Below are 57,671 nucleotides of genomic sequence, written 5' to 3'. Positions count from 1 at the left end.
TCCTGTCCGGTCGCCGCGCTCCACGCCTTGAGGCCGGAGAAGGTGCGGTCGCCCCACTGCGCGGTCCACTGTCCTTGCGGGGCACGGTAGTTGTTGCCCTGCACGAGGACGTTGGCGGCGGTCAGGCCCTCGTCCGCGAGGACCAGCGGGGAGCCGTCGGTGATGAAGTTGTTGTTGCGGACGGTGACGCCGGTCTGGCCGTCCATCAGGCGCAGGGCGGGACCGCTCCTGCCGTCCTCCAGGACGGTCATGACCACGGTGTTCTGGTACATCCGCAGATTGCGCACGTCGTGGCCGTAGACCGCGAGCCCGCCGAACTGTGGCAGCCTGCGGCCGTTGTCGGAGGACAGGTTGTAGCGGATCGTGTTGTCGGTGTGCGCGCCGTTCACCACGCGGGTGTAGGCGTAGAGGCCGGAGCCGTCGTTGTGGAAGGCCAGGTTGTACTGCATGGTCGAGCCCGAGACGTTCTCGTCGAACCCGAATCCTGCGCCGTCGACCTTGGAGCGCGTGTGGTTGCGGTACGCGGTGTTGTGCTCCAGGAGTACGTCGGTGGCGTCGTAGGCCCAGATGCCCACCGGGCCCGACGGCGCTGTGACGGCCGATCGGGCGCCGTTGTCGTGGGCGGTGGAGTTGCGCACCGTCGCCTGGCGCACGGAGCCGAGGATGATGCCGTCGCCGGTGTGCCGGTCGTCCGCCTTCGGGTCTCCGGCGTTCCGGTAGGAGGTGACGTCCTCGATCTCGAAGTCCTCGTGCGCATAGGCGGGTTGGCGGGGCTCGAACTTCGGGCCGTAGGTCAGCAGCCCGGCGTCCTTGTTGCCGTGCAACTCGGCCTGACGCACCGTCACATCGTTGAAGCCGGTGCGCTCTTCGTTGCTGCCGACCGCGATGCCCGCCCGGAATCCGGAGACCTCGACGTCGGAGACCAGGACATGGTCGATCGGTCCGCCGCCCGGACGGTCGGCGTAGAGGTTGATGCCCCCGTCGCCGGCGTAGGCGGCGCGGTCCCCGGTCACGTGAAGATCGCGGATCTCGACGCCCGCCGTGTTGTGCACGGAGATGCCGGGGGTGCCCTCGGCGTCGACGGTGGCCCGGCCCTCGCCGTACGACCCGATCACCACGGGCCGGTCCGCGTCGCCCGCCTCCGAGCCGTTCAGCGTGATGGTGCCGGTGAAGCGGGCGCCGCCTTCGAGGAGCAGCCGGTCGCCGGGCTCCAGTGCCACGCGTTCGGCGCGGGCCAGCGTGCGCCAGGCCTTGTCGGGCGATGAGCCTTCGTTGCCGTCGTCGCCATCGGTACTGACGTAGTACGTGCTGGTCGGCGAGTAGTGCGGCGTGGCGGCGCAGCCGCTCGCCGCGATCAGCGCGATCGCGGCGACGAGCGCACCTGGGGCGGCACGGCGCCCCAGGGCGGACGCGGCGGCTGTCCTGCGCATCGGAATCAGGCCTCCACGGGCTGCGGCGGTGCCAGGGCCGGCACCTCGGCGGGCGGCGGACCGGAACGGGCGGTGAACCACGCCACCGTGTGCCGCAGCCCTTCCTCCAGGGTGACCCGAGGAACCCAGCCGAGCTCTTCGAGCGCCCGGTTGATCACGGGGCGGCGGCGGGTCGGATCGTCGACGGGCAGCGGGCGGTACTCGATCGGGGAGCGCGATCCGGTGATCTTGCGGACGAGTTCCGCGAGCTCACGGACGGTGCGCTCGCTGGGATTGCCGAGGTTCACCGGGCCGCTGTGGCCGCTGTCGAGCATCGCCACCAGGCCGCGTACGAGGTCGTCGACGTAGCAGAAGCTGCGGGTCTGGCCGCCGTCGCCGTAGATCGTCAGCGGCCTGCCCGCAAGCGCCTGGCGGACGAAGGTCGACACCACGCGCCCGTCGTGCGGCCGCATCCGCGGACCATACGTGTTGAAGATCCTTACGATGCCCACGTCGACGCCCAGGCTGCGCCGGTAGGCCATGGAGAGCGCCTCCGCGTACCGCTTGGCCTCGTCGTAGACGCTGCGCGGGCCGACCGGGTTGACGTGGCCCCAGTAGTCCTCGGGCTGCGGGTGGATCTCCGGGTCGCCGTAGACCTCGCTGGTCGAGGTCAGCAGGAAGCGGGCGTCGTGCCGCTGGGCCAGGCGCAGGGCGTTCTCGGTGCCCCGGCTGCCGACGGCCAGGGTCTCCAGGGGCAGCCGCTGGTAGTCGGGCGGTGACGCGGGGCTCGCGAGGTGGGCCACCGCGTCCACCGGGCCCGGCACGTCGAACGGCTCGGTCACATCCGCTTGGCGCAGCCGGAAGCGGGGCGCGCCGCGCAGGTGGGCGACGTTCTCCGGTTCGCCGGTGCAGAAGTTGTCCAGGCACCAGACCGTGTCGCCTCTGGCGAGGAGCGCCTCGCACAGATGGGAGCCCATGAATCCGCCGCCGCCCGTCACCACGACCCTCATGACGCACCTCCGGTGAGTGCCGCCACGGGGGCGGTGGGTCGTGAGGGGGCGGCCGCCCGCGCCGAGAGTCGCGGGCGGCCCGGCGCGTGCACGGCCCAGCCGGCCGCCGACCAGGACTGCGGGTCGAAGCTGTTGCGGGCGTCCACGAGGACGGGGGAGCGGACCACCGAGGCGAGCGCGGCGGGGTCGATGTCGCGGTACTCGGGCCAGTTCGTGAGGTGCAGGACCAGGTCCGCGTCCTCGCAGGCCTTGTCGACGTCCAGGGTGTAGGTCAGCTCCGGGTGGACGGTGCGCGCGTTGTCGACGGCCTCGGGGTCGTGCACGCGGACCGTGGCGCCCTGTTCCTGCAGGGCGGCCGCCACGACGAGGGCCGGCGAGTCGCGCACGTCGTCGCTGCCGGGCTTGAACGCGGCGCCGAGGACGGCGATCCGGCGGCCGGTGAAGGAACCGCCGAGGAGTCCGCGTGCCTGGTCGACGGTGCGCCTGCGCTGCCGGGTGTTGATCCGGTCGACCTCGTGCAGGAACACCACGGCGTCGCCGGCGCCGAGCTCCTCGGCGCGGGCGGCGAAGGCCCGGATGTCCTTGGGGAAGCAACTCCCGCCGAAGCCGAGCCCCGGCTCAAGGAAGCGGGGGCCGATCCGGGAGTCCGCGCCGATGGCGGAGGCGAGCACCGACGCGTCGGCGCCGGCGGCGTCGCACACCTCGGCCATCGCGTTGATGAAGGAGATCTTGGTGGCGAGGAAGGAGTTCGCCGCCACTTTGACCAGCTCCGCGGTGGCCGGATCGGTGCTGAAGAACGGCACCCCGGCCAGGATCATCGGCGTATAAATCGCCCGCAGCACCCCCTCGGCGTGCTTCGACGAGACGCCCACGACGAGCCGCTCGGGCCGCATCGTGTCCTGGACGGCGGAGCCTTCGCGCAGGAACTCGGGGTTCCAGGCGACCTCCGTGCCCGGGGTCATCTCGGCGAGCCGCTCGGAGAGCCGGGCCGCCGTGCCCACCGGCACGGTGGACTTGCCGACGATCAGGCTGCCGGGCCGCAGATGCGGGGCCAGGCTGTCCACGACGGCGTCGACGTACCGCAGGTCGGCGGCCTCGCTGTCGGGCCGCTGCGGGGTGCCCACGCAGACGAAGTGTGTCCGGGCGAACGCGGCGCCCTCGGCGAGCGAGGTGGAGAAGCGCAGCCTGCCCGACGCGACGGTGCGGGCGAGCAGCTCGTCCAGGCCGCTCTCGTGGATGGGGGCCCGGCCCGCCGCAAGCGATGCGATCCGTTCGGCGTCGATGTCGATGCCGAGGACATCGTGGCCCAGGTCGGCCATGCACGCGGCGTGCACCGTCCCCACGTATCCGGTGCCTATCACTGTCATCCTCATGGCGTCGCTCCTCAAGGGTCGTGCCGGGTGCCGTTCGGGTGCCGTCCGGAGCCGGCGTAGCCGTGCGGATTGAGCTGCTGGAACCGCCATGCGTCACGGCACATGTCGGCCAGGTCGCGGGTGGGGCGCCAGCCCCAGGCGCGCGCCACCGCGCCCGCGTCGGCGACGAGTTCGGTGACGTCGCCGGGCCGGCGCGGCAGGATCTGGTACGGGACGGCCCGGCCGCAGGCCGCGGCGAACGCGGAGATCACGTCGAGGACCGAACGGCCCAGGCCGACGCCCAGGTTGAAGACCTGCATGCCGGGTCGGTCGGCGAGGTGGTCGAGGGCCACCCGGTGGGCCTCGGCGGTGTCCATGACGTGCAGATAGTCGCGGACAGCGGTGCCGTCGGGGGTGGCGTAGTCCTGGCCGAAGACGGGCAGCCGCTCCCGGCGGCCGACGGCGACCTGCGCGACGTACGGCATCAGATTGTCGGGCACGCCGCCGGGATCCTCGCCGAGGAGGCCGCTGGGGTGGGCGCCCACCGGGTTGAAGTAGCGCAGGGCGAGCACGGTGAACTCGGGGCAGCGGGCGCACACATCGGCGAGCAGCAGCTCGCAGAGCCACTTGGAGGAGGCGTACGGATTGGTGGGCGCCGCGGGCGTCGACTCGTCGAGCGGGCCGCGTCCCGCGTCGCCGTAGACCGAGCAGGACGAGGAGAACACCAGCTGGTGCACGTCGTGTTCCTGCATGACCCGCAGCAGCGCGGTCGTGCCGCCGACGTTGTTGTCGTAGTACTGGATGGGCATCCGTGTCGACTCGCCCACGGCCTTGTGCGCGGCAAAGTGCACGACGGCGTCCACGGAGTGGCGGTCGAATACGGCCGACAGGGCGCGCCGATCACGGATGTCCAGCTCATAGACGGCACCGACGAAGCGGTCGGTGATCCGTTCCACGCGGGTGAAGACCTGCGGGGTGCTGTTGGAGTAGTCGTCGATCACGATCAACTCGTAGCCGTGGTCGAGGAGTTCGACGCAGGTGTGGCTTCCGATGAAGCCCGCTCCGCCGGTGACCAGGATCGTGGACGGTTTCCTCATGGCCGTTCACCAGCCCAGGACGGCGGCGGCGTACGCCGGGTAGAAGGTGATGGCGGTGGCGACCGGCAGTGCCGCCAGAAGGCCGAGGGTCAGCGGGAGGCCCGCCGTGGGCAGCGCGTGGGTGAAGCGGAGGCCGGCCGCCCGTGCCGCCTCGCGGACGTGCAGCAGGGGAACGGCGATGGCGACGACGGCGTACGTCGTGGCGGCGAGCAGGCAGAGGAAGACGTAGCCGGCCGACGGGCTCGTCAACTCGCCGACCAGGGCGATCACGGAGAGCCCCGCGGCGAGCACGGCGAAGGGCAGGGTCAGCCGGGCGGGCAGCGGCCGCGGGCCGCCGGTGTCCTTGGGCGTGACCTTGAACGTGAGCGGCCGCGAGCGCAGCTTCTGGCCGACCGCGCCGAGCAGGCCCAGGATGACGAACGGCCAGCGGGCAAGCGCGAACAGCCAGGTCTCCCAGCTGACCAGGGGCGCGGCACGCGGCCGCAGCATCCCGCAGCGGCGCATCAGGAGCAGGGTCAGGAGCAGCCACACGGGCATGGTCCAGAAGTGGACCAGGAAGTCGAAGTAGTTGACGTTCATCCACGGAAGACCGGTGATGATGGCGATCGGCGGGAGCGTGAGGCCCGCGGTGATCATCAGGCCGAGCATCGGGTAGTACGCCAGGGCGTAGGAGAAGCGCAGGCGCAGCACGAAGGGCAGCCGGCGCAGATGGCGCGGCAGCAGGCCCAGAAGCATCGTGGTCAGGCTCCGTGACCACTGGTACTCCTGCGTGATCATGTCGCCGAAGGTGAGCGGACCGTCCCCGTGCGCCTCGGCGTCGACGGCGAACGCCCCGTGCCAGCCCGCCGAGTTGAGCAGATACGTGGTGGAGAAGTCCTCGGCGAGCTCCGGACCGAGCCCTCCGATGTCCCGCAGCGCCCGGGTGCGTACGGCGTAGTGGGAGCCGATGCACATCGGTGCGAGGCCGTCGCTGTGGCCGAGCTGCACCGCGCCGTGCCAGATGGCCTCGCGGTGCACTCGCCCCCGGGCCGCCCAGGAGTCCGGGCCATTGGCGTCGCACATGCTGGGCGCGGCGACATAGCCGATGGCGGGGTCGTCGAAGGGGCGGACCATTTCGGTGAGGTAGGTCGCGGCGGGCACGTGGTCGCAGTCGAGCTGCGCGACCACGTCGTAGCGCTGATAGCCCCAATGGTCGTAGAAGTAGGCGAGGTTGCCTTCCTTGCAGCGGGTGCGGCGCGGCCAGTCGGGCCGGTGGTAGGGGGTCACGCCGCGGCGGCAGGACATCCGCACCCGGTGGCTGCGGCACCACGCGGTGATCTCCTCGGTCGGGTCCTCGTCGCACAGCCATACGTCGTAGGTGTGCGGAAAGTCCTGGGCCAGCATCGCTTCGAGCGTCCGGCGGACGGTGGGCCACGGCTCCGAGGGGGCGCGGGTGACGGCGAAGGCGACCGGCGCCGCGGGGACCGGCAGGTCCGGGTTGACCCGGCGAAGGCGGAGCGCGGTGACGAAGAAGTAGCAGGGCAGGCCGGTGAGGTAGAGCAGCAGGACGCTGTTGACGATCAGACCCGCCCAGCCGACGCGGTGCTCGGGGCGCAGCCACCAGGCCCAGAAGTAGAGGAAGCTCAGCGCCCAGCCCATGGCGATCGCCGTGAGGAGGGCCCGGTCGCGGCGGGGGAGCGCGGGCACGAAGGTCGTCGGCCGGACGGTGCGCACCGGGAACGGCAGTCCGAAGACGGGTCCGCCGGGACTGATCCGGACGACGTTGCCGTCCGACATCCGCGCGAGTTCGCCCTCCAGCTCGGCCTGGTCCGCCGTGATCGGCTTGCTGTGCGTCATGGTGCGACGCTCCTGAGGGGCTCCGACGCTGTACGCTGACTACGTACGTTTACGTCGTATATGTACGACTTTGCACCCGATGTTCCCTGGGGTCAAGGGGGCCGGAGCTACGGAGGCGGCGGTCATGCCGAAAGGGAGAGAAGCGGGGTCGGGGGCGCCCCAGGGGCGGCGCGCGAGCGACCGCGGACGTTATGGGCGGCTGAGCCGCGAGCGGGTGCTCGCCACGGCCGTGGAGGTCGTCGACCGCGACGGACTCACCGGCCTCAGCATGCGCAAGCTCGGCGCGGAACTGGGCGTGGAGGCGATGGCCCTCTACCGCTACGCACCCAGCAAGAGCGACCTCCTGGACGGCCTGGTCGAGGCGTTCTGCCTGGAACTGGAGGCGGATCTGGCAGAGCAGCCGGAGGAGCCCCAAGTCGCCGACTGGCAGCGGGAGTTGCACCGCATCGCCCTCGCCACCTACCGCGTGGCCCTGCGCCACCCGAACGTGGTCCCGCTCCTGGCCACCCGTCTGCTGTCCACCCCGCTGGCCCGGCGGCCCACGGCCGTGCTGCGCAGCGACGAGCGGGTCCTTGCGCTGCTGCGGGACGCGGGGCTGAGCGACCGCCGCACCGTCCGGCTGCACCGGGCGTTCACCGCGTGGCTGCTCGGCTATCTCCTCGTGGAGCTGCGGGCCATGGACGACGAGCCGGGCGAGCCGGACCCCGCCTTCCGCCTCGGTCTGCACCGCATGCCAGCGCAGGAGTTCCCGCAGCTGCGGGCCATCGCCCTGGCCCTGGACGACCGGGGCGGGCCCGGTCAACTGGCCGCGGGGCTCGACGCGTTGCTCGGGTCATGAGTTGCCGTTGCGTACGGCGTCGAGGTACTCCGCAATGGCGTCCCTGTTGCGGCTCAGGCAGTTCACGCGCTCGGTCATGCGGTCCCGCTGGTGCTCCAGAGTGGCGATCATCTCGGGCGTCGCGTCCGGGAAGTAGATGGTCCGGGGCTTGTCGAGGCACGGCAGGATCTGTTTGATGATGCGGGTGGGAAGGCCCGCGTCGAGCAGCCCGCGGATCTGCAGGACCCGGTCCACGAAGCGCTCGTCGTATTCGCGGTAGCCGTTCGCCGCGCGCTCGGCCATGATCAGGCCCTGCTCCTCGTAGTAGCGCAGCAGTCGCCGGGGTGTGCCGGTGCGCTCCGACAGCTCTCCGATCCGCATGTGCCGACCTCGCAGCCTTTTCCTTGACCTTCACATCAATGTGAGGGTTCGAGCATAGGCGACATGAGCAACCACACCACACAACACGTGGGTTCCCCGGGCGGATCCGGGACCCAGAAGCTTCCCCTCGCCGCACTCCTCGCCCTCGCCACCGCCGTCTTCATCACCAGCCTCACCGAGACCCTGCCGGCCGGGCTGCTGCCCGCGATGAGCGCCGACCTGGGCGTCGGCGAGTCCGCGATGGGCCAGACGGTCACCATCTACGCGATCGGCACCGCGCTCACCGCGATCCCGCTGACGGCGGCCACCGCGGGGTGGCGGCGCAAGCGGCTGCTGCTGACCGCGATGACCGGCTTCGCCCTCGCCAATACGGTCACGGCGGTCTCCGGCAACTACCCCCTGACCATGGTGGCCCGGTTCGTCGCGGGCGTGGCGGCCGGTCTCGCCTGGGCGCTGCTCGCCGGATACGCCCGCCGCCTGGCACCGGTCCAGCTGCAGGGCAAGGCGATCGCCATAGCCATGGCCGGCATCCCCCTCGCCCTGTCGCTCGGCGTGCCCGCGGGGACCTTCCTGGGCAAGGCGCTCGGCTGGCGCGTCGCGTTCCTGCTGATGACCGTGCTCACCGTCGTACTGCTCGCCTGGATCACCGTGTCCGTGCCCGACCACCCCGGACAGCGGCGCGAGGGCCGCACCCCGGTCCTCTCGACCCTGCGCATCCCCGGCGTGACGCCGGTCCTGACCGTCACCCTGGTCTTCGTCCTGGCCCACACCATCCTCTACACCTACATCGCCACGTTCCTCGACCACCTCGGCATGGGCGGCTCCACCGACCTCGTCCTGCTCGTCTTCGGCGCCGCCTCCCTGCTGAGCATCTGGATCGTGGGCGCCCACATCCACCGCAGGCTCCGTACGCTCACCATCGCGAGCGCCCTGCTGGTCGCCGTGGCCGCCGCGCTCCTCGCGGTGCTCGCCGAAAGCCCCGCCCTCGTCTATGTGGCGGTGACGCTGTGGGGGCTCGGCTGGGGCGGCGCGCCCACGCTGCTTCAGACCGCCGTCGGCGACGCGGGCGGCGATTCGGCGGACGCCGCGCAGGCCATGCTCGTCACCCTCTGGAACGCGGCCATGGCGGGCGGCGGCGTCGTCGGCGGCATCCTCCTCGGACAGTTCGGCCCGGAGTCCTTCCCCTGGAGCGTCCTCGCTCTGCTCGTACCGGTGCTCGTGGTGGTGGCCGCCGCCCGCAGGCACGGCTTCCCCGCCCGGCGCGCGGCGGCCCATTCCGGACCCGATGCGGCGCCGGAACTCACCGAGTACGCAAAGGAGTTCACATCCGCTTCGCCCCGGCCTTGATGGCCTCCCGGATCCGGGTGTACGTGCCGCAGCGGCAGATGTTGCGGATCTCGTCCAGGTCGCCGTCGCTGATCTCACGACCGGCGTCGGCGGCCTGCCGCACCTTGGCGACCGCGGCCATGATCTGCCCCGGCTGGCAGTACCCGCACTGCGACACGTCGAGCTCCAGCCAGGCCTCCTGCATGGGGTGCAGTTCCTTGCCGACCGTGCCGGGCAGGCCCTCGATCGTGGTGACCTCGTCGTCGGTGCCGATCTTCGACACCGGCACCGAACAGGGGTTGAACGCCTTGCCGTTGATGTGCGACGTACAGGACTGGCAGACACCGAGACCGCAGCCGTACTTGGGTCCCGTGACACCGAGCAGATCGCGCAGGACCCACAGGAGGCGTACGTCGTCCTCGGCCTCGACGGTGATCCGCTCGCCGTTGAGCTTGAAGGTGTGGCTTGGCACGGAAGACTCCTCAGTAGGCGCGGTCGAGACCGTCGGTCGGGGACTGCGGGGTTGACGGCTCGAGCGGCAGCGGTTCGAAGCTGAGCGTGCCGTGGTTGATCGGGAAGCTGGTCGGCAGCGTCCCGGTGGCGCGTGCGTAGGCGCAGGCGATCGCGGCGAACGCGGGAGCGACCCCCAACTCGCCCGCACCGGACGGCTTGTCGCCGGTGCTTGGCATCACGACGACCCGCAGGTCGGGCGGGGTGTTCCACTGCCGGGTGTAGAAGTAGTTGTCCCAGCTGCCCTCCAGCGGGATGCCGTCCTTGATGTGCAGGCTGGAGGTGAGCGCCATGGCGAGGGCGTCGTTCATGCCGCCCATCATCTGGGCCTCCAGGCCACGGGGGTTGATGGCGAAGCCCGCGTCCACGACCATCAGGGCCTTGCTGACGCGCGGTCCGGTGACTCCGTCCCTGACCTTCCGGTTCACCGTCTCGGGCCGGCAGTCGATCTCGACGAGCGCGGCGACCGCTCCCCGGTACTCGGAGTGCAGCGCGATGCCCTGCGCGACCCCGGCGGGAAGGGACTTGCCCCACGCGCCTTCCTCAACTGCCTTGTCCAGTACGGCCCGCAGCCGCTTGTCCTTGAGGAACTCGCGGCGGAACTCCACCGGATCCTTGCCGAGCTTCCCCGCAAGCAGGTCGACGACCAGCTCCCTCGCGCACGCCACGTTCGGCGAGTAGATGTTGCGCATGCTGCCCGTGTTGAACTTCAGCGGCACCTCGTTGAGGAGCTGCGTGGTCACCCCGAAGTTGTACGGAGTGGACTGGGTCAGCTGGAAGATGGTCTCGGCGAACGTCAGATTGCCCGCCACCGGCAGCTTCGCCGCCGTCGACGTGATCATCTCGCCAAGGCCGTGCCCGAAGTCGGTCTCTGAACTGGTGTGCCGCTGCTCGTAGCTGAGCACATTGCCGAGCGCGTACGTCGCGCGGACCCGTGAGACGCACATCGGATGCGTGCGCCCCTGCCGGAAGTTGTCCGTACGGGACCACGACAGCTTGACCGGCTTGCCCATCTTCTGCGAGATCTCGGCGGCTTCGGCGGCCACGTCGTGGAAGAGATGCCGCCCGAACGAGCCGCCGCCCTCGATCACATGCACGGTGACCGCCTTCTGGGGCAGCCCCAGCCGCGTGGCGATGTCCCGCTGGGCGACGATCGGCACCTTGAGGCTCGACCAGATCTCGGCCCGGTCGGCGCGCACGTCCGCGATCGCGTTGTCGGGCTCAAGCGGGCTGTTGCTGGCGAACGCGAAGGTGAACTCGGCGTCGACCTTCTTGGTGAGCAGCGGCGGCACCACCATCGGCAGCGCCGCCTTCTTGAGCTTGGCGAGGACGGTGTCGTCCGACTCCCCGTCGACGGTGCCACGGCCCCAGGTCACCTTCAGCGCCCGCAGCGCGTCGATGCACTGGCCGAACGTCTCGCCGCGCACCGCCACACCGTGCTCGACGGTCACGACATCGGTGATGCCCGGCATGTCCCGCACCGCGTCCGCGTTCTCCACGGACACGACCGTGCCGTTGATCGTCGGCGGCCTGCGCACCATCGTCGGCTTGGCGTCCGGGACGTGCATGTCCATCCCGAACGTCTTCTTCCCGGTCACGGCGGCCAGCGCGTCGACCCGGTTCTGCGGGGTGCCGAGGACGGTGAACTCCGAGGGGTCCTTCAGCCGGGCCGAGGCCTGGACGACCTGCGTGCTGGCCGCCGCCTTCGCGAGTGATCCGTACGTGGTGCTCTTCTCGGCGCCGTACGCGATGACGCCGTCCTTGGTGGTGAGTTCGGACGCGTCGACGCCCCACTGCTCGGCGGCCGTCGCGACGAGCCGCTGCCGGGCCACGGCCGCCGCGACGCGCACCGGGCGGTACATGCTGCGCATCGAGTTCGAGCCGCCGGTCAGCTGGTTCATCAGGAGTTCAGGGCGGGCGTCGGCCATCGTCACCTTGACCTTGCCGATGGGCAGGTCCATCTCCTCGGCGATCATCATCGCGACCGCCGTGGTCATGCCCTGGCCCACCTCCGCACGGGGCACCGCGAAGGACGCGGTGCCGTCGGTGTGCACCTGGACGGCGATCAGGCCCGCGGTGGGCGCCGCCGCCAGGTTCTGCAGATCGCCGAGGTCGAGGAGGTTCTCGGGCTGCGGCGGCGACGGCACCACGGCCTCGGCGCTCTCGCCGGACGAGTCGACGCCGAACCGTACGCCGACGGCCAGCGTGGGCGCCGCGAGCAGATAGGCGAGCACCCTGCGGCGGCCGGGCCCCTCGGACCCGTCAGGCCCATTCGGTTCGGCCTCCGCATCCTGTGCCGAACGGCGCTGTGCTGCCATGGGTGCTCCTCCCCGGAACGTGAACGATCAGCCGGGGGAGCCTATGGCGCGGCGGCGGGGGCCGCAGGCAGCGGGCGAAAAATCCACAGGGCCACCACAGGAATTGACCGGAAGTCAGCTCAGCGGCACGTTCAGCGGCGCGTCGGGAGGGGGTGTGACGAGAGGGGGCGTGACGAGGAGTCCGGTCAGGAGCGCGTCCGTCGCGGGCCCGAAGAGGCGTTCCCCCTCGGAGACGGACTCCAGGCCGATGACGAGGGCGATGCACATGTCGGCGGCCTCGGCCGGTTCCACCGTCGCGGGGCCCCCCGCCTCGGCGAACAGGCCGATGAGCAGACGGCGCAGCGAGCCCGTGAAGTCGTGGCAGATGTCGCCGAACAGGCGGGCCTTGTGGTCGAGGAGTTCGGCGGAGTGCGGCGAGTCCCCGGCCAGGCGAAGGACCAGGTCGAGCTTGGCCGCCAGGACGCCCCGGATGCGTTCGGCCCGCGGGGCGTCCGGGTCGGCCGCCGCCCGCTCGGCCCGCTCGAGCGCCTGGGTGTGCAGGCGCCGGGCGAGCTTGCGGAAGGCGTCGTCCTTGTTGCGTACGTACTGGTAGACCGCTGACCGGGACACGCCCATGGTGGTGGCGATGTCGTCCATCGTGGTGCGCCGTACGCCGTACCTGGTGAGGCAGTCGTAGGCGGCGTCGAGGACCTCGTCGAGCCGGTCGGTGCCCATCGGGGTCAGGCCAGCTTCTTCAGGAGTTCGGTGGCCAGCGGGGCGGCGGACGCCGGGTTCTGGCCGGTGACCAGGTTGCGGTCGACGACGACCTTCGGGGCCCACGGCTCGCCCTCCTGGAAGTCGGCGCCCGCCACGACGAGGCGGTCCTGGAGCAGCCACTTGGCCTTGTCGGCGAAGCCGGACTGCGTCTCCTCGACGTTGGTGAAGCCGGTCAGCTGGTAGCCCGCGAAGGCGTTGGAGCCGTCGGCCTTCGTCGCGGCCAGCAGGGCGGCCGGTGCGTGGCAGACCACGCCGAGCGGCTTGCCCGACTCCAGGGCGAGGGTGAGGAGCCTGCCCGAGTCCGCGTTGACGGAGAGGTCCTCCATGGGGCCGTGGCCGCCGGGGTAGAAGACCGCGGCGTAGTCGGCCAGGTCGACCTCTTCGAGCTTGACCGGGTGGTTCAGCTCGTCGATCGATTCGAGGGTGGCGGCGACCTTGTCGGCGCCTTCCTGGCCGCCGTTGAACTCGGGCGCCAGGCTTGCCCGGTCGACGGGCGGGACGACACCGCCCGGCGTCGCGACGACGATCTCGTGGCCCGCGGCCTTGAACGCCTCGTACGGCGCGACGGCCTCCTCGGCCCAGAAGCCGGTCGGGTGCTGGGTGCCGTCGGCCAGGGTCCAGTGGTGGGCGCCGGTCATGACGAACAGGATCTTGGACATGTGTCTCTCCGAGGCTTCCGAGGGTGGAGTACCTGACGTTCCGTGCTCAGAACGTCAGTGCGTTGATGCCTCGAAGGTAGGTCCGCCACCCCAAGGAAATCCAATAGGCTGAGCCATATGGGAGATAAGGATTCCGATGGATCGCCGGGAGCGGCGCAGGCGACGAGTGCCGCCGGCGGTCCGCTGGACCTGAACCTGCTGCGTACGTTCCTGGCGGTGTACCGGTCGGGCTCCTTCACGTCCGCCGCGCGCCTGCTCGGCCTCTCGCAGCCCACCGTCACCACCCAGATCCGCGCCCTGGAGCGGCAGGTCGACCGGGAGCTGTTCGAGCGGCTGCCGCGCGGCGTCGCCCCCGCGCCGTTCGCCGACGCGCTCGCCTCCCGCATCGTCGATCCCCTCGACGCCCTTGCGGCGGTCACCGGTCACGGCGGCCCCCTCGACGGCGCCCCGGCCGGGCCCGTCCATCTGGCGGGCCCGGCCGAGATGCTCTGCCACAGCGCGCTGCCCGCCCTCGCGCCGCTGGTCGAGAAGGGCGTCCGGCTGCGGGTCAGCACCGGCCTGACCGATCCGCTCCTGGACGGGCTGCGCGCCGGACGCCATGACCTGGTGATCTCCACGGCCCGCCCCCGCGGGCGTTCCCTGCACGCCGTGCCGCTGGCCGACGAGGAGTTCGTCCTGGTCGCCGCGGAGTCATGGGTCGAGCGGATCGGCGGCCCCGACCGGATCGCCGTCGAAGGCCCCGCGGTGCTGCACGGAGTCCCACTCGTCACCTACGCCGAGGACCTGCCGATCGCCCGCCGCTACTGGCGGCACGTCTTCGGCAGGCGCCTGACCCGCGAGGCCTCCGTCACCGTGCCCGACCTGCGCGGCGTGCTCTCCGCCGTGATCGCGGGCGCGGGCTTCTCCGTGCTGCCCCGCTATCTGTGCCGCGACGCGCTGGCCGCGGGCAGCCTCGTCCTGCTGCACGATCCGCAGGACGCCCCGATCAACACCGGCTATCTGGTCCAGCGCCCAGGGTCCGCGGACAACCCGCATGTCGCGCTGGTCCGCGACCAGTTGATCAAGGCCGCCCGCGCCTGGTAGCCGCGGTCCTGCTCACCCGGCGGCCGCCTCCTCGGTGATCCGCTCCCACTGGGCGCCCATGGCGGCGGCGAGCGCCTGCGCGGCCGACAGCGGACGCACCATCACCGTGAACTCGTCGATCAGGCCGTTCTCGTCGAGGTGGAGGAAGTCGCAGCCACTGATCTCGCGGTCGCCGACGCGGGCCGCGAAGACGAGCGCGGAATCGCGGCCCCCGGCGTCATTGATCTCGCGTACGTAGCGGAAGTCCTCGAAGACGCGCGTGACGCCGCGCAGGATCGCGGCCGTGGTCGCCTTGCCGGGGTACGGGCGGAACACGACCGGGCTGCTGAAGACGACGTCATCGGCCAGGAGCGCCTCGATGGCCGCGTGATCGCCCGCCTCGACGGCCTTGCGGAATGCCTGCATGCCACACCTCACTGCTCGGAAGGACTCGAAAGGACTCGAAAGGACTCAGACGGACTCAGAAGACCCGGGAGGGTCCTGATAGTCAATTTGTTGAGTAGGTGCGTGGGAGACTAATCACATCGGTGTACGGTGTCCAGATGTCTCTGAAGTACGCGGTCCTGGCGGCGCTCCTGGAAGGCGAGTCGTCCGGCTACGACCTGGCCAAGGTCTTCGACGTGTCCGTGGGGAACTTCTGGTCGGCCACGCCCCAGCAGCTCTACCGCGAGCTGGAGCGCCTGGACGGCGAGGGCCTGATCGAGGCGCGCGTGGTGCAGCAGGAACGCAGGCCGAACAAGCGGATGTTCACGCTCACCGACACGGGCCGCCGCGCGCTGCACGCCTTCGCGGCCGAGCCACCGCGCCCGACCGCCATCCGCGACGAACTCCTGGTCAAGATCCAGGCCATGGACGGGGGAGACCCGGACGCCACCCGGGCGCTCCTGGAGGAGCGCGTGACGTGGTCGCGGGGCAAGCTCGCCGGCTATGAACGGCAGCGCGAACGCCTCCTCGCCGGACGTGACGAGGAGGCGTTCCTGCGCGACGCCGAGCGCGTCGGCCCCTACCTCACGCTGATGCGCGGCCGCGCCTTCGAGGAGGAGAACCTGCGCTGGTGCGAGCGGGCCCTGGAGATCCTGGCCCGCCGCGAGACGTCGCCCTACCCGGCGGCGTACACGTCCTCGACGTAACGCCCCGCCCCGATCAGCTCGTCGAGCCACTGCTCGGAGTCCTCGGCGGTGGCCCCCGGTGTGCGGTCCCGGTGGAGGGTGCGGAAGGCGTCGCGTACGCCGGGCGCCATCCGGGAGCCGTCGCCGCAGACATAGACGCGAGCACCGGCGGTGAGCAGCCCCCACACTTCGTCGGCCTCGGCGGCGATGCGGTGCTGGACGAAGGTGACCCCGTCCACCGGTGCCTCGCTGAACGCGGGCCGCAGCGAGACCGCCCCCGCTGCCTCTGCGGCGCGCAGCTCATCGGCGTGCAGGAAGTCGGCGTCCGGCCGGTCGCAGCCGAAGTAGCAGAGCGCGGGCGGGAGTTGGGAGCCCGAGGCCAGCAGCGCGGTGCGGTCAGCGACCGTACCCCGGAAGGGCGCGAGACCGGTGCCCGCGGCGACCATGATGACCGGCGCTGTGCCTGCTGTGTCCCCGTGATCGATACGGAAGGCCTCGCGGCACGGCTGGACACGGGCGAGGACCGTGTCGCCCGGCCGCAGGCCGACCAGATGGCCGGAGCCCGTCCCCCGGTAGAGGCGGCCGCTCCCGGAGCGGGCGGGCGCCTGCAGCAGGGAGACCATCAGGTCCACCTGGCCGGGCCGGACCGCGGGCGAGGAGGACACCGAGTAGTGGCGCGGACGCATCGGCGTGAGCACCTCCAGAAGCGTCGGCCAGTCCAGGGCGCCGCGCAACGCCGGGTGCGCCTCGACCACTTCGAGCAGCGTGCGCCCGTCGGCGGCCCGCGCATGGGCATCGTCGGCCAGGGCGGCGAGAGCGGCCCGCTCCGGCGGGCAGGGGTTGGCCGCGGCGAGCGCGGCCAGCTGCCCGGCGGTCGGGCGCTCCTGCAACTCGACGTGCCGGGACAGGAGTTGGCGGACCGTCAGCGGCCGGTCCACGGCGAGACCGTCACGGCGCGGGCGGCCCGCGCGGATGTCGAGGACGGCGTCCAGGTCCAACCCGAGTGCCCCGGCGGCCCGTTCGACCGATGCCGGGTCCTGGACGGGCAGCACCGTGAGGTGGTCGCCGGTGCGGTAGGTCACGCCGTCGGGCAGCGCGAGCCGCAGGAACCGCTTGACGCGGGGGTGGCCGGGCGCGGTGAGGTCGTACGCCTCCGTCACGGTCATCGGGGCGAGGCCGTGGCGCGCGGCAAGGGCGTCCAGCGGGCCGCCGGTCAGCTCACGGACCTCGTACGCGTCCGAGGCGTGATCCTCTTCCGCTTCCGCCGCGTCGGGGTCGCCGTACCGTTCGAGCAGCGCGGTGCGCAGTCGAGCCGTGAAGTCCCGTATCGCCCCGCCGAGATCGCCCGACGCGTCGGCCGCCGTACGGTCGAGCAGCCGGGTGCCGCCAAGCTCGGCGAGCCGCTCGTCGAAGCGGGTCGGGACGTGCTGATAGGTGGCGGCCCAGTTGCGGTCGCCCACGCCGAGCACCGCGTACGTGACGTTCTCGGCGGTGGCCGCGGGCGCGCCGTCCAGCCAGGAGGCGAAGGCCGCCGCGTCGTCGGTGGGGCGGCCGTTGTAGGAGGCCGCGGTGATGACGACCGGGCGGTCGACGGGCAGCGCCCCCGCGAAGGCGTCCAGCGGCGCCACCTCCGTCTCACAGCCCACCGAGGCCGCCTCGTCGGCGAGTTGGGCCGCGAAGTCCCGGCAGGTGCCGTAGTTGCTGCCGTGCAGGAACAGCGCGCGGGTGCCGGAGCGGACCCTCGCCGGAAGTGTCGCGGTGTCGGGCTCGGCCGCCGCGCGGCGGGCTGTCGCACCCGGCAGTTCGCCGTGCACGCGGTCGGCCGCGGTGCGCGGCGTGAGGGTGAGCGTGAAGCCATCGGGCTTGAGGGTGAGCGTCTCCTTGACGGTCAGCCGGTAGTCGGCGTGGTCGTGAAGGCGGTAGCGGTGGACCAGCATGGCGAGCAGCATCGTCGCCTCGTGCAGCGCGAACTGCCGCCCGATGCAGGCCCGTTCACCGGTGCCGAACGGCTTGAACCCGTGCGGGGAGCGGGCCGCCTCCGCCTCCGGGGTGAAGCGCGAGGGGTCGAAGAGCTCCGGGTTGTCGCCCCACACCGGCTGCCGGTGCAGCATCGGCGTCAGGACCGTGACGCCCTGCCCGGCGCGCAGCGGGATGCGGCCGCCGAGCAGGGTGTCCTCGCGGGCGTGGCGGCCGAACGCGGCGGCCGTCGGCCACAGCCGCAGCGCTTCGTTGAGCACCTGACGGGTGTAGGTGAGCCGTCCGACCTCGTCGAACGTCGGCTCGGGGTCGGCGGCGTCGCCCCAGAGCGCGTCGACCTCGCGGCGCACGAGCCGCAGCACGGCGGGGTGCTTGGCGAGGTAATAGAGGGCGAACGACATCGCGCCTGACGTCGTCTCGTGCCCCGCGATCAGGAACGTGATCACCTGGTTGCGGATGTTGGCGGTGCTCAGCTTCCCGCCGTCGCCGGGATGGCGCGCGGTGAGCATCAGGCCGAGCAGATCCTCGGCGGACTCCGCGGTGCCGGGTGCGTCGGCGCGCGCGGAGACGACCTCGTCGACCACCTGCGCCAGATAGCCGGCGTCGGCCCGGAACGCCGCGTCGGCCGCCGAGTGGTCACTGCCCGGCGTACGGCTCAGACGCGTCATGCTCCACTCCAGGCAGCGCACCATGGAGTCGACGAACGGATGCGGCTCGGCCCGCTCGAAGGACCCGAAGTCATAGCCGAACCCGGCGAGTCCGATGGTGTCGAGGGTCATCCGGGTCATGTCGCCGGGCACGTCCACGGGGCGTCCGTCGCGCGCGCCCCGGTCCCACGACTCGATGAGCCGGTGGGCGACGCGCAGCATGACCGGGTGGTAGGTCCGCATCGAGCCCAGTGCGAACGCGGGCATCAGGATGTCGTGCGCGCGGGCCCAGTCGGGCTCGTCGTTGTACGCGGTGAACAGGCCGTCCGCGGTGAACTCGCGCACGTTCTCCAGGGCGGGCCCGACATGCTTGGCGAACCGCTGCTCGTCGGCGAGTTCGGTGACGAGGTCGAGATCGCTGACGAACAGGGCATCCCTGCCGTGCAGCCGTCGCCGCACCACCGGGCCGTGCCGCCGGGTCAGCTCCATGGCCTGCTGCAGCGGGGCGGACCCGGGGCCGGTCGCGGAGATGTCGATCAGCGGGATGCCGTCGACGTCGATCGTCTGTCCGGTCGCGGACAGGTCCGGGAGCGCTGCGGTGGGCGCGGGTGTGGGGGGCATGGCGCGACAACTGCCTTTCGCCGTACGGAAGTCACTGCCCCCAGCTTGATCGTTCTTACCCCCGGGTCAGTACCGCGCCACTACATGATTGTGTAGTGCCGTCAGCCGCCACGCACTTGACGGCTCACGCCCCGATCGACCCTGCCGCCCCTGCCACCCCTGTCGAACTCCGCCGGAAGGAGCCGCGCATGGACAAGGAGCCGTCCATGGACTCCGTGCTGTGGCGCAACCGCGCGATGACCCTGTTGGACCGCATCCCGACGCCGGTCGCGGTGTGCGCCGCCGACGGGGCGATCATCCTGGCCAACCCGGCGATGGCGGCGGAGTGGGGCAGCGCGCCCGGCGCCCTGCGTGACCGCAACGTACTGGAACTGTTCCGCCCCGAGGAGGAGACGCAGGTCGTGCGGATCGTCGAGGCGCTGCGCCTGGGCCGCCGCTCCCGCTACCCCGTCGCCGTGCGCTGGGAGGCCGCCGACGGAGTGCGCCGCCACGGCGAGCTGACGGCGGAGCCGGTGAGCGACACCGCCGACGAGGTCCCCGGGCTGCTCGTACTGCTCCGCGTCCTGGGCGAGGACACCGCCCCCGCCGCGCCGGAGACGACGGCTGCGGCCACTCCGTCCGAGGCCCGCATCCTGGCCTTGCTCGCCACGGGCGCCACCACGGAAAGGGCGGCCCGCGAAACGGGCCTCACCCGCGACGGCGTCACCTACCACCTGCGACGCCTGACCGAGCGCTGGGGCGCGTCGAACCGGACGGAGCTGGTCGCGCGGGCGTACGCGCTGGGGGTGCTGGTTCCGGGGGAGTGGCCGCCGGAGGTGGCGGCAGCGGCGAGCGGGGGTCAACCGATCGGTTGACCCGGCCGTCCCCCGTCGGGGCAGGCCAAGGCGGCTCCTAGGTCGACGGGGTCGGGCCGGATCCGGACCCAGGATGGATGTCAGAGCGGGAACGCAGAGCTTCCCGAGCTTCCCCGGTCCCCCGGTCGGTCCCCCGGTCCATCCGGCCGGTTCCCCGGTTCCCCGGTCCATCCGGCCGGTCCATTCGAAGGAGCCCACCATGAAGAAGATGTCGCTGCGTACCCGCGTCCTCACCGGCACCGTTGCCGCCGCCGCCCTCTCCGCCGGCACGTTCGGAGCCGTCTCCGCCAACGCCGCCACGCCGGCCGCCCCCGCCGCGGCCAAGGCCGACACCGCCGGCAAGAACGTCACGCAGACCTCCCACCTGACGATCGACGCCGCCACCGAGGCCGCGCAGGCCACCCTGGACGCCGCCGAGAAGGAGAACCAGCGCGTCTCCGTCGCCGTCGTGGACCGCAACGGCAACACCATCCTGACGCTGCGCGGCGACGGCGCGGGCCCGCAGTCCTACGAGGCGGCCGAGAAGAAGGCGTTCACCGCCGTCTCCTGGAACGCGCCGACCTCCGAGCTGGCCAAGCGCCTGGAACAGGCCCCGAACCTGAAGGACATCCCCGGCACGCTGTTCCTGGCGGGCGGCGCCCCGGTCACCGCCAAGGGCGCCCCGATCGCGGGCATCGGCGTCGCGGGCGCGCCCTCCGGCGACCTGGACGAGAAGTTCGCCCAGGCCGGCGTCGCCGCCCTCGCCAAGTAGCCGCGGCCCTGTACCCCGGCGGCACCCCCGTGTGGGTGCCGCCGGTCTTCTCGTACGTACGCCCATACGCCCATACGTCTCTGGAGGACCGAGATGCACGACCGCAACCGCCGGCTCCTGGAGGCTGCCCGCCGCGGTGACGCCGCAGAGGTGCGCGCCGCCCTGGACGCGGGGGCGTCCGTGGAGGCCCGCGACGCCGAGCTGCGCTCCCCGCTGCTGCTCGCCTCGCTGGGCAGCCATGTGGAGGCCGCCCGCGTCCTGGTCGCAGCCGGGGCGGACCCGAACGCGCAGGACCGCCGCAGCGACAGCGCGTGGCTGGTCACCGGGGTCACCGGCAGCGTCCCGATGATGCGCGTGCTGCTGCCCGCGGGGCCGGACGTGACCTTGCGCAACCGGTTCGGCGGCGTCTCGCTGATCCCGGCGAGCGAACGCGGCCACGTCGCCTACGTACGCGCGGTGCTGCGCGAGACGGACATCGACGTGAACCACGTCAACGACCTCGGCTGGACGGCCCTTCTGGAGGCCGTGATCCTCGGAGACGGGGAGCTGCCGCACCAGGAGATCGTGGAACTGCTCATCACGGCGGGCGCCCGCCCCGACCTCGCCGACGCGGACGGCGTCACACCGCTGCGGCACGCCGAGCGGCGCGGTTTCGACACCATCGCGGCGCTCCTGCGGGCCGTGTCATGAGGGCGGGCTTCCTTGGTGCGGTGGCCGTGCTCCTCCTGGTCACCGGCTGCTCGACGGCCGGGGCCGCAGGGTCCGGGAACGGCGACCGTCTGGTCCGATGGCCTGCTCGCGGTCCGGCATCAGGCGAGTGAGGTGTGCCAATGGCTCAGCCGAATCGACGTCGGTTGAGCCAGGGTGCCGGTGGATGGTGTGATGGTCCCGTCGATGGCGCTGCGGATTCCGCGGCGCCTTTTTCATGCGGGCAGGTCGATCAGGCCGATCAGAACGCGAAAGGGGCGGGGAAGCCGTGCTGAAGAGGGTGTTCGTGGCGCCGGATCCGGGGCGGGCGCGGTTGCGTTTCGCGTCTCGGGCCGTCCTCGGGGTCGGCTTCGCCGTGGCCCTCTGCGGTGTGGCCGGACACTCGCTCGTCGCGGCGATCACGGGCGGGCTCGCCGCGCTGCTCGCCCTCTTCACGGTCACCGACGCGACCGTGCGCGGACAGGCGGTCACCACCGCCCTGCTGCCGGTGGTCGGGTTTCCCGTGCTGGCTCTCGCGGCGGGACTGCATGACGTTCCGGTGGCGCGGGACGTCGCCTTCCTCGCGGTCATGGGCGCCGGGGTGTACGCGCGGCGGTGGGGACCGCGCGGGCACTCGCTCGGGGTTTTCGCGTTCATGATGTTCTTCGCGACGCAGTTCCTGCACACGCGTCCGGCGCAGCTGCCCGAGCTGTTCGCCGCCGTCCTGCTGTCCCTGTGCGCCTCCTCGGCCGTGCGGTTCGGGGTGTGGTGCTACGAGCGGCGGCAGCCGCCCGCGGCCGTGCCGGCCCCGCCCGGCGGCAAGGGTCTTGCGCGTACGACGACCCGGCAGGCCGTCCAGGCGACGCTCGGCGGGGCCTTCGCCCTTGGTCTGGGGCAGGTGCTTTCCGACCAGCGCTGGTACTGGGCGGTGGGCGCCACCTGGTGGGTCTTCGTCAACACCGCCTCGAGCGGCGAGACGCTGGTGCGCAGCTTCCGGCGGGTCCTCGGCACCGTCATCGGCATCGGCGTCGGCTTCGTCCTTGCGGTGCCGCTGCACGGCGCTCCCGTGCCCTCGGCGGTCATCGTCGCCGTCAGCGTCTTCGGGATCTTCTACACCGCAGCCGTGTCGTACACGTGGATGATGCTCGCCGTCACCGTGATGGCCGGGGTGCTGTACGGCCTGCTCGGGGTCCTGAACCCGGGGCTGCTCGCCCTGCGCGTCGCCGAGACCGGCGTCGGGGCGCTCGGCGCCGTCATCGCCGTGCTCCTCGTCCTGCCCGTCACCACGCACGCCACCACCAACGCCTGGATCCAGCGCGCCCTGCGCTGTGTGCACGCCTGCACTGCCGAGGCCGCCGCCCGGCTCGCCGGGTCCGAGTCGGCCGACCCCGCCCCGCGCGTCGCCGAGCTTGAGCAGCTCCTGGGCAAGGTGCGGTTCTCGCTCGCCCCGCTGGTGCATCCGCTCAGCCCGCTGCGGGCCCGCAAGGAGCGCGCCCGTCAGGTGCTCGCGCTGCTCGACGACTGTGCCCGCGAGGTGCGCGGCCTCGCCTCGATCGCCGCCGACCCCGAGGCCTCGCACGACGCGCGCCTCGCTGCCGCGTGCTGGCGCGTGGAGGCCGCGGTGGAGGCGCTGACCGCCCCGGAGCGGATGCTCGGCGGCCACGCGGCCCACCCGGTCGCCGTGCCGCAGGGCGCCGCCGCCGAGCCGGTGCTCGCCCATCTCCATGGCCTGGAGAAGGCTCTTGCCGAGCTGTCGGGGCCGCTGCACAGTCCGACGCGTACGCCGCTGAGCGCTCCGCTGGTAGGCGGGTGACAAATCTGCGGGCCGTTCGTGGCTGGTCGCGCAGTTCCCCGCGCCCCTTACAGGGCGGCGGTATCGCCGCCTCCCGCGCAACGGGCGCTCGCAAGCGCGGGCGCGCCCCGTTCTGAGCTCTTCGTGCGCCCCTGCGTGCACCCCCACGCACCTGCGCTGACCTGCCGATACCACTCACGCCGTGGACAATTCGCCCCCATCTGAGGCATGTTCACCGGGCACATACAGGGTGGATCAGCCCGCCCGAGGGGTAACTCCGCGGCTAACAGACGCGCGGGCCGTGCGGGAGCGGTCCGTGCCCCGGAGCCGCCTGGGGGTGCCATGCGGAATTTCCTGCGCAGGACCGGACACGGGAAGCCCGTCGACACCGTGGACCACCCGCACCAGCGCGCCGCCGACACGCGGTGCCCCGACGGCGCGGCGGGCCACGAGGACGGAGCCCCGGGAGCCCTGCCCGCACCCGGCATCCTGCCGGAACCCGCCCTCCGCCGAGCCGCCGCCGAGTTCATCCGGCTGCACCACGGCGAGGCCGGCCTCGGCGACCCCGCCCCACGCATGGCCCGGGTGTTCGCCGAGATCGCGGCCGGCGGCACCTACCGCCACACCCCGGACGAACTCGTCTTCGGCGCCCGGCTCGCCTGGCGCAACGCCGCCCGGTGCATCGGGCGCCTCTACTGGCGATCCCTGCGCGTCATCGACCGCAGGGAGCTGACCGGCGCCGATGACGTCGCGGCCGGCGCGGCGGAGCATCTGCGGGAAGCCGTGCGCGACGGGCGGCGGATCAGGCCCCTCATCACCGTCTTCGCGCCCGACGCCCCGGGGCGTCCGGGGCCGCGCATCTGGAACGAGCAGCTCATCCGGTACGCGGGGTACGAACGCCCCGGCGGCGGTGTCACCGGCGACCCCCGCAACGTCGGCATCACCGCGCTCGCGCGCCGCCTCGGCTGGCCCGGCGGCCCCGGCAGCCCCTTCGACGTACTGCCCCTGGTGATCCAGGAAGGCATGGACAAGCCCCGCTGGTTCGTACTGCCGCCCGACGCCGTTCTGGAAGTCCCGATCGAGCATCCCGAGGACTCGCGGTGGGCGGCGCTCGGACTGCGCTGGCACGCCGTGCCCGCGATCGCCTGCATGTGCCTGGAGATCGGCGGTGTCTGCTACCCGGCGGCGCCTTTCAACGGCTGGTACATGGGCACCGAGATCGGCGCCCGCAACCTCGCCGACAGCGACCGCTACGACCTGCTGCCGCGCGTCGCCGAACTGCTCGGCCTCGACACCGGCAGCGACCGCTCGCTCTGGAAGGACCGCGCCCTCGTCGAGCTCAACCGCGCCGTGCTGCACTCCTTCGACCGGGCGGGCGTCACCATGACCGACCACCACACCGAGTCCCGCCGCTTCCTGACCCACCTGGGCCGCGAGGAGAGCAAGGGCAGGACCGTGGGCGCCGACTGGTCGTGGATCGTGCCGCCGCTGTCCGGCAGCGCGACGCCCGTCTTCCACCGCACGTACGACACCGTGGAGCGGCACCCCGCCTACGTCCACCACCCGGAGGCACTTGCCCGGACGCGCGGCGAATCAGGCGACGCCTTGGTCTAGACCGACTGCTAGCGTCGGCCGCAGCAGCGCCGCCCACGTGGCCGCGGCGCTCTCCGGTCGAGAGGGGAACGCAGTGGTGGGCAGGCACGGCGACAGTCAGCGGGCGTACATCGGCTCCTTCACGGCGGCGGGCGGGCCCGGCATCCTCACGGCCGCCGTGGACGCGGACAGCGGCGCGCTGACCGTCCTCAGCGCCACGGACACCCTCCCCGATCCCTCCTACCTCGCGCTCTCGCCCGCCGGCGACACCCTGTACGCCGTCAGCGAGACCTCCGACGGCGCCGTCGCCGCCTTCCGCGTGGACGGCGACAAGCCCGAGCGGACCGGACCCCAGGTCCTCGTCGACGCCGCGGCGCCCACCCATCTCACCCTGGTCAAGGACCACGTCCTCACCGCGAACTACGGCTCCGGCAGCGTCACCGTCGTGCCCGTGCGCCCCGACGGAACGCTCGCTCCCGCCCTCTCCGACGTCTTCCGGCACGCCGGCTCCGGGCCCCACCCGCAGCGCCAGCAGGGCCCGCACGCCCACGAGGTGCTGCCCGATCCGAGCGGCCGCTGGGTGGTGAGCGTGGACCTCGGCACCGACTCCGTACGCGTCTGCGCGCTCACCGAGCGGGGCGGCCTCACCCTCCACCGCGAGTTCGCGCTGCGGCCCGGCTCCGGCCCCCGCCATCTCGCCTTCCACCCGCGCGGCGACCGTGCGTACGTCCTGAACGAACTCGCGCCCACCGTCACCATCTGCGCCTGGGACGCCGCCGACGGCGCGCTCAAGCCGCTCGGCGAGGCGGCCGTGCTGCCGGGACCCGCGGACGGCGACGGCGAGGCGTACCCCTCCGAGGTCGTCGTCGCGCCCGACGGCCGGTTCCTGTGGACCGCGACCCGCGGCCAGGACGTCATCTCGGTGCTCGCGCTCGACGAGGCGGGCGAGCGGCCGCGGCTGACGGCCACCGTGCCGTGCGGCGGCCACTGGCCGCGTGACCTGGCCATCGACCCGTCGGGGAGGTTCCTGTACGCGGCCAACGAGCGGTCCGGCGACGTGACCTGGTTCGCGATCGACCCGGAGACGGGCATCCCGCGGCGCGCGGGATCGATCGAGGCTCCCGCCGCGTCCTGCGTGATCTTCGGCTGAGCCACCGCTCCCGCGGTACGCCGATGGGCCCGCCCCCAGGTCAGGGGGCGGGCCCATCGGCGTAACGGCATCAGACCCGTATGCGCGGCGCGGTCAGTGGACCGGCGCGCCCGACGGCTGCTGCGGGGCGATGCCCAGCGCCGTCGCGTACTTGGAGAGCGCCAGCTTGCCGATCGCCGGGTAGGCGCCGAGCGACTCGGCGACGGAGCAGCCCGCCTCCTTGGCGGCGTCATCGAGCAGGCTCGCGTCGATCTCCGGGCCGATCAGGTACGGGGCGAGCGCCAGCTGGGTGGAGCCGGAGCCGCGCAGCTGCTCGGCGGTCGCCGCGATGGCGCCCTCCTGGTCGAGCGCGGCGGCCATCACCGGCACCGCGAGGCGCGCCGCGAGCAGCATGCCGGTGATCCCGGCGGCCTGCACGGCCTCCTCGCCGCCGACCGTGGCGAGGACGATGCCGTCCGCCGCGGTCGCCACCGTGAACAGGCGGGCGCGGTCGGCGCGGGCCAGACCGGCCTCCGAGAGGCGCACGTGCAGCGCCTCGGCGAGCAGCGGGTGCGGGCCGAGCACGTCGGTCAGCTCGGCGGGCGCGCGGCTGTCCATCACGGCCTGCCGCACGCGCCGCATCAGCGCGCTGTCGGGGCCCGCGAGGAGCGGCACCACGACGGCGACGGGGCCGTCGGGCTCGGCTACCTCCGCACCCGCGGCGCGCGCCTGCTCATAGCGGGCGGTGCGCTCGGTGGAGGCGTGCGCGAGCACGGACTGCAGCGAGGGGAACTCCGGGAACGAGGTGGTCGTCGCGTCCTCGGTGCCGTCGAGATACCCGATGCGGGCGTCGAGGCCGGGCAGCTCGGAGCGGGCAATGCTCACGACCTCCTCGGCGAGGCTGCGCGTGGCGGTGCTGGGTACGCCCGGTACGGCGAGGACGAGCGCAGGCGCGTTCTCGGGAGCCGCCACGGGCTCCGGGCGGCGGTGCCGACCGGGCTGGCGGGGTCGCGGCATTCGTACGGGCAGGCCTGATGCGGGCCCGGTGGGGGAGCTCATGGCCCCGCATGCTACTGGTCTTCGGGCCTGCACTGTTCGGGGAGGGTGCAGGTGGGCGGTATACGTCCGGTTTTGTCTGATGAGTTACGTAGAGGTCAACTGTCGCCCTCTGTGTGCACGGTCAGCATGCGCGGATCGAGCGGCAGCCGGAGCCGGTCCGCGGCGAGGTCGGCGGCGATGCGCACCGCCCCGTCCAGCGGGTCACCGGCGGCCGTGACCTGGCGGGCGGCCGGCAGTCGCTCCGCGAGTTCGGCGCGCAGCGGCGTCAGGAGCGGCTCGCCCATCTTGAACAGGCCGCCGGTCAGGGCGACTTCGCGGACCGTGCCCGCGGCGGGCGGCGGGCAGGCGGCCGCCGCAGTCTCGGCGATGTGCGCGGCCGCCTCGCGCAGGATGCCCGCAGCGACGGGGTCGTCCGGTGCGCAGCGCGCCACCTCGGGTGCGAAGGAGGCGAGCACGGCGGGCCGGTCCGTGCGTGGGTAGAGCCGGCCCGGCAGTCCGGACAGCGGGCCGAACATTTCCTCGGCGCGGGCCCGCAGCGCGGCCGAGCCGCCGCGCCGCCCGTCGAACGCCCGCATCGCCGCTTCGAGCCCCGCCCGGCCGATCCATGCGCCGCCGCCGCAGTCCCCGAGCAGATGCCCCCAGCCGTCGGCCCGCCGCCAGGACGCCAGGTCCGTGCCGATCGCGATCATGCCGGTGCCCGCGGCGACGACCGCGCCGGGCCGGTCGCCGAGCGCTCCGGCGTACGCGGTGACGGCGTCCGCGGCCAGCGCCACCCGGCGTACGCCAAGGGACTGGCGCAGGGCGGAGGGCAGTTCGGCGCGGAGTTCGTCACCCAGGGTCGCCATGCCGGCCGCGCCGACGGTGACGGCCGTGATCCGCCCGCCGCCCGCCTGCCGCAGCAACTCCTCTGCCATGGGGAGCAGTTGCTCCATCAGGTGCCCCGCGTCGATGCCGTGCGGGCCGGTGCGCACGGGCTCCTTCGAGCTCAGCGGGTCAGGGCGGCGCGATACGGCGGGTCCGCCGAGGGCGACCCGCATCCCCGAGCCGCCCGAGTCCACCCCGATGACGCACGGGGCGTCCGTCACGGCAGCCGCCAGTCCACCGGCTGTGCGCCCTGCTGGACCAGCAGGTCATTGGCCCTGCTGAAGGGGCGCGAGCCGAAGAAGCCGCGGTCCGCCGACATGGGTGAGGGGTGCGAGGACTCCACGGAGGGCAGCGGGCCGAGCAGCGGCCGCAGATTGCGGGCGTCACGTCCCCACAGGATGGAGACGAGGGGCCGCCCGCGCGCGGCGAGCGCCTTGATGGCCTGCTCGGTGACCTCCTCCCAGCCCTTGCCCCGGTGTGCCGCCGGGCGCCCGGGAGCCGTGGTGAGCGCCTTGTTGAGCAGCAGGACGCCCTGCCGCGTCCAGGGCGTGAGGTCGCCGTTCGACGGCGGCGGGAGCCCGAGGTCGCTGCCCATCTCGCGATAGATGTTGATGAGGCTGCCGGGCAGCGGACGCACCTCGGGCGCGACGGAGAACGAAAGGCCCACCGCGTGCCCCGGTGTCGGGTAGGGGTCCTGGCCGACGATCAGCACCCGCACCTCGTCGAAGGGCTGTTGGAACGCGCGGAGCACGTTCGGCCCGGACGGGAGGTAGGTGCGTCCCGCGGCGATCTCCGCGCGCAGGAAGCCGCCCATCTCGGTGATCTTTCCGGCGACGGGTTCGAGGGCCTTCGCCCAGCCCGCCTCGACGATTTCATGCAAGGGTCGTGGTGCCACGGCGTCACCCTACTGCCGTAACGGGGGCGTCGATCAACCGATGGCCGCAGCCCTGACGCACAGTACGTCGGGAAGATGGGACGCCAACTCCTGCCAGCTGTCGCCGTCGTCCGCCGAGGCGTACACCTCGCCGTTGCGATTGCCGAAGTAGATGCCCGCCGGGTCCTGGCCGTCGCTCCACATCGCGTCCCGCAGCACCGTGCCGTAGTGGTCGCCCGAGGGGAGGCCCGCGCTGAGCGGCTCCCAGCTCTTGCCCGCGTCGCTCGTGCGGTAGACGCGACATCGGTGGTCGGCGGGGACGCGGTCGATGTCCGCGTTGATCGGGAAGACATAGGCCGTGTCCGCGCGGTGCGGGTGGGCGACGACGGCGAAGCCGAAGTCGGAGGGGAGGCCCTCGCCGATGTCCGTCCAGTGCGCGCCCGCGTCGTCGCTGCGGAACACGCCCCAGTGGTTCTGCAGATACAGGCGGTCCGGGTCGACCGCGTCCCGGGCGACCTTGTGCACGCACTGGCCGAACTCCGGGTCGGGGTCGGGCAGGAAGACCGCGGAGACGCCGTGGTTCGACGGGGCCCAGCTCTTGCCGCCGTCCAGCGTGCGGAACACCCCGGCGGTGGAGACGGCGACGGTCACCGCGTCCGGGTCGCGGGGGTCGGTCAGGACCGTGTGCAGGCCTTCTCCGCCGCCGCCCGGCACCCACTCGCCGCGCGTGGGGTGCTCCCAGAGCGGGCGCACGAGCTCGAAGGTCTCGCCCCTGTCCTGCGACTTGTACAGCGCCGCCGGTTCCGTGCCCGCGTACACGACGTCCGGTTCGGCGGTCGCGGGGTGCAGTTGCCAGACGCGCTCCAGGGAGGCGCCGGTGTCCTTGGGGAACTTGACGGCCGGCTTGGCCGGTTCCGTCCAGGTCCTGCCGAGGTCGTCGGAGTGGAAGACCGAGGGGCCGAAGTGGGAGCTGTCGCCGCCCACCAGGAGCCGGGGGGTGCCGCCGCGGATGTCGATGGCCGCCGAGTAGATGGCCTGGGCGTTGAAGTACGGGCTCTCGTCGAACTGCCAGGTTCCGGTGGCGCCGCGTTTGCGGCCGATGAACAGGCCCTTGCGGGTGCCTACGGTCAGGATGAGATCGGCCATGGTGGCCACCTCCGACGTCGTTGTCTCAGGTATCAGCCAGTCTGCACCCCGGCACTGACAGTCACCCCCGCACGGGACGTCATCGCAGGTCGGGCGGGGTGTCCAGCTCGCCGGCCACCTCCGCGATCGTCTCTGGACCGACCCGGCAGCACCCGCCGATCAGCCGCGCCCCCGCGTCCCGCCAGCCGGTGACCCGGCCCGCGCTGAAGCGCTGGGGCCCCTGCCACGTCTTGGTGGCCGCGTCCCATGTCTCGCCGCTGTTGGGATAGACCACCACCGGCTTTCCGGTGATCCTCGCGGCAAGGCGCACCGCCGCGTCCGCGTCGCGCGGATCGCAGCAGTTGACGCCCACCGCGAAGATCTCGTCGGCTTCGGCAGCGAGCGCGAAGGCCTCGGTCAGGGGCTGGCCCGCGCGCGTGAAGCCGCCGGAGACCGTGTACGAGAGCCATGCGGGGACGCCGAGGCCGCGGACCGCGCGCAGCAGCGCCCGCGCCTCGTCCGTGTCCGGCACCGTCTCCAGGGCGAGCACGTCGGGCGCCGCGTCCGCGAGGACCTCCAGGCGAGGGCGGTGGAAACGCTCGAGCTCGGCCACGGTCAGGCCGTAGCGGCCGCGGTACTCGGAGCCGTCGGCGAGCATCGCCCCGTAGGGACCCGCGGAGGCCGCCACCCACACCTCCCGGCCGACACCCGCCCCGGCGCCGCGCGCCAACTCCACGCTCAGGCGCAGCAGTTCGGCCGCGCCTGCCGAGTCGACGCCTTGCTGGGCGAAGCCCTCGAACGTGGCCTGATAGCTCGCCGTGGTGGCGACGTCCGCGCCCGCTTCGTAGTACGCGCGGTGCGCCGCCGCGATCGCCTCCGGCTCGTCGGCCAGGAGCCGCGCCGACCACAGGGCGTCACCCAGGTCGTGCCCGGCGGCCTCCAGCTGGTTGGAGAGGCCGCCGTCAAGCACGAGCGGGCGGCGGGTCAGGGCATCCGCGAGTCTCACGCCGTCGACGCTAGCCGAGGCGCGGGCAGGGGGAAGTGGCACGCGACCCGGTGTCCCGCACTGTTCGGGGTGCTCACCGGCGGTTCCGTGGTCGAGCACACCTCCTGGGCCGCCGGGCACCGGGTGCGGAAGCGGCAGCCCGAAGGGGGCTTCGCGGCCGACGGTGTCTCGCCCTCCAGGGGTGAGCGGTCAAGGCCTGCCGCCGCCTCCGGGTCGGGCAGGTTGACCGTGTCGAGGAGCCCACGTGTGTAGGGGTGCAGCGGATGCGCGTACACCTGCTCGGCGGGGCCCGACTCGACCAGCTTGCCGAGGTACATCACGCCGACCGTGTCCGCCAGATGGCGCACGACGGCCAGGTCGTGCGAGATGAACAGATACGTCAGACCGCGCTCCCGTTGGAGCTCCCGCATCAGGTTCAGGATCTGCGCCTGGACGGACACGTCGAGCGCGGAGACCGGCTCGTCGGCGACCACCAGATCGGGGGAGAGCGTCAACGCCCGTGCCAGGCCGAGGCGTTGACGCTGCCCACCGGAGAACTCGTGCGGATAGCGGTGCACGGCGCCGCGCGGCAGGCCCACCGCGTCGAGGAGTCCGGCGACCAGCTTCTCCTGGTCGGCCCGGCTGCCGACGCCCTGGATGACCAGCGGCTCCCGCAGGATCTCGCCGACCCGCATCCGCGGGTCCATGGCGGCCGTGGAGTCCTGGAACATCAGCTGAACGCGCCGCCGGTGCGCACGCCGCTCGGCCCGTGACATGTCCGCCGGGTCGCTGCCCCCGAAGCGGACGCGCCCCGCCGTCGGCTCCTCCAGGCCCGCGACGATCCGCCCGAGCGTCGTCTTGCCGCAGCCGGACTCGCCGACCATGCCGAACGTCTCGCCCCTGCGGATCTCCAGGGACACCCCGCCGACCGCGCTGACCGTGCCCCGGCGGCGCGAGAAGGCACCGCCCTTGAGGGGGAACTCCTTGACCAGCTCGTCGAGTTCGAGCAGTACGTCACCGGGGGCGCCGGGCGCGGGAGCGGCCGCCGGCAGCACGATCTCGTCATCCGACGCCTCGTCCGGCACCGGATGGAAGCACGCGTACCGGTGCTCTGGGTCTTTGATGCCCCCCACTTCATCGTCCGCGAGCGGCGGCTCCTGAGTGCGGCACTCGTCCGTGGCGAAGGCGCAGCGGGGCGCGAACCGGCAACCCGTGGGCCGCACCGCCAGGTTCGGCGGCAGGCCGGGGATGGTGTGGAGCTCCGTGCCGCTGTCCGCGGCCCGCTCGGGGAGCGAGGCGAACAGGGCCTCCGTGTAACGGTGCCGCGGCCGCGCGAACAGGCCGCGCACATCGGACTGTTCGGCGATCTTCCCCGCGTACATCACCGCGACGCGGTCGACCCGGTTGGCGATCACGCCCAGATCGTGGGTGACCAGGATCATCGCCATGCCGAGCCGCTCGCGCAGACCGTCGATCAGCTCCAGGATCTGGTGCTGTGTCGTCACGTCGAGGGCGGTCGTCGGCTCGTCCGCGATCAGCAGCTTCGGCTCGCAGACCAGGGCCATGGCGATCGCCACGCGCTGGCGCATGCCGCCCGACAGCTGATGCGGATAGGCCTTCATGCGCTCGGCCGGCTGCGGCATGCCGACCAGGCGCAGCATCTCATCGCCCCGCGCCCAGGCTTCCTTCCTGCCCAGGTCGGTGCGGTGCAGGAGCAGCGGCTCGGCCACCTGTGCGCCGATCGTCATCGTGGGGTTGAGGGAGGTCAGCGGGTCCTGGAAGACCATGCCGACGGTGTTGCCGCGTACGTCCTGAAGGACGGGCGCGGGGGCGGCGGCCAGGTCCGTGCCGTCGAACAGGACGCGTCCGCCGGTGACTTGGCCGCCGGTCGGAAGCAGCCCGAGGACGCTGAGCGCGGTCATCGTCTTGCCGCAGCCCGACTCGCCCACGATCCCCAGGGCCTCGCCCGGCGCGAGTTCCAGCGAAATGCCGTCGAGGGCGTGGACGGTGCGGTCGCGCGATGCGATGTCGACGCGCAGGTCTTCTATCGTGAGCAGAGGCTCGGTCATCTCTTCGGTTCTCCCTTTACTTCCGCAGCCGCACTTCGAACGCGTCCCGCAGCCCGTCACCGATGAAGTTGAACGCGGCGACGACCAGGACGATCGCGATGCCCGGCGGGAAGATCAGCCACCAATAGCCGTTCTGGGTGTAGGTGATGCCGGCCGACAGCATCGAGCCCCAGTCCGCCGACGGCGGCGGGATGCTCAGCCCCAGGAAGGCGAGATAGCTGACGTAGAGGATGGCGTCGGCGATCTGGAAGGTGCAGTTGACGATGACCGTGCCGATGGCGTTCGGCACGATGTGCTTGAACACGGCACGCGCACCGCCGCCGCCCATCATCCGCATCGCCTGGACGTACTCGCGGTCGCGCAGCGAGAGCGCCTCGCCGCGCACCAGACGGGCGGGGGAGAGCCAGGCCACCGAGGCGATGATGACGATGAGGACGCCCTTGCTCGGCGTGATGATCGCGGCGACCACGACGAGCAGGAACATCGCGGGGATCGCGAGCGCGGCGTCGGTGATCCGCATCATCGCGGCGTCCACCCAGCCGCCGAAGTACCCGGCGACAGCGCCGTACACGGTCCCGAACAGCGTCGCCAACAGGCCTGCCGCCAGGCCGATTTCGAGCGAGGTCTGCCCGGCGACCATCAGCCGTCCGACCATGTCGTAGCCGAGGTCGGTGGTGCCGAGGAGGTGGCCGGAGCTGCCAGGGGCAAGGTTGGCCTGGGAGAGGTCGGTGTGCACCTGCTCGGTGGAGTGGAACAGCGGCCCCAGGTAGCTGAACGCCAGGAGCAGGACCAGGACCACCACGCCGGTCAGGGCGAGCTTGTTGCCGGTGAAGACCTGGAGGGTGCGGCGGGCCAGCGAGGGCGTGGCCTGCGCGGCTTCCTCGTGCCCTGGGGTGACAGCGGCGGTCGCGGTGCTCATGCCACGCTCCGTATCCGGGGGTCGAGGACGGCGTACAGGATGTCGGTGAGCAGCGAGCCGACGACGGTGGCGATGCCGACGACGAGCGTCACGCCGAGCAGCACAGGGAAGTCGGAGCCCTGCGCCGCGTTCCAGAACAGCAGCCCCATGCCGGGGTAGTTGAACATCGACTCGACGACGAGCGCGCCGCTGAAGAGGGTGGGCAGATAGAGGCCGAGCAGCGTCGCGAGGGGGATCAGCGCGTTGCGCAGCACATGCCGGACCATGATCCGGCGGCTCGACTGCCCCTTGGCCATCGCCGTACGGACGTATTCCTCGGTGAGGTTGTCGAGGACCGCCGAGCGCATGTAGCGGCTGAACATCGCCACGATGCCGAACGCCATGGTGACGACGGGAAGGATCAACCCCGTGAAATCGCCGAGGAGTTCACCGATCGTCTCGCCCTGCGGCGCCTCCGCCGGAAGGATCGGCATCACCTGCGCGAACAGGATGATCATGATGAGGCCGAGGAAGAACACCGGCGTCGCGTAGAGGAGGAAGGCGAGCCCCGTCAGCGCGTAGTCCGACGCCTTGCCGCGCCGCACGGCCTGCATCAGACCGAGCGGCACGGCGATGATCACCGCGAGCGCGGTGGAGAGGACCGTCAGGAGCAGCGTCTTCGGCAGCCGCTGCTTGAGCAGCTCGAACACCGGCGAGTTGAGCTTGAAGGACTCGCCGAGGTCGCCCGTGAAGAGCCGCTTCAGATACATCACGTACTGCTGGGGCAGCGAACGGTCGTACCCCTGCTGGTGGTTGAAGTGGTCGATCTGCTGCGGGGTGCCCTTCGGGCCGAGGATGGCGCGGGCCGGACCGCCGGGCAGCATGTGCAGGAGCGTGAAGACGATGACCGAGACCAGGAAGAGCACGACGAGCGCCTGAAGGAAGCGCTTGACCAGAAAGCCGGTCACTTCTCGGCTCCCTTCTTCTTGACGTAGTACCAGTCCTGCGGCGCGAAGGTGACCGTCGGGTTCTGCCCGACGCCCCGCAAGTCGTTGCGGATCACGGAGACTTGGTACGCCGGGTTGGGCATCCACATCACGGGCAGCTGCTCGGCGAGGTACTCGCCGTACGCGTGCACGGCCTTCATGTCGGGGGAGTACTGCACGCCCCGGATGATCCGGTCGGCCTTCTTGTCGCTGTAATTGCCGAAGTTGGCCGAAGCGCCGGTCGAGAAGAGCTGCTCGCCGCTGGGGTTGAGCGGGTAGTACCAGCTGCCGGCCGTCCCGAAGAAGGACATGTCCCAGTCGCAGCCGGGGTCCTTCGCCTTGCAGGGCACGGAGTTGCCGAGAACCGAGTTGAGCGGCTGCTGGCGCACGGTGAGGCCGATGCCGGCCTTGGAGAGCGAGGACTTGAGCTCCTGCATCATGTTCGTCGTCTCGGTGGAGCCGGACTGGGAGAGCAGGGTGAGTTCGAGCGGGGCGTTCCTGGCGATGCCCTTGCCGCACTGGTCGTCGCCCGTTCCGGGGCGTACGCAGCGTGCGGTGCCGTCCTGGGTCCGCCAGCCGTGCGAGGTGAGCAACTGCCGTGCCTTGCCGACGGAGAAGGGGTACCGGTTCTTCTCCATCGCCTTGGACAGATACTGGCTCTTCGGCGTCACCGGCACCGGACCCAGGGTCGGTGTCGCGCTGCCCTGCCAGACGACGTCGCTCATCGCCTTCTGGTCGACGAGGTGCTGCATCGCCTGCCGGATGTAGAGCTGGTCCATCATCGGGCCCGCGTGGGTGGAGTTGAAGTTGTAGACGATGTACGTCGCCGCCCAGCCCTCCCACGGATCGACGCGGTAGCCCTTCTCCTCGAACTTCCCCTTCTGCGCCATCACCGACGGCGGGATGTAGCCGTAGTCCACGCCGCCCGAACGCAGCACGTTGTACTCGGAGTCGGCGGTGGTGAAGGGCTTGAAGACGACCTTGTCGAGGTGCGGGCGCTCGGACTTCGGGCCGCTGTACTTCTCGTTCGGGACGATGGTGACCTGGCCGTTGTCGCGCCACCCGGCCAGCTTCCAGGGGCCGTTGACGGTCTTCCAGAGCGGGTCGGTGCCGTACGAGCCGAGGCTCTTGGCGTGCCGGGTGAGCCGCGCGAAGACCGCCTTGGCGCCCGCCTTCGTACGGTCCCAGTCGGCGATCTTCCCGCCATCGGTCTTCGCGTCCCAGGCGTGCTGGGGCAGGGCGCGCATCAGCGTGAGCTGGTTGGCGGCGAACCAGTCGGGGTTGTACGCGCGGCTCAGATGCAGCCGGACGGTGTGGTCGTCGACGGTCTCGAAGCGCTTGACGTTGTCGGGCATGGTGCCGACCGAGTAGTTGGCCCAGTCCGCCTTGTTGGCCTTGAGGAGGTTGAACCAGAACTCCAGGTCGCGGGAGGTCACCGGCTCTCCGTCGGACCACTGCACGCCCTCGCGCAGCGGCACGGTCACGGTCCTGTTGCCGTCGCTGAACTTCGGTTCGAGGCCCAGGGTGCTCGGGCCGTGCGTGGTCAGCTCTGCCTTGCCCTTCTCCTGCACGGCGTCGTACACGGGCGAGAACAGCAGTGACTGGATGCCGTAGTTGTACGAGCCGCCGTAGCCGGGCGGGCCGATGGGGAAGATCCAGTTCGGTGTCGCGGCGGGCGGCAGCGCCATCGTCGCCGTGCCGCCCTCGACCGGAGTGCCGCCGGTGGGGCCCATGTCGACGCGGCCGCCCTCCTGGGTGCATCCCGTCAGCGCCGCCGCGAGGACGAGCAGCGCCGCCGCGGCCGCGGACCTGAGTGAGCGCATGGCGATGGGCCTCCAAGGGGGACGGGACCTGCCCCGTGCCGGAGAACGACGAGGCGGCGCCCGAACGCTAGGACGCACGAGAAAACCAAGTCAATAGCTTCATTCGGCAAGAAGTTGAAAAGCCGGGAGGGCTGGTCAACTTCCTTCGGAGCGACCTAGTGTTCGTCCCGTTGTCGAAGAAACACCTCGAAACAACACCTCGAAGCAGCATCGGAGCACCAGGGGGCGGCATGGCCGGAACACCACTCGGCGAACCGGGATCGGCGCAGCACATCCTGCAGCTCGTCTCATCGGGCGCCGCGTCGTCCCGGGCCGATCTCGTACGGGAGTTGGGGCTCGCCGCGTCCACGGTCTCGCTGCGGGTCCAGGAACTGGTCGACGCGGGACTCCTCACCGAATCCGGCGAGGGAGCGTCCCGTGGCGGCCGCCGCCCCCGCCTCCTGCGCGTCCACGCACAGGGCGGCGTCGCCCTCGCCGCGGACCTGGGCAGCCACCACGCACGCCTCGGTGCCGTCGATCTCGGCGGCACCGTCCTGGACGCCGTCGACCTGCCGCACGACATCACCGCGGGACCCGAGTCCGCCGTGGACTGGCTCTGCGGACAGGTCGCCGAACTCCGCGCCCGGCAGCGCGAGGCGGGCCGCACCGTCCGCGCGCTCGGCGTCGCCTTCCCCGGCCCCGTGCAGCCCGCCGAGGGCCGCGTCCTCAGCCCGTCCCGCATGCCCGGCTGGCACCGCTACCCGCTGCGCGAGGTGCTCGCCGAACGCCTCGGCATCCCCGTCACCGTCGACAACGACGCCACGATGATGGCCGTCGGCGAACACCGCACCGCACGGCCCGAACTCGACCACCTGGTCGTCGTCAAGGCGGGCCGCGGCATCGGCAGCGGCGTCATCGCGGCGGGCCGCCCGCACGACGGCGCCAACGGCTCCGCCGGCGACATCAGCCACGTACGCATCGAGGCGGCGGGCGACCGGCCGTGCAGCTGCGGCAACATCGGCTGCCTGGAGACCGTGGCCAGCGGCGCGGCGCTGATCCGCGAACTGGCCCTGCAAGGCGTCGAGGTGGCGGACACGAACGAACTCCTGCGCCTGGTCGCCGACGGCGACCCGCAGGCCACCACCCTCGTCCGCACCGCCGGACGGCACATCGGCACCGTCCTGTCCGTCGTCGTCAATTTCTTCAACCCGCAGGCCGTCGCCATCGGCGGGGTCCTCGCCACCGCCGAGCCGCTGGTCGCCGCCGTACGCGGGGTCCTCTACGAGCGCTGCCTGCCGCTGGCCACCGCGGACCTGGAGATCACCACCACGGTGACCGGCCGCGACGCGGGCCTGCTCGGCGCCGGCCTCACCGCCCTGCGCCACCACCTCCCGACCGCCCCGGCCCCCGCATCCCAGGAAGAGAGCGTCCACGCATGACCACCCCCGCCACCCAGCAGCGCCGCCTCCGCATCGGCATCGGCGGCATCGGCATCGAGTCCTCCACCTTCTGCCCGCACCGCTCCACCACGGACGACTTCCGCCGGACCCGCGGCCAGGAACTCCTCGACCGCTACACCTGGACCCAGGCGGACTCGGACCTGGCGTACACGGTCGAATGGGTGCCGCTGCTGCACGCGACCTCGCTGCCCGGCGGTCCGGTGGAGGCGGCGTCGTATCTGACCCTCAAGGACGAACTCGTCACCCGCATACGGCAATCGGGCCCCCTGGACGGCCTCGTCTACGACATCCACGGCGCGATGAGCGTCATCGGCCTGACCGACGCCGAAGCCGACCTGACCGAGGCCGTCCGTGCCGCCCTTGACGCCGTCGGCACCCCCGACGGCGGCCGCCCGATGATCTCGGCCGCCATGGACCTGCACGGCAACGTCTCGCGCCGCTTCGCCGAGCCGGTCGACCTGCTCACCGCCCACCGCCTCGCCCCGCACGAGGACGCCTGGGAGACCCGCGAGCGCGCCGCCCGCAACCTCGTGCGCTGCCTGCGCGACGGCACCCGGCCGCACCGCGCCTGGGTGCAGGTCCCCGTCCTGCTGCCCGGCGAGAAGACCAGCACCCGTCTGGAGCCCGCCAAGTCGCTGTACGCCTCGCTCGCCGAGATCGAGAAGCTGCCCGGCATCCTCGACGCAGCGATGTGGGTCGGCTACGCGTGGGCGGACGAACCGCGCTGCCAGGCGGCGATCGTCGTCACCGGCGAGGATGCCGAACTGGCCGCCGCCGAGGCCGAGAAGCTGGCCCGCCGCTACTGGGACGCCCGCCGCGACTTCGTCTTCGTCGGCCCGACGGGCAGCGCCGAGGAGTGCATCGAGCAGGCGGTGGCCTCCACCGAGCGGCCCTTCCTGATCAGCGACTCCGGGGACAACCCGACTGCGGGCGGCGCCGGCGACCTGGCGTACATGCTGGGCAAGCTCCTGGAGAACGAGGCGATCCGCTCCGGAGCGGTCACCGCCGTCCACCCCGGCATCACCGACCCCGTCGCCGTCGCCCGCTGCTTCGAGGCCGGAGTGGGCGCCGATGTCACCCTGAGCGTCGGCGGCAAGGTCGACGCGAACCACGGCGGACCCCACGAACTCACCGGCACCGTCGTGGCGTTGCAGCGTGCCGCGGAGCAGAAGGACCGGGCCGAGGGCGGGGCCTACGACCGGGGCGTCGACATGGCGGCGGTGCGCAGCGGCGGGGTGACCGTGATCCTGGTCGAGCGCCGCAAGCCGTTCCACACCCTCGCGGACTTCCTCGGCCCGGCCGACGGCGGTCTTGGCATCGACCCGCGCACCTTCGACCTGGTCGTGGTCAAGATCGGCTATCTGGAGCCCGAGCTCCATGACATGGCGGCCGACTGGCTCCTCGCCCTCACCCCGGGCGGCGTCGACCAGGACCTGTTGCGGCTCGGCCACCACCGGGTGGAGCGCCCGCTGTATCCCTTCGACGATGACGCGTACGACACCGGGGCGGGCCCGGATCTGACGGCCACTCAGTTGCTGCCGCTCGCCTGAGGATTCCGGTGATTGCCTGACGAGAGGGGGCTTCACCGGCCAGAACGGTTCTGCGAAGGTGATCCCTTCGAGCCGCGAACCCGTCCGGAGGAGCCCCCGTGAAGCGTGCCGCCACCCTGTCCGCCCTGGTCTGTCTGCTCGCCGTGACGGCTGCCGCGCCCGCGTCGCCCGACGCCGGCCGCGGCAAGGACCGCCACCACGGCAGCCTCCTGGACTCCGTCCCGAAGGCGGGGGTCCTGAAGGTGTGCACGACGGGCGACTACCGTCCGTTCACCCACCTCGACCCCGCCGACGGAACGTACAGCGGAGTGGACATCAAGATGGCCGAGGACCTCGCCGAGAGCCTCGACGCCAAGCCCTCGTACGTCGCCACGACGTGGGCGAACCTCACCAAGGACGTCGCGGCGGGCCGCTGCGACATCGCCGTCGGCGGCGTTTCCATCACCCTGCCGCGCGCCCGCCAGGTCTACTTCAGCGAGCCGACCCGCGAGGACGGCAAGACGCCGATCGTCCGCTGCGCCGACAAGGACAAGTTCGACGAGAGCACCCTGAAGGACATCGACAAGCCCGGCACCACCGTGATCGTCAACCCCGGTGGCACGAACGAGCAGTTCGCCCGCGCCAACATCAAGCAGGCCACCATCAAGCTGCACCCGGAGAACACCACGATCTTCCGGGAGATCATCGAGGGCCGCGCGGACGTGATGATGACGGACGCGAGCGAGACCCGCTACCAGTCCAAGATCCACCCCGAGCTCTGCCCGCTCCACCCCGACAAGCCCTTCACCTTCTCCGAGAAGGCATACGCACTGCCGCGCGGTGACGAGGAGTTCAAGGAGTACGTCGACCAGTTCACCCACCTCGCGACGCACGACGGGACGTACGCGGCGTACGAGGCCGAGTGGATGGGCGGCGCCTGAGGGCCCCCTAGTGCCCGGCCCCCAGGGGGTATCCCTGGGACGGTCCCCGAGGCCAGGGGGTGTGCCGCGGTCCTAACGTCCTTGGCATGCCTTCCTCCCGTGAACGGTGCATCCACAGCAGGCAGAGCGGCCGGCTCGCCTCGACCACCACCGCCGACATCGACGAGCTCGTGGCCGGACTCAAGGACCGGCCGCGGGTCGTGCTGCACTTCCACGGCGGGCTCATCGACGACGTGCTGGGGTTCGCGACCGCCGAACGCCTCGCGCCCGTCTACGAAGCGGCCGGGGCCGACCCCGTCTTCTTCGTGTGGAGCAGCGGGCTCCTGGAGACGCTGCGGGGGAACCTGCCGCAGATCCTGAACGAGAGCGTCTTCCGTACGCTGCTCAACAGGGTCACGCGGTACGCGACAGGCATCGTCTTCCAGGAGCCGGGGCAGCGGGCCCTCGGGGTGGTGGCCACCCCTACCCCGAGGGCCGTCGCGGCGGAACTCGCCCAGGTGCGGGCCGGGCAGGAGCCGTACGCACGGCTGACCGCACCGGCCGACGTACCGGAACTGAGCGACGAGGAACAGCGGCAGCTGGCCGTCGAGCTCTCGACGGACACCGAACTCGCCGAGCGCACCCTGGAGATCGTCAACTCGGTCGCACCGGCGCCCGCAGAGCAGGCCGCCGCGGCGCGAGACGCCATCGGGGGGCGTGCCGCGGCGGCCACACTGATGTCACCGGACATCGTCGCCGAACTCGTGGACCGGGCGGGGACGGGGGAACGCGCCCTGGTCAGCACGGCGTTGCTGGTCCGCAAGACCGTGCGCGTGGTGGCCGCCGTCGTCGGGCGGTTCCGGCGGCACACCGACCACGGGCTCTACCCGACGGTCGTCGAGGAGATACTCCGCGAGTTCTACCTGGCCGGCGTGGGCGCGGCGATCTGGGACGCGATGAAGCGGCAGACCGCCGACACCTTCGCCGCCAGTGACGAGGCCCGCGCCGGACGGTACTTCCTCGACCGGTTCGCCGAACTGCTCGCCACCGGCACCCGGCCCCAGGTGACCGTCGTCGGCCACAGCGCGGGCGCCGTGTTCATCGGCAACCTCCTCGACGACATCGCCCGCAGGCGCGCCGCGGCCGACGACCCCCTGCCGCCCGACTTCCGCTTCCGTGACGTGGTGCTCCTCGCGCCCGCCTGCACGGTGTCGCAGCTCGCACCTGTCGTACGCCGCCAGGCCGAACTCTTCGACCGGTTCCGGATGTTCACGATGACGGACGACGCGGAGCGGGCCGACCACCTGGTGCCGTTCCTGTATCCGAGGTCGCTGCTCTACTTCATCTCCGGCGTCCTGGAACGCGGGCAGGACAAGAAGTCCGCCGTCGTGCCGATCGCCGGCATGCAGCGCTGGTACCTGGACACCGCGGCCGCGAGCCCCGACTCGGACGGTCTGCGCGACTTCCTGCGCGCCAACCCCGCCCGGACCGTGTGGTCACCGGGCGACGGCGGCCCCGGACTGCGGTCGGGCGCCATCAGCCACACCGCGTTCGACGACGACCCAGACGTGCTCGGGAGCATGGCCGACATGCTCGCCGACTGACGCCACCGACGGGGGAGATACGAATGAACGACCTGCACTACGCAGTGGTCGTCGGCATCAACCGATACCCGGCCATCGGCGACCTACAGGGGGCACGGGGCGACGCCTGCCGGTTCCACGACTGGCTCGTCGACCCCGGGGGAGGCGCCGTGCCCGCGGCCAATGTCCATCTGGTCACCGCGACCGAGGAGGACGAGCGCATCGACGACTTCCTGAGCGCCGTGCCGACCCGGGACTACGTCGACCGGGCGCTCTACCGCTCGCACACGGCCGTGGGGAAGGCCGTCAGGGCCAGGCCGGAGGAGGAGCAGTCCGACGCGTGGCGGGCGACCAGACTGTACGTCTTCCTGGCGGGGCACGGGTTCTCGCCGTCCAACAACAGCGACGCGGCGCTGCTCATGGCCAACGCCGCACGGGACTACATGGGCAGCCACATCGCCGTACGCCAGTACCTGAACTGGTACGAGTCGGCGTCGCCGTTCCACGAGGTGGTCTTCCTCGCCGACTGCTGCCGCACCCGCTTCGGCGGCGTGGAAGCCTTCGCCCCGCCCTTCACCGGAAGCACCGAGGCGCCCGACGACGTCGACTACTTCGTCGGCTTCGCGACATCGCTCGGCGACCCCGCCTACGAGGAGCAGATCGCCGACCGCGACGGGGCAAGGGGGCACTTCACGACCGCGGTCCTGGAAGGGCTGCGCGGCGCGAGCGCCACCCCGGCGGGCACGGTCACATCCGACGGCCTCGCCAACTACGTCACGACATCGGTGCGGGCAAGGACCGGGAACGCGCTGGTGCCGCAGCAGGCCAGGTTCATCACGGGCGCAAGTGCCCCGATGGTCTTCACGCGGGGTGTGGAGGACCCGTCGGCCCCGGTCACGCTGCGCTTCCCCGAAGGCTTCCGCGGCTGGGTGCAGCTGCGGGGCGGCGCCCCCGGCGAACCACCGATCAGACTGCACGTCGACGCGGCGGAAAGCGTCGAGAAGCTCAAGCCCGGGATGTACCGCGCCATGCCGGAGAGCGTGAACGCGGTGGACTTCCGGGACGGCGGATTCTTCGAGGTAATGACAGGCGGTGGCAATGGTGTCCAGCTCTGAGGACCGGCGGCACGCACGAGAAGAGGCCGCGGCCGGGGTGCCGTTCGTCGTCATCCCGGACACCCCGTCGGTCCTGGTCACCGTCACGGACTCGGCGTTCCGCGAGGTGGCGCACGCGATGGGGACCATCGACACGACGCTGCCGCCCGGCATCTACCGCATCGAGCAGCGCTTCGGCGGCGAGGTCGAGAGCCGGTTCGTCGAGGTCGGCACCGAGCCGTTCACCGAACGGCTCGCGCTGCCCCGCATGCCCACGCCCACTCCGGTCGAGGGCACCCCGACGACCCGCGAGGACCATCGCGCGGCGGCGCAGCGCTGGAGCACGCATGTGACCCACGGCGCGGGCACGCCCACCCTCATGGTGCTGATCCGCAATCTGCGCCGGGGCTGGCAGCTCGACCCGTACGCCCTGGAGGTGGCCGGCGAGGACGGCACACCGGTGGACGGCGGAGCCGGCGGCTGGGAGCCGTCAGGAGGCGAGGAATGGTCGGCCTGGAGCGGTGAACTGCCGCCGGGCGGCTACCGGTTGCGGCTGCGCAGGGAGCCCGCCGACGGGCTGCCGCTCGCCCAGGCGCTGCACGTGCTCGAAGGGTGGACCACCCTGGTGTTCGTGAGCAACGGGCCGCAGGGCCCGCAGCCGCAGTTCGCCTCGATCCAGATGGTGCGCCAGGGCGCGGGATGGGAGTCCAAGGACCGCACGCTCGGCCTCGCCCTGGAAGCCGCGCTCTCCGGACTGCGGCAGGGCATCGACCTGGTGTCGACCCGGCAGCTCGTCGAACTGCTCGACGCCAAGACCCTCAACCCGTTCATGGGGATCATCGGCGCGCACGCCCTGCTGCTGCACCCGGTGCCCGATCTGGAGCGGATCGGCACCCTGGTGGGCAATCTCGTGCACGAGGCCCCGAACCATCCGGACATCGCCGCGCTCTCCACGCGGATCGGCGAACCGGTGGCGCCCGTCGTGTCGCCGCCCATGCTCGCCGCGTCCTGCCGCCTCCTGGTCAAGGCGGACTCGGTCGACCCGGGTGTCCTCCAGGACGGTTCAGTGGCGGAGAACGTGGCGGAACACCTCGTCGGGCGCGGCGTGTGGACGACCTGGGTGGAGCAGGAGCGCGGGCGTGTCGGCGCGAGGGCCCGGGACGTCCTGAAAGCCGCCGGAGCGCCGAGTTACGTCAGTCTGAAGTGGTCCAGGGAGGCCGACCCGGTCGACCGGGTCCAGCGCTACGTCATGGACATCGCGAGCCTGGAGGACAAGACCGTCGACGACGTGCTCAGCAGCATGGAGCCGAAGGACCTCTGCCGCCGGACCGGGCTGCCCCACAAGGCGGTCGACAAGGCGATCGAGCAGCTCAGGCACCCGGAGGGGGAGTGAGGCCCGGACGGCGTCCGGTGTGGGGGAACGGCGACGGCCGGGACATTCGCGTCCCGGCCGTCGCCGTCCCCCGGTCCCCGTCACCGCGCACGGCACCCCCGTGTCCGTGCGTGGCCGGGTGTTCCAGGGTCCGGGAGCGCCCATCACGCCGCCGTCACCGCGGTGTCACGGCCGGCCCGCCCGTGTACCCCCGAGCGCACACGGGCGGGCGGGCCGATGCCGGGCGTGGGCGCCCCTCACGTCAGCACATGGCGCACCATCGTGAAGAACTGCGCCGACGGCTCGATGCCGAGTTCCGTACGGAGCAGCCCGCGGAAGGCCTTGAAGTGCCGTACCGCCTCCGCGAGGTTGTTCTCGGCGAGGTGCACCGAGACGACCGCGCGGTGCGCGCTCTCGCGCAGCGGGTCGATCCGGGTGCTCTCCAACGCGGCCTCCAGGGCAGGCGCGTACTGCTCCTGGGCGACGAGCCGCGCCGACAGCGCCTCCAGGGCGTGCAGCCGCAGCTGGTGCAGCCGCTCCCGCTCGAACACCACCCACTCCTGGTACCAGCCGGGCAGCAGCTCGCCCATGCCGAGCAGCGAGGCGCACGCGGCCCCGGTTCCCTCCGCCGGGGCCGCGAGAATGTGGTGTGCCGTGGTCGTGAAGTCCTGGATGTCCATCCGCACGCGCCGGTCGAGCGAGAGCACCCCGGACCGTGCGTCCGCGACCACCGAACTCGCGCCGTTGAGGCGCCAGATGGCGGTCCGCAGACAGGCCCGCGCGCGTTCCTCGGTGACATCGGGCCACAGCGTCCCCGCGAGGGCCGAGCGCGTCGCCGAGCCGCGCAGCGCGAGCAGCGCGATCAGCTGCTGCCCGCTGGCGGGGACGCCGACCGGCACGGCGCCCCGGCCCTCGTCGCGGCTGAGCTGGAAACCCCCCAGCAGCCGCAGCCGCAGAGCGGGTGGTGCGTCGTCGCACACCGCCGGACATTCCGTGACGGTCATCTGTACCCCCAGTTGAGCAACCCGCCCCTGACCTGGCATGAACCTACGCCGGTGGTCACCCGGGGTGCCTCAGGGAACCGCCCAGGGAAATCCCCGGTCTGCCGGGCCCGAGGCCGTGACGGCTACGACGACGCGCGGTGTTCCTGCGGCGAGAAGTGGCTCACGAGCCCGATACGGGAAGTGATGCCGAGCTTCGTGTACGTGTGGCCCAGGTGGTACTCGATGGTCTTGACGCTCAGCGCGAGCGCGGTGGCGATCTGCCGGTTGGTCAGGCCCTGCGACGCAAGGCGCGCGACGGCAAGCTCCTGCGGGGTGAGTCCGTCGGCGGCGGGTCCGGCATCCGCCGGCTCCTGGGCGGGCCGGGGCGGCGCGGCCCGGCCGCAGGCGTCCAACTCCCGTTCGCAGCGCGCCAAGTAGGGGGCCGCGCCCAGGGCGCGCATCGTGGTGTACGCGGCGTGCAACTGCTCCACGGCGACCGAGCGGCGGCCGATCCGGCGCAGGAACGCCCCGTGGTCGAGTTCGACGCGGGCCCGGCCGAAGGGCGATGGCACCTGCGCGGCCTGGTCGTGGGCGCGCAGGAAGGACGCCTGGGCGCGGTCGGTCTCGCGGCGCGCCGCGTGCAGGTTCCCGCGCACCCGCGCCGCCGCGGCAAGCGCCGAGTGCCGCCCCCGGGCCGCCGCCCGCTCCTCGTACGGAAGGAGCACGGCCTCGGCCTCGTCGAACTCGCCCAGGTGGATCAGAGCGTCGACGAGCAGCTCACGCCAGGCCACCACGCCCGGCTCGTTCACCCCGTCGTGCGAGGCGAACCCGAGGAGCGGGCGCAGCGCGTCGACGACCCGCTCCGGTTCCGCGCGTGCCTCGGCGAAGCGGCCGTGCGCCGATGCCGCGTACGCGAACGCCAGCGCGCTCTCGTCGCAGCCGGGCGCGTCGAGGGCGAGCCGCAGATGTACCGAAGCCCGCTCCCACTCGCCGCGCGCCGACAGGATCCAGCAGGCGATGGCGTGCGTGACGGGCTTGAGCCACGACTGCTCGGTGTCGTCGGCGATCGACGCGGACGCCTCCGCGTGGATCAGCGCCTCGTCCCAGTCGCCGAGCCGGTGCAGGGTGTGGGCGAGCGCAGACGCCGAGAGCAGCCGCAGCGGCACGGTCCCCCTGCGGCAGCTCGCCACCGCCCCGAGCAGGTCGCAGCGGGCACCCTGCAGATCGTCCGACCACAGCCTCAACTGCCCACGCGCAAGCAGGAGATCGATGCTCGACGGCGGCACGAGCAGCGGATCGGGCAGCTCGCCTGCGAGCTCGATGCCCTTCTGGGCGAATCCGCTCAGGCCGAGCGCGAGGAGGTGGTTGAAGCGCAGCATCCGGCTCGGCCCCTGCAGGGTGGAAAGGCGCTGGGCGCGCTCCGCCCACTGTGCGGCGTCGGCGGCCCGCCCCCGCATCACGGCGGCGTAGCTCAACTGCTCGGCGGCCCGCGCGGCCAGCGATGGGTCGTTCTCGCGGTCGCACTGGTCCCAGGCGTCGACGAGCAGTGTCTGCGCCTGCTCCATACGTCCCTGGACGCGCGCCACATAGCCGCGGACATAGCCCCGCAGCGCGGGATCCGCGCTCTCCGGCAGCCCCGCGGCGAGCTCGGCCGACTCGTGCACCCGGCCGTCGAGCAGCAGTGCTTCGACGGCTTCGACGGCGAGCCGGTCGCGCTCCTGGTCGGTCGTCGCAACGCGCGACGCGTGCCGCAGATGCGTTCCCGCGACGGCCCACTGCCCGGTGGCGGCCTCCCGCCTCGCGCATGCGGCGAGCGCGGCGGCGAGGTGTTCGTCGGGGCCCGTGGCGGCGAGCACGCGGTGGCGCAGGCTCGAGTACTCGTCGCCGACCAGTGCCGCGGCCCGGGTGTGCAGGGCGGCCCGGTGGGCGGGGCCGATGTCCTGGTAGACGGCGGCGTGCACCAGGGGGTGCGGGAAGGCGATCTCGGGGGTGGTCCCGGCGGGCAGCTCCAGCAACAGCCCTGCCTTGACGGCCCGTTCGAGCGCGGGCAGCGGTGCGGGCACCCGCGCGAGCGAAGCGGCCACGACCAGCGGGCTGGAGAGCCCGAGAATGCTGACCGCCTGCACGAGCCGCAGCGCCTGGGGTCCGCACTCCGCGAGGTTGGCGAGCACCAGCATGGCGTACGAACGAGGAGCGGGCAGCGGCGTCGCCACGTCCCGCAGGACACGGTCCGGCACCTGGTCGAGCAGGGCGCGGGCGTGCAGCGGATTGCCGTGCGTGTGGTCGTGGAGCCGTACGGAGGCGGAGTGCGGGAGCCGGTCGGTGCCCAACTGGACGCTGAGCGAGCCGAGTTCGTCGGGGCTGAGTCCTTCGAGGGGGATCCGGCGGGTGCGCACGTCGCCGAGCAGGCGGCGGATGCCGTCCGGTAGTTGGGGCGCGGCCGGGTCCCGTGCCGTCACGATCGCAAGGACCTTGTCGACGCGGAGTCGCCGCAGTGCGAACGTCAGCGCGTTCAGGGACGCGGAGTCCGCCCAGTGCGCGTCGTCGAGGACGAGGATGACGGGCCCCTTGTCCTGGAGCTCGCTCAGCAGGTCGAGCAGCCCGAAGCCGGCCGCGAGCGGCGGCAGCGTACCGGGGGCCGAGCGGGGCACGCGGACCAGCGATCCGAGGCAGTCCGGCAGCGGGATGGGGCTCTGCCCGACGAACTGGGCGAGCACGCCGCACGGCAGCGCGCTCTCGTTCTCCTCACCGCTGGCCTGCAGCACACAGGCGTCGCCCGCCGTGTCCAGGAACCTGCGGATCAGCGCGGTCTTGCCGATCCCGCCGGGCCCGTCGATCAGCACGAGGCGCGGCATGCCCTCGCACGCCTGCCGGAACTCCTCCTGGAGCGCGGCGAGTTCACGTGTACGCCCGGCGAACGCCGCACGGGGCTCCGGAATGTGGACATGGCCGTTCAGCGTGTTCCCGGACGTCATCACCGCCCCCACCTGTCGACACCCGGTAAGGCCGCCCGGACTGTGACGGCGAGCCGTGCCGGGCGCATGACCCTGAACGTCCACGATGATGCCGAAACCGCTCTCGGTACAAGCTGATTCCCCACTCCCGAAGAGCGGTTTCCCGCCGGGCGGGATCAGCTGTCACAGGAGTCGTCACCCATCGCGGACGAGGGCGCCGATTCGGGCGGAGGTTCGAGAAGCGACAGAAGCTCGAGCCAGCCGTGAAACGGCGTGCCCCGCCCCGTGTCCTCCTCGCCGTCTTCTTCGTCCACGACGTTCCCGTGCACGCCCCCGGGGGAGCGGAACACCTCAATGACGTAGCGCACAACGCCCTCCCGGGGGGGCCGGCACAGCCCCGAACGTGACACATCGCGACAGTGCGAGCCTAGGAACCCCGTTCCGCCCGGCGCTTCGGGGAGTCACCTGGGGATGACCCCAGTCCTAGGACCAGGGGGTGCGCCCAACCGCCCCGTACGCCCCGTCAGTCCCAGGGCTCCCGCAGCGGCCTGCGCCGCCACCACACTCCGAGGCCGGACTCGGGACGTCCGTGCGGCAGCGGGGCCCAGGGGCGCAGTGATCCCTGCGGGTCCGGGACGGTCGTACGAAGCCGGTGACACGTTCCATGAAGGATCGACCGGAACCGAGATCGCCCGACGGCTGCGCGGACGGCGATGCGGCCATGCACGACTTCTTCATGGACGCCGTCTTCCCCAGCCGCGGATTCGAGGTCGTCCCTTGCGCCGATTGGCGTGGACCACAACGCTGACCCATGGTTCCCTGCGGTGCTGAGGCTGAGGCCGACGGCTGCTACCGCTTCTTCCAGAACGCCATGAGGTCCGCCAACGCGCGGATGATCTCCGGGCGTTCCGCGGCCTCCGCGCGTCGCAGACTGATGACGAGCGACAGCAGGATCATCACGACGAACAGCCCGATGACATAGAGCAAGATCTGTGGAGCGGCCATCGCCACTTGCTCCAACACGGCCCACATACCGCCTCCCGGCGACGGTTCAGCCGCTGCTTCCGAGAGGACTCCGCCGGGCGCGAAGATCCCAACGAAGGCAGGCGGACGCCTGTCATGACGCAGCGCCCGCCAACTGCGCCCCCCGGAACTCCGGAGGCTTCGTTGAGATCTGAAAAGCGAGGATCACTACTGCGCGGGCTGGCGACCCCCGAAGTTTCCTCCGAGCGGGGGTCGCGGTCACGAAGCGACATGGCGGGCAACGGCCGAAGACGTTGCCCCCAAGAGGCCTCGCGCCCGCTCACTGTACGGGCGCCACCCAGACGGCCACAACAGGCGGAAGCAGAAGGGGAGTTGGCGAACCCTGGCCGAGCCCTGGATCTGGGCGAGCGCCTTGGCAAGGGCGGGGGGCCCGGCTTTCTTTTACTGAGGCGGCAACAGCCTCACCGCCCCCTGCGCCCCGGGGAGGTGAGGCTGTCATCGGCGAAGGCAGAGACCGGAATCAGGCGCGGCCGTACTGATCCGGCGTCTGTACCGTGCCGCCGAGTTCGCGGGCCGCGCGCCGTGCCCAGTACGGGTCGCGGAGGAGTTCGCGGCCCAGGAGGACCGCGTCCGCCTCGCCGTTCGCGAGGATCTTCTCGGCCTGTTCCGGTTCCGTGATCAGGCCGACGGCGGCGACCGGCAGTTCGGTCTCGGCCTTGACGCGGGCGGCGAAGGGGACCTGGTAGCCGGGGCCTATCGGCATGCGGACGCCTGTCGCGTTGCCGCCGGTGGAGACGTCCAGGAGGTCTACGCCGTGGTCCTTGAGGAGCCGGGCGAAGCGGACGGTGTCGTCCGGGGTCCAGCCGTTCTGCTCCAGCCAGTCGGTGGCCGAGATACGGAAGAAGAGCGGCCTGTCCTCGGGCCACACCTTGCGTACGGCGTCGACGACTTCGAGGGCGAAGCGGGTGCGGCCCTCGAAGGAGCCGCCGTACTCGTCGGTGCGCTCATTGCTGTGCGGGGAGAGGAACTCGCCGATCAAGTAGCCGTGCGCGCCGTGCACTTCGACGACGTCGAAGCCAGCGTCCAGGGCGCGCTGGGCAGCCGCCGCGAACTGGTCCACCACCTCCTGGATCTGAGTGGCAGTCAGCTCCGTCGGTACCGTGTGGCGCTCGTCGAACGGCAGCGGACTCGGGGCGAGCGGCTGCCAGCCGTCCTCCGCGGCCGGGGCGATCGGTGCGCCGCCCTTCCAGGGGCGGTCGGTGCTTGCCTTGCGGCCGGCGTGGGCGATCTGGATGCCGACACGGCTGCCCTGGCTCTTCACGAAGTCCGTGATCCGGCGCAGCGCGGTGACCTGCGTGTCGTTCCAGATGCCGAGGTCGGCGGGGGAGATGCGGCCCTCGGGGGAGACCGCGGACGCCTCCAGGATGACGAGGCCGGTGCCGCCCGTGGCGCGGGCCGCGTAGTGGGCGAAGTGCCAGTCGTTGGCGACGCCGGCGTTCGGTCCGAACACCTCTGCCGAGTACTGGCACATCGGCGCCATCCACACGCGGTTGGGAATGGTCAGCGATCGCAGGGTGTAGGGCTCGAACAGTGCGCTCACGGCGGACTCCATGTCTCGGGCGGTCTCGGATGCCGCTAGTACGATAAACCTCGTAGTACGGTGGATGTCAAACTACGAAGATCCTCGTACAATGGAGCCCGTCGATGATGTTGTCGATGAGCGTGGCGATGACGACGACGGACGCCTGGACGAAGTGGAGCCGCCATGACTACCGACGCAGCGAGCAGCCGACCGCTCGCTCACCCCGAGCGGGCGGAGATCCGGCTCGAGGGCGTGCTGCACGCGCTGTCGGACCCGATCCGCCTGCTGATCGTCCGGCAGCTGGCCGGTGACGGTGCGGGTGCGGGTCCCGGGCTCTCCTGTTCGCAGATCGAGCTGCCCGTCACGAAGTCCACGAGCACGCATCACTACCGGGTGCTCCGCGAGAGCGGTGTGATCCAGCAGATCTACCGCGGCACGGCCAAGCTGAACGAGCTGCGCCGCGACGACCTGGACGCACTCTTCCCCGGGCTGCTCGGCAGCGTCCTCGGCGCGGCCGCCGCGCAGGCCGAGCGGCCCGTCGTGCTGAGCTGACTTCCGGGCGGCCCAGTAGGTCAGGCGGCCCCGCAGGTCAGGCCGCGCCGCGCGACGCGGCCGTCCAGAGTCCGGGCCAGTCCGGGATCTTCACCGGGCCGCGGCCGAGCGACGTGCCCAGTTCCGCCTCGGCCCGCTCGATCGCCTGCCAGCCCGACCATTCGACGGGCCGGAACCCCGCGTCGCGGAGCGCGGTCAGCGGGTCGTCCGGCACGTCCTTGCGTACGAGGTCGGGGGCGTCGTCGAGCAGCGAGAGCACCGTCTCCTTGGCGCACGGGCGGTTGGTCCCGATGACGCCGGTCGGGCCGCGCTTGATCCAGCCCGCCACGTACTCACCCGGCGACGCCGCGCCCGCGCGCAGCACCCGCCCCGCAGCGTGCGGCACCGTGCCCCGCTCCGGGTCGAACGGAAGCCCGTCGATGGGCACCCCGCGATAGCCGACCGAGCGCAGCACCAGCTGTCCCGCGATGTCCTCGTACCGCCCCGAACCCGTCACCCCGCCCTGCCCGTCCGGCAGCGTCCGCTCGAAGCGCACCCCGCCGACGCGCCCCGCCGCCTCCGTCACGGCCACGGGACGCAGGAAGAAGCGGAGGCGGATGCGCCGGGGCAGGCCGAGGACCGGACGCTCCGCCCAGCCGCGCATCACCTCGATGTTGCGGCGGACCGCGGCGGGCAGCCCCGCGGTGTCGGCGTACGCCGGATCGAGCGCCAACTCCGCCGGATCCACGATGACTTCGGTGTCCGGCAGCGAGCCGAGCTCACGCAGCTCCTTGGTGGTGAAGCGGGCCTGCGAAGGGCCGCGCCGCCCCACCATGTGCACCTCGCGGACCTGGCTCTCGGCCAGCGCGCCGAGCGCCGCCTGCGGCATGTCGGTGGGCCGCAGCTCGTCCACGCCGCGCGCCAGCATCCGGGCGACGTCCACCGCCACATTGCCGACGCCGATGACGACGGCCGATTCCACGCCCCGTACGAAACCGTCGGACTGCGCGTCCGGATGGGCGCTGTACCAGGACACGAACTCGGTCGCCGAGTAACTCCCGGGCAGGTCCTCGCCCGGCACTCCGAGGTGGCGGTCGGCCGCCGCGCCCACGCAGTACACGACCGCGTGGTAGAGGTCGAGCAGCCGGGCGGGAGGCAGGCCGTCGGGGCCGATCTCGATGCCGCCGAGGAAGCGGACGTTCTCGTGCTCGAGGACCGTACGCAGGTTGTTCTGGAGGGACTTGATCTTCTCGTGGTCGGGGGCCACTCCGTAGCGGACGAGGCCGTACGGGCAGGGCAGCCGGTCGAGTACGTCCACGTGCACCCCGGGCAGCCGGTCCTGCTGGACGAGGGTCTGCGCGGTGTAGACCCCGCTCGGGCCCGATCCGACGACGGCGACACGCAGCACGGCGGTGCTCCTTCCGCGAGGCGGCCTCGGGGGATGACTTCAGCATCGCACTCCGTAGCGGGAAGGGGGAGGGGGCGTGGGCCGCCGGCGCGCCCTGTGAGCGTGCCGTTCGTGACCTAATGAGATCGCACGGCTACCTTACGTATGTGTCGGAGAGTTCCTTTGTTGACGTATCTGATCACTGTCGACCGAATGAGGCGGGCGGCGCCGCTGGCGGCCCGCTCCCTCCCTGGTTCCATGTGCGGCTGACCTTCGGAGACGGCGCCGTCGTGGACGCGCGGGCCGTGGTGTCGCAGGGGCGGATCACCATCGGTGATCTGAGCGCCGGGCCGCCCGCCCCACCGGACGGCCACACCACTCCCGCCGATTTCGCCGGGCATGCCCGGCATCGCGCCCGCCCGTCGTGGCCGCGCGGACGCGAAGGGCGCAGGCTGGTGGCCGAGGCCTATCGGGCGGCGCAGGGCGAGGGGCGGGATCCGGTGCTCGCCGTGATGAGCGAGACCGGGCGCAGCCGCCGCAGATCGCTCAAGCTCGTCGCGGCCGCTCGCGACGCGGGCTTCCTGCCGTCACGCCACAACCGCCACTGACGCGGGCTTTCTGCCGTCACGCCACAACCGCCACTAGGGACTTCCGCGACGAACAAGGAACGCCCCGGACACGCGCGGCGGCCGGACGTGGCGCTGCCGCCTCGACCGCCGCGCGAAGGCACCGCTCAGCCGCGCACGAAGTGGAAGATGCCCCACGTCAGGTGCCCCTGCCGGCCCCCGTCGATCCAGTGGCCGAGGCCCTTCTTCATCTGGGCCAGGTAGTCGTGGCTGATCTGCCGGGCCAGACCGTCCGCCTCCTGCCGCGCCGTCTCCTCAAGCACGCGTGCGTAGTGCGTGGTCAGCTGGTCGGCATGCTCCTCGAAGCCTCCGTCCGTGCCGTCGGCAGGGGTGAAGCCGAGCCTGGACAGCTCCCGCCGGTAGAAACCGGGGGAGCCCATGTCGTCCAGGTGGATACGGTCGAGGATCGGCTGGAGGACACCCGGCGGGCAGTCGTCCGCGGCCATCGGGTCGGTGAAGATCAGGTGGCCGCCGGGCCGGAGTACCCGGGCGATCTCCTCCAGGACCCTGACGCGGTTTCCGCTGTGCAGAAAGGCGTCCTGGGACCAGACGACATCGACCTGCCCGTCGCCGTACGGGATGTCCTCGAAGGAGCCGTCCACGACGTCGATGCGGTCGGTCAGGCCGCGGCCCGCGTTCAGCTCCTTGTGGCGCTGGTTCTCGACCTCGCTCAGGTTGAGCGCAATCACCCGGCAGCCGTGCCCCCCGGCCAGCTGACGGGCCGAGCCGCCGAAGCCCGAGCCGAGGTCGAGGACCACCGACTCCCCGGTCAGCGGCAATTTGCCCGCCATCCGCTGGACCGTGCGACGGCTGGCGTCCGCGATCGGTTCGCCCGGATTTTCGTAGAGGCCGATGTGGATGTCCTCGCCGCCCCACACCTTGGCGTAGAAGGTGTCCGCGTCGTGCGAGTTGTAGTAGCTGCGGGCGGTGCCGACCGCGCCGGTGTAGCGGCTGTTCTGCTCGCCCTCCGTCCGGTACTCCTTCTCCGCCACATGCACGAAGAAGTCCGGCTGCTCACCGCGGTACGTGTGCTGGAAGTCTCCGTACGTCTCCACCCGCTGGAAGCCCACGTCCGTCATGAGCTTCCTGGTGTACTCCTTGCGCAGCGGGAACATGTTGAGGTGGTACACGGAGTCGTCCGGGAACCGGTACCGCATGCGGCACAGCCCCTCGTCCACGTATTCCGGCTCCACGGCGACGTCTTCGCCGCAGTAGTAGTACCTGTGCTTGCTGGTGTAGCCGTCGTCCAGGATCGCGTCGTAGTTGCGCTGGTCGAGGACGAGAATGCCGTCGTGCTTGAGCATCGCGTAGAACTCGGCGAGCGCCTTGCGGCGGTCGCGCTCCGAGAACAGATGCGTGAAGGAATTTCCGAGGCAGACGATGGCGTCGTATTCGCCGTGCACATCGCGGTTGAGCCAGCGCCAGTCGGCCTGGACGACGCGCATGATGTGGCCGCCCTTCTGCATGCCGTTCGCGAAGGCCATGGACAGCATCTCGGCGCTTCCGTCGGCGCTGACGGTCTCGAATCCGGTGGCGAGCAGGCGCACCGAGTGGAATCCGGTGCCTGTGGCGACGTCGAGGACGCTGCGCACGCCCCGCTTGCGCAGGAGATCGATGAAGAACGTCCCCTCGCTCTCCGCCCGCTTCTCCCAATCTATGAGTGAGTCCCACTTCTCGACGAAGCTGGGTACGTATTCCTCCGTGTAGTGCCCGGTTTCTCGTACTTCGACAGGGTTGTCGCCGAACTCTTGGGCCGGTTGCACGATGATGGAGAACCCTTCAATTGTAGGGATTCCGCTTGGGGGCATCGCTATCCAGCCTCGAAGGCTTCATTCCTCCAACTGACGTATACATGGCGCCAGTTACGGAGCCCTCACATCTCCCGCATCCGCCCGATCTCCGCCGTCTGCTGCGCGATCACATCGTTCGCCATCTCCTCGACCAGGATGTTGTTGCCGTCGGACAGCACATCCGTCGCCATGGTGACCGCACCGCTGTGGTGAGTGATCATCAGCTTCAGGAAGAGTTCGTCGAACGCCTTGCCCTTCGCGGCGCGCAACTGCTTCAGCTGCGCCTCCGTCGCCATCCCCGGCATCGCTCCGTGGTCGCCGTGCCCGTGCTGCTCCTGCTTCTTCTTCGCGCCGCCGTGGTTCTTCAGCCAGCCCTTCATCGCGCCGATCTCCGGGCGCTGCGCGGCCGTGATGCGGTCCGCGAGACGCTTCACCTTCGCGGACTTGGCCCGGTCCGGGGCGAGTTCGGTCATCTCGAGGGCCTGCGCGTGGTGCGTGATCATCATCTGGGTGTAGCTGAAATCCGCCGAGTTGGGGGTGTCGTCGTCGGATCTCTGCTTGGCGGCGTCCTCGGCGGACATGGTCGCGGCCTTCTCGCCCGGTTTGCCCGGAGCGATCACCGAAGGGCCTGGAGCCGCTTTCTTGCCGGAAGTTGATCCGTCGGCGGAGTCGGAGTCGGAGTCGGAGGTGCAGGCGCCGAGTGCGAGGGCGGCTGCCGTGACGGCGGCCGTGAGGAACATGGCTGTGGCGGGCGTACGACGGTTGAGCACGGCTGCCTCCTGTGGCGCGCGGGGGAGTTGGGGACCGTCCTAGCACGCTTACGCGCGTGAGTGATCAAAAACTTTCATTACGGGTACGTTGCCATCTGTTGATCTGTGCATGATGAGCACGATACTGCGTGGTGTCCGTGAACCGTTCAACTGTGAACGGCGACTAGGGAGGACGCAGTGACCCTGTTGAACAACCCCCGAACACGGCGCAGACGCTTCGGCGTTGGCGCGGCCGCGGTAGGCCTGCTGGCCACGCTGTTCACAGCGGCGCCGGCCGGCGCGACCCCCGATCCGGGAGACTCGCCCGCCGCCCCCAAGAGCGTGTCGAAGAGCGATCGCGCCGAAGCGAAGGAAGCGATCAAGAGCGGCGAGATACCGGCGCCCGACGAGATCGTGCACTCCGACAACATCAAACATCTGGCCAACATCCCCAAGGACGTGCTGCCGGGCACCAACTCGGACCTCGCCTTCCAGGGGCAGTACGCCTTCGCCGGCAACTACGACGGCTTCCGCATCTTCGACATCAGCAACCCGAAGAAGCCGCGGACCGTGTCCCAGGTCCTGTGCCCGGGATCGCAGAACGACGTCTCGGTCTCCGGCAACCTGCTCTTCCTCTCCACCGACTCCTCGCGCAGCGACAACTCCTGCAACAGCACCACGCAGCCGGCGACCGAGAAGTCCTCGTGGGAGGGCATGAAGGTCTTCGACATCAGCGACAAGGCGAACCCGAAGTACGTCTCGGCCGTCGAGACCGCCTGCGGCTCGCACACGCACACCCTGGTGCCGGAGAAGAAGAACGTCTACGTGTACGTCTCCTCGTACTCCCCGAGCACGACGTTCCCCGACTGCCAGCCGCCGCACGACGGCATCTCCATCATCAAGGTGCCGCGCGCCGCCCCGCAGAAGGCGGCGGTCGTCGACTTCCCGGTGCTCTTCCCGGGTGAAGGCCCCGACGGCGGCGGCAACCCCGGCGGACCCACCAACCCGGGTGTCTCCAAGACCACCGGCTGCCACGACATCACCGTGCTGCCCTCCAAGGACCTCGCGGCGGGCGCCTGCATGGGCGACGGGATCCTGTTCTCCATCGAGGACCCGGAGCACCCGAAGGTCATCGACCAGGTGCAGGACAACGTGAACTTCGCGTTCTGGCACTCGGCGACCTTCAACCAGAAGGCGAACAAGGTCGTCTTCACCGATGAGTTGGGCGGCGGCGGTGCCGCCACCTGTGACGAGGCCACCGGTCCGAACCGCGGCGCCGACGGCATCTACGACATCACCGGCAAGGGCGACAAGCGCAAGCTGGTCTTCAAGAGCTACTTCAAGATCCCGCGCCACCAGGCCGCCACGGAGAACTGCGTGGCGCACAACGGCTCGGTGATCCCGGTCAAGGGCAAGGACCTGATGGTCCAGGCCTGGTACCAGGGCGGCGTCTCCGTCTGGGACTTCACCGACTCCTCGAAGCCGAAGGAGATCGGCTACTTCGAGCGCGGTCCGCTCAGCGCCGACACGCTCGTCACCGGCGGCTCCTGGTCGGCGTACTACTACAACGGCTACGTCTACTCCAACGACATGGCCAAGGGCTTCGACGTCCTGAAGATCGACGACAAGCGGACCGACCCGGCTGAGCGGGTCCGGCTCCGTGAGCTCAACGTCCAGACCCAGCCGGACTACTTCGACTGAGTGGACCGCGTCGCCTGCGCGGTCTGATCCTCGACCCGCGCATGTGTCCC

The 57,671-nt window shown here is 71.5% G+C and carries 48 protein-coding genes (2 of these 48 only partly in view); 19 read left to right on the top strand and 29 right to left on the bottom strand.

Going from position 1 to position 57,671, the window contains the following annotated elements; translation table 11 throughout:
* The 5 genes in view from AB0G47_RS19695 to AB0G47_RS19675 are tightly spaced (at most 11 nt apart) and all read right to left on the bottom strand, a layout consistent with a single transcriptional unit that may run on beyond the window.
* Positions 1–1,430, bottom strand: the 5' portion of a protein-coding gene (locus tag AB0G47_RS19695; RefSeq protein WP_360771282.1) for a right-handed parallel beta-helix repeat-containing protein. Its footprint begins 241 nt before the window's first position; 1,430 of the gene's 1,671 nt are visible here — the first part of the coding sequence; its start codon is at positions 1,428–1,430; the stop codon falls past the left edge of the window.
* Between the two features lie 5 nt (positions 1,431–1,435).
* The gene (locus AB0G47_RS19690) at positions 1,436–2,419 is read right to left on the bottom strand and encodes a UDP-glucuronic acid decarboxylase family protein (RefSeq protein WP_360771279.1); all 984 of its coding nucleotides are present in this window, start codon (positions 2,417–2,419) and stop codon (positions 1,436–1,438) included.
* Positions 2,416–3,792 (bottom strand): UDP-glucose/GDP-mannose dehydrogenase family protein, encoded by a 1,377-nt coding sequence (locus AB0G47_RS19685; RefSeq protein ID WP_360771276.1) that lies wholly within the window; start codon positions 3,790–3,792, stop codon positions 2,416–2,418. Before AB0G47_RS19685 ends, AB0G47_RS19690 begins: the two co-directional genes overlap by 4 nt.
* 11 nt (positions 3,793–3,803) lie before the next feature.
* Positions 3,804–4,868 carry a UDP-glucose 4-epimerase GalE gene (galE, locus tag AB0G47_RS19680; protein WP_360771273.1) on the bottom strand — a complete coding sequence of 355 codons (1,065 nt, stop codon included), beginning with the start codon at positions 4,866–4,868 and terminating at the stop codon, positions 3,804–3,806.
* Between the two features lie 6 nt (positions 4,869–4,874).
* Positions 4,875–6,704, bottom strand: coding sequence for a glycosyltransferase family 2 protein (locus AB0G47_RS19675; RefSeq protein WP_360771270.1), 1,830 nt, complete (start codon positions 6,702–6,704; stop codon positions 4,875–4,877).
* 124 nt (positions 6,705–6,828) lie between these two features.
* Between AB0G47_RS19675 and AB0G47_RS19670 the strand changes: the two genes are divergently transcribed.
* Positions 6,829–7,542, top strand: coding sequence for a TetR/AcrR family transcriptional regulator (locus AB0G47_RS19670; RefSeq protein WP_360771268.1), 714 nt, complete (start codon positions 6,829–6,831; stop codon positions 7,540–7,542).
* Here AB0G47_RS19670 and AB0G47_RS19665 read toward each other — a convergent pair.
* On the bottom strand, positions 7,537–7,902 hold the full coding sequence (locus AB0G47_RS19665) for a MerR family transcriptional regulator (RefSeq protein WP_360771265.1): 366 nt from the start codon (positions 7,900–7,902) through the stop codon (positions 7,537–7,539). The genes AB0G47_RS19670 and AB0G47_RS19665 overlap by 6 nt on opposite strands.
* A gap of 63 nt (positions 7,903–7,965) precedes the next feature.
* Here AB0G47_RS19665 and AB0G47_RS19660 point away from each other — a divergent pair, with 63 nt between their 5' ends.
* Positions 7,966–9,249: an MFS transporter gene (locus AB0G47_RS19660; RefSeq protein WP_360771262.1), complete on the top strand. Its 1,284-nt coding sequence runs from the start codon at positions 7,966–7,968 to the stop codon at positions 9,247–9,249.
* Here AB0G47_RS19660 and AB0G47_RS19655 read toward each other — a convergent pair.
* From AB0G47_RS19655 to AB0G47_RS19640, 4 genes are all read right to left on the bottom strand, one after another.
* Complete coding sequence (locus AB0G47_RS19655; protein ID WP_360771259.1) at positions 9,224–9,700, bottom strand: (2Fe-2S)-binding protein; 477 nt, start codon at positions 9,698–9,700, stop codon at positions 9,224–9,226. The genes AB0G47_RS19660 and AB0G47_RS19655 overlap by 26 nt on opposite strands.
* A 10-nt stretch (positions 9,701–9,710) precedes the next feature.
* Entirely contained in the window at positions 9,711–12,056 is a 2,346-nt protein-coding gene (locus tag AB0G47_RS19650; protein ID WP_360771256.1) for a molybdopterin cofactor-binding domain-containing protein, read from the bottom strand.
* 114 nt (positions 12,057–12,170) lie between these two features.
* A complete protein-coding gene (locus tag AB0G47_RS19645; RefSeq protein WP_360771253.1) occupies positions 12,171–12,770 on the bottom strand; it encodes a TetR/AcrR family transcriptional regulator in 600 nt (199 codons plus the stop codon).
* Between the two features lie 5 nt (positions 12,771–12,775).
* Entirely contained in the window at positions 12,776–13,471 is a 696-nt protein-coding gene (locus tag AB0G47_RS19640; RefSeq protein ID WP_360771250.1) for a type 1 glutamine amidotransferase domain-containing protein, read from the bottom strand.
* A 117-nt stretch (positions 13,472–13,588) separates the two neighbouring features.
* Between AB0G47_RS19640 and AB0G47_RS19635 the strand changes: the two genes are divergently transcribed.
* Positions 13,589–14,554, top strand: a complete 966-nt coding sequence (locus AB0G47_RS19635; protein WP_360771247.1) for a LysR family transcriptional regulator — start codon at positions 13,589–13,591, stop codon at positions 14,552–14,554.
* A 12-nt stretch (positions 14,555–14,566) separates the two neighbouring features.
* Here AB0G47_RS19635 and AB0G47_RS19630 read toward each other — a convergent pair whose 3' ends face one another.
* The gene (locus tag AB0G47_RS19630) at positions 14,567–14,959 is read right to left on the bottom strand and encodes a nuclear transport factor 2 family protein (RefSeq protein ID WP_360771244.1); all 393 of its coding nucleotides are present in this window, start codon (positions 14,957–14,959) and stop codon (positions 14,567–14,569) included.
* A gap of 137 nt (positions 14,960–15,096) precedes the next feature.
* Between AB0G47_RS19630 and AB0G47_RS19625 the strand changes: the two genes are divergently transcribed.
* Positions 15,097–15,684, top strand: a complete 588-nt coding sequence (locus tag AB0G47_RS19625; protein WP_360771241.1) for a PadR family transcriptional regulator — start codon at positions 15,097–15,099, stop codon at positions 15,682–15,684.
* Here the strand turns inward: AB0G47_RS19625 and AB0G47_RS19620 are convergent.
* Positions 15,654–18,908 (bottom strand): cytochrome P450, encoded by a 3,255-nt coding sequence (locus AB0G47_RS19620; RefSeq protein ID WP_360771238.1) that lies wholly within the window; start codon positions 18,906–18,908, stop codon positions 15,654–15,656. The two genes, AB0G47_RS19625 and AB0G47_RS19620, sit on opposite strands and share 31 nt — an antisense overlap.
* A gap of 188 nt (positions 18,909–19,096) precedes the next feature.
* Here AB0G47_RS19620 and AB0G47_RS19615 point away from each other — a divergent pair, with 188 nt between their 5' ends.
* From AB0G47_RS19615 to AB0G47_RS19590, 6 genes are all read left to right on the top strand, one after another.
* Positions 19,097–19,762 (top strand): PAS domain-containing protein, encoded by a 666-nt coding sequence (locus AB0G47_RS19615; protein ID WP_360771235.1) that lies wholly within the window; start codon positions 19,097–19,099, stop codon positions 19,760–19,762.
* A 199-nt stretch (positions 19,763–19,961) separates the two neighbouring features.
* Complete coding sequence (locus tag AB0G47_RS19610) at positions 19,962–20,513, top strand: heme-binding protein (RefSeq protein WP_360771232.1); 552 nt, start codon at positions 19,962–19,964, stop codon at positions 20,511–20,513.
* A 93-nt stretch (positions 20,514–20,606) separates the two neighbouring features.
* Positions 20,607–21,203, top strand: coding sequence for an ankyrin repeat domain-containing protein (locus tag AB0G47_RS19605; protein ID WP_360771229.1), 597 nt, complete (start codon positions 20,607–20,609; stop codon positions 21,201–21,203).
* Between the two features lie 286 nt (positions 21,204–21,489).
* Positions 21,490–23,013, top strand: coding sequence for an FUSC family protein (locus AB0G47_RS19600; RefSeq protein WP_360771226.1), 1,524 nt, complete (start codon positions 21,490–21,492; stop codon positions 23,011–23,013).
* Positions 23,014–23,334: 321 nt separating this feature from the next.
* On the top strand, positions 23,335–24,606 hold the full coding sequence (locus AB0G47_RS19595) for a nitric oxide synthase oxygenase (RefSeq protein WP_360771222.1): 1,272 nt from the start codon (positions 23,335–23,337) through the stop codon (positions 24,604–24,606).
* A 76-nt stretch (positions 24,607–24,682) separates the two neighbouring features.
* Complete coding sequence (locus AB0G47_RS19590) at positions 24,683–25,735, top strand: lactonase family protein (protein ID WP_360771681.1); 1,053 nt, start codon at positions 24,683–24,685, stop codon at positions 25,733–25,735.
* Positions 25,736–25,828: 93 nt separating this feature from the next.
* Here AB0G47_RS19590 and AB0G47_RS19585 read toward each other — a convergent pair whose 3' ends face one another.
* The 9 genes from AB0G47_RS19585 to AB0G47_RS19545 form a co-directional block, all read right to left on the bottom strand.
* Positions 25,829–26,773: a hypothetical protein gene (locus AB0G47_RS19585; RefSeq protein WP_360771219.1), complete on the bottom strand. Its 945-nt coding sequence runs from the start codon at positions 26,771–26,773 to the stop codon at positions 25,829–25,831.
* Positions 26,774–26,868: 95 nt separating this feature from the next.
* Positions 26,869–27,858: a BadF/BadG/BcrA/BcrD ATPase family protein gene (locus tag AB0G47_RS19580; RefSeq protein ID WP_360771216.1), complete on the bottom strand. Its 990-nt coding sequence runs from the start codon at positions 27,856–27,858 to the stop codon at positions 26,869–26,871.
* The gene (locus AB0G47_RS19575; protein WP_266869347.1) at positions 27,855–28,532 is read right to left on the bottom strand and encodes a uracil-DNA glycosylase; all 678 of its coding nucleotides are present in this window, start codon (positions 28,530–28,532) and stop codon (positions 27,855–27,857) included. Before AB0G47_RS19575 ends, AB0G47_RS19580 begins: the two co-directional genes overlap by 4 nt.
* A gap of 33 nt (positions 28,533–28,565) precedes the next feature.
* Entirely contained in the window at positions 28,566–29,657 is a 1,092-nt protein-coding gene (locus AB0G47_RS19570; protein ID WP_360771213.1) for an exo-alpha-sialidase, read from the bottom strand.
* 79 nt (positions 29,658–29,736) lie between these two features.
* Entirely contained in the window at positions 29,737–30,642 is a 906-nt protein-coding gene (gene mmuM, locus AB0G47_RS19565; protein ID WP_360771211.1) for a homocysteine S-methyltransferase, read from the bottom strand.
* Positions 30,639–32,690, bottom strand: a complete 2,052-nt coding sequence (locus AB0G47_RS19560; protein WP_360771208.1) for an ABC transporter ATP-binding protein — start codon at positions 32,688–32,690, stop codon at positions 30,639–30,641. Before AB0G47_RS19560 ends, mmuM begins: the two co-directional genes overlap by 4 nt.
* A gap of 16 nt (positions 32,691–32,706) precedes the next feature.
* Positions 32,707–33,609: an ABC transporter permease gene (locus AB0G47_RS19555; protein ID WP_360771206.1), complete on the bottom strand. Its 903-nt coding sequence runs from the start codon at positions 33,607–33,609 to the stop codon at positions 32,707–32,709.
* The gene (locus AB0G47_RS19550) at positions 33,606–34,556 is read right to left on the bottom strand and encodes an ABC transporter permease (protein ID WP_360771203.1); all 951 of its coding nucleotides are present in this window, start codon (positions 34,554–34,556) and stop codon (positions 33,606–33,608) included. The genes AB0G47_RS19555 and AB0G47_RS19550 overlap by 4 nt, the downstream gene beginning before the upstream one ends.
* Entirely contained in the window at positions 34,553–36,397 is a 1,845-nt protein-coding gene (locus AB0G47_RS19545) for a peptide ABC transporter substrate-binding protein (RefSeq protein ID WP_360771200.1), read from the bottom strand. Before AB0G47_RS19545 ends, AB0G47_RS19550 begins: the two co-directional genes overlap by 4 nt.
* 230 nt (positions 36,398–36,627) lie before the next feature.
* Between AB0G47_RS19545 and AB0G47_RS19540 the strand changes: the two genes are divergently transcribed.
* From AB0G47_RS19540 to AB0G47_RS19515, 6 genes are all read left to right on the top strand, one after another.
* Positions 36,628–37,815, top strand: a complete 1,188-nt coding sequence (locus AB0G47_RS19540) for an ROK family transcriptional regulator (RefSeq protein WP_360771197.1) — start codon at positions 36,628–36,630, stop codon at positions 37,813–37,815.
* Positions 37,812–39,386, top strand: a complete 1,575-nt coding sequence (locus tag AB0G47_RS19535) for a M81 family metallopeptidase (RefSeq protein ID WP_360771194.1) — start codon at positions 37,812–37,814, stop codon at positions 39,384–39,386. The genes AB0G47_RS19540 and AB0G47_RS19535 overlap by 4 nt, the downstream gene beginning before the upstream one ends.
* A gap of 98 nt (positions 39,387–39,484) precedes the next feature.
* On the top strand, positions 39,485–40,306 hold the full coding sequence (locus AB0G47_RS19530; RefSeq protein WP_360771191.1) for a transporter substrate-binding domain-containing protein: 822 nt from the start codon (positions 39,485–39,487) through the stop codon (positions 40,304–40,306).
* Positions 40,307–40,392: 86 nt separating this feature from the next.
* Positions 40,393–41,889, top strand: a complete 1,497-nt coding sequence (locus AB0G47_RS19525; protein ID WP_360771188.1) for a hypothetical protein — start codon at positions 40,393–40,395, stop codon at positions 41,887–41,889.
* Between the two features lie 23 nt (positions 41,890–41,912).
* Positions 41,913–42,983, top strand: coding sequence for a hypothetical protein (locus AB0G47_RS19520; RefSeq protein ID WP_360771185.1), 1,071 nt, complete (start codon positions 41,913–41,915; stop codon positions 42,981–42,983).
* Entirely contained in the window at positions 42,967–44,355 is a 1,389-nt protein-coding gene (locus AB0G47_RS19515) for a hypothetical protein (protein ID WP_360771183.1), read from the top strand. Before AB0G47_RS19520 ends, AB0G47_RS19515 begins: the two co-directional genes overlap by 17 nt.
* Before the next feature lie 236 nt (positions 44,356–44,591).
* On the opposite strand, the gene AB0G47_RS19510 is transcribed toward AB0G47_RS19515, so the two are convergent.
* From AB0G47_RS19510 to AB0G47_RS19495, 4 genes are all read right to left on the bottom strand, one after another.
* A complete protein-coding gene (locus AB0G47_RS19510; RefSeq protein ID WP_360771180.1) occupies positions 44,592–45,338 on the bottom strand; it encodes a BTAD domain-containing putative transcriptional regulator in 747 nt (248 codons plus the stop codon).
* Between the two features lie 122 nt (positions 45,339–45,460).
* Entirely contained in the window at positions 45,461–48,292 is a 2,832-nt protein-coding gene (locus AB0G47_RS19505; protein WP_360771178.1) for an AAA family ATPase, read from the bottom strand.
* 828 nt (positions 48,293–49,120) lie between these two features.
* Positions 49,121–49,276 (bottom strand): hypothetical protein, encoded by a 156-nt coding sequence (locus AB0G47_RS19500; RefSeq protein WP_360771175.1) that lies wholly within the window; start codon positions 49,274–49,276, stop codon positions 49,121–49,123.
* Between the two features lie 499 nt (positions 49,277–49,775).
* Positions 49,776–50,855 (bottom strand): NADH:flavin oxidoreductase/NADH oxidase, encoded by a 1,080-nt coding sequence (locus tag AB0G47_RS19495; protein ID WP_360771172.1) that lies wholly within the window; start codon positions 50,853–50,855, stop codon positions 49,776–49,778.
* Between the two features lie 165 nt (positions 50,856–51,020).
* Here AB0G47_RS19495 and AB0G47_RS19490 point away from each other — a divergent pair, with 165 nt between their 5' ends.
* Positions 51,021–51,389: a helix-turn-helix transcriptional regulator gene (locus AB0G47_RS19490; protein ID WP_360771170.1), complete on the top strand. Its 369-nt coding sequence runs from the start codon at positions 51,021–51,023 to the stop codon at positions 51,387–51,389.
* 37 nt (positions 51,390–51,426) lie between these two features.
* Here the strand turns inward: AB0G47_RS19490 and AB0G47_RS19485 are convergent, their stop codons facing one another.
* The gene (locus AB0G47_RS19485) at positions 51,427–52,776 is read right to left on the bottom strand and encodes an FAD-dependent oxidoreductase (protein WP_360771168.1); all 1,350 of its coding nucleotides are present in this window, start codon (positions 52,774–52,776) and stop codon (positions 51,427–51,429) included.
* Positions 52,777–53,015: 239 nt separating this feature from the next.
* On the opposite strand from AB0G47_RS19485, the gene AB0G47_RS19480 reads away from it, so the two are divergent.
* A complete protein-coding gene (locus AB0G47_RS19480) occupies positions 53,016–53,363 on the top strand; it encodes a DUF6214 family protein (RefSeq protein WP_360771165.1) in 348 nt (115 codons plus the stop codon).
* Positions 53,364–53,488: 125 nt separating this feature from the next.
* On the opposite strand, the gene AB0G47_RS19475 is transcribed toward AB0G47_RS19480, so the two are convergent.
* The gene (locus tag AB0G47_RS19475) at positions 53,489–55,144 is read right to left on the bottom strand and encodes a methyltransferase domain-containing protein (RefSeq protein ID WP_360771164.1); all 1,656 of its coding nucleotides are present in this window, start codon (positions 55,142–55,144) and stop codon (positions 53,489–53,491) included.
* A gap of 110 nt (positions 55,145–55,254) precedes the next feature.
* The gene (locus tag AB0G47_RS19470; protein WP_360771678.1) at positions 55,255–55,911 is read right to left on the bottom strand and encodes a DUF305 domain-containing protein; all 657 of its coding nucleotides are present in this window, start codon (positions 55,909–55,911) and stop codon (positions 55,255–55,257) included.
* A 207-nt stretch (positions 55,912–56,118) separates the two neighbouring features.
* On the opposite strand from AB0G47_RS19470, the gene AB0G47_RS19465 reads away from it, so the two are divergent.
* Entirely contained in the window at positions 56,119–57,621 is a 1,503-nt protein-coding gene (locus AB0G47_RS19465) for a hypothetical protein (protein ID WP_360771162.1), read from the top strand.
* On the opposite strand, the gene AB0G47_RS19460 is transcribed toward AB0G47_RS19465, so the two are convergent.
* On the bottom strand, positions 57,609–57,671 hold the 3' portion of the coding sequence (locus AB0G47_RS19460) for a helix-turn-helix domain-containing protein (RefSeq protein WP_360771159.1). Its footprint extends 606 nt past the window's final position; 63 of the gene's 669 nt are visible here — the last part of the coding sequence; its start codon lies beyond the right edge, outside the window; its stop codon occupies positions 57,609–57,611. The two genes, AB0G47_RS19465 and AB0G47_RS19460, sit on opposite strands and share 13 nt — an antisense overlap.

This window comes from Streptomyces sp. NPDC021622, from assembly GCF_040640795.1.
GTDB lineage: Bacteria > Actinomycetota > Actinomycetes > Streptomycetales > Streptomycetaceae > Streptomyces.
The sequence above is the reverse complement of the archived record's forward strand: the minus strand, read 5'-3'. Positions and strand labels throughout refer to the sequence as shown.

Bases quoted from the DNA above. Each gene is read 5' to 3' on its own strand.
- AB0G47_RS19690 (WP_360771279.1), bottom strand. From the start codon at position 2,419: ATGAGGGTCGTGGTGACGGGCGGCGGCGGATTCATGGGCTCCCATCTG.
- AB0G47_RS19470 (WP_360771678.1), bottom strand. From the start codon at position 55,911: ATGTTCCTCACGGCCGCCGTCACGGCAGCCGCCCTCGCACTCGGCGCC.
- AB0G47_RS19545 (WP_360771200.1), bottom strand. From the start codon at position 36,397: ATGCGCTCACTCAGGTCCGCGGCCGCGGCGGCGCTGCTCGTCCTCGCG.
- AB0G47_RS19615 (WP_360771235.1), top strand. From the start codon at position 19,097: ATGGACAAGGAGCCGTCCATGGACTCCGTGCTGTGGCGCAACCGCGCG.
- AB0G47_RS19490 (WP_360771170.1), top strand. From the start codon at position 51,021: ATGACTACCGACGCAGCGAGCAGCCGACCGCTCGCTCACCCCGAGCGG.
- AB0G47_RS19650 (WP_360771256.1), bottom strand. From the start codon at position 12,056: ATGGCAGCACAGCGCCGTTCGGCACAGGATGCGGAGGCCGAACCGAAT.
- AB0G47_RS19605 (WP_360771229.1), top strand. From the start codon at position 20,607: ATGCACGACCGCAACCGCCGGCTCCTGGAGGCTGCCCGCCGCGGTGAC.
- AB0G47_RS19505 (WP_360771178.1), bottom strand. From the start codon at position 48,292: ATGACGTCCGGGAACACGCTGAACGGCCATGTCCACATTCCGGAGCCC.
- AB0G47_RS19640 (WP_360771250.1), bottom strand. From the start codon at position 13,471: ATGTCCAAGATCCTGTTCGTCATGACCGGCGCCCACCACTGGACCCTG.
- AB0G47_RS19645 (WP_360771253.1), bottom strand. From the start codon at position 12,770: ATGGGCACCGACCGGCTCGACGAGGTCCTCGACGCCGCCTACGACTGC.
- AB0G47_RS19625 (WP_360771241.1), top strand. From the start codon at position 15,097: ATGTCTCTGAAGTACGCGGTCCTGGCGGCGCTCCTGGAAGGCGAGTCG.
- AB0G47_RS19515 (WP_360771183.1), top strand. From the start codon at position 42,967: ATGGTGTCCAGCTCTGAGGACCGGCGGCACGCACGAGAAGAGGCCGCG.
- AB0G47_RS19595 (WP_360771222.1), top strand. From the start codon at position 23,335: ATGCGGAATTTCCTGCGCAGGACCGGACACGGGAAGCCCGTCGACACC.
- AB0G47_RS19610 (WP_360771232.1), top strand. From the start codon at position 19,962: ATGAAGAAGATGTCGCTGCGTACCCGCGTCCTCACCGGCACCGTTGCC.
- AB0G47_RS19670 (WP_360771268.1), top strand. From the start codon at position 6,829: ATGCCGAAAGGGAGAGAAGCGGGGTCGGGGGCGCCCCAGGGGCGGCGC.
- AB0G47_RS19510 (WP_360771180.1), bottom strand. From the start codon at position 45,338: ATGACCGTCACGGAATGTCCGGCGGTGTGCGACGACGCACCACCCGCT.
- AB0G47_RS19555 (WP_360771206.1), bottom strand. From the start codon at position 33,609: ATGAGCACCGCGACCGCCGCTGTCACCCCAGGGCACGAGGAAGCCGCG.
- AB0G47_RS19520 (WP_360771185.1), top strand. From the start codon at position 41,913: ATGAACGACCTGCACTACGCAGTGGTCGTCGGCATCAACCGATACCCG.
- AB0G47_RS19535 (WP_360771194.1), top strand. From the start codon at position 37,812: ATGACCACCCCCGCCACCCAGCAGCGCCGCCTCCGCATCGGCATCGGC.
- AB0G47_RS19525 (WP_360771188.1), top strand. From the start codon at position 40,393: ATGCCTTCCTCCCGTGAACGGTGCATCCACAGCAGGCAGAGCGGCCGG.
- AB0G47_RS19630 (WP_360771244.1), bottom strand. From the start codon at position 14,959: ATGCAGGCATTCCGCAAGGCCGTCGAGGCGGGCGATCACGCGGCCATC.
- AB0G47_RS19635 (WP_360771247.1), top strand. From the start codon at position 13,589: ATGGGAGATAAGGATTCCGATGGATCGCCGGGAGCGGCGCAGGCGACG.
- AB0G47_RS19500 (WP_360771175.1), bottom strand. From the start codon at position 49,276: ATGGCCGCTCCACAGATCTTGCTCTATGTCATCGGGCTGTTCGTCGTG.
- AB0G47_RS19660 (WP_360771262.1), top strand. From the start codon at position 7,966: ATGAGCAACCACACCACACAACACGTGGGTTCCCCGGGCGGATCCGGG.
- galE (WP_360771273.1), bottom strand. From the start codon at position 4,868: ATGAGGAAACCGTCCACGATCCTGGTCACCGGCGGAGCGGGCTTCATC.
- AB0G47_RS19675 (WP_360771270.1), bottom strand. From the start codon at position 6,704: ATGACGCACAGCAAGCCGATCACGGCGGACCAGGCCGAGCTGGAGGGC.
- AB0G47_RS19570 (WP_360771213.1), bottom strand. From the start codon at position 29,657: ATGGCCGATCTCATCCTGACCGTAGGCACCCGCAAGGGCCTGTTCATC.
- AB0G47_RS19585 (WP_360771219.1), bottom strand. From the start codon at position 26,773: ATGAGCTCCCCCACCGGGCCCGCATCAGGCCTGCCCGTACGAATGCCG.
- AB0G47_RS19560 (WP_360771208.1), bottom strand. From the start codon at position 32,690: ATGACCGAGCCTCTGCTCACGATAGAAGACCTGCGCGTCGACATCGCA.
- AB0G47_RS19620 (WP_360771238.1), bottom strand. From the start codon at position 18,908: ATGCCCCCCACACCCGCGCCCACCGCAGCGCTCCCGGACCTGTCCGCG.
- AB0G47_RS19685 (WP_360771276.1), bottom strand. From the start codon at position 3,792: ATGAGGATGACAGTGATAGGCACCGGATACGTGGGGACGGTGCACGCC.
- AB0G47_RS19540 (WP_360771197.1), top strand. From the start codon at position 36,628: ATGGCCGGAACACCACTCGGCGAACCGGGATCGGCGCAGCACATCCTG.
- AB0G47_RS19665 (WP_360771265.1), bottom strand. From the start codon at position 7,902: ATGCGGATCGGAGAGCTGTCGGAGCGCACCGGCACACCCCGGCGACTG.